Raw genomic sequence first — 57,671 nt, forward strand, 5'->3', positions numbered from 1 at the left:
GCAGTTCTATGTCTTTGCCAGATCTAGCCGTGAAACATCAACAATTGTTAGATTCTGCAGAAGAGTATAAAGCTAAAGATATTGAAAGAAGTATAGATTTGGTAGCACAATCTATTTCTATACTGGGTAAAAGAGGTAGAAAGAAAGAATTGGCAAGGTCACTTTCTAAACTTGGGGAAATTTATCAATTCCACAACCAATTGGATTTAGCAATTGATAATTATGAAGATGCCTTAGAGAATAATAAAACCATTGCTACTTCATTATTATTAGGTAGGGCATTCAATTTAACCGCTAGGTATGAGGAAAGTATAGACTTATTATATCCTTTATTAGAATTTAAATCTATGCCGCCAAGCCAAAGCGCTGTGCTGTTTGAGTTGTTGGGTGATGCCAAAAAGGGACTAGGTAAAACAAAAGAAGCTTTAGATTTTTATAATAGAGGTTTATTGATAGCTGATAAGAATCAAATTACATCAAAGATGATCGATTTGAATTCTAAGATAGCCGATACGTATTCTTTAGGTGATCAGAATATGGAGGCAGAAGCTTACTATGACAATTCTTTAGAGTTAGCAACGAAATCTGCACCCAAAAGGGCTTTGCAAGAGAAAGAAAAAGTAGCTGATTTTTACAACACAAAAAATAGGTTCAATGAAGAAATTAATTTGCGAAAAAGCAGTCTTCAAGAGCTTAAAAAGCTAAATTCCCCAAATGCTGGCGTAAAAAAATTAGAACTTGGAGACACAATAACATCACAGCGAATAAACTATAAAATTGCAAATGCATATATCTCTCAAGATAGGTATAACGAGGCTATACCATTTTTAGAAAAAAGTATTGTTGAAGCAGATTCAGATGATGATTTGGTAGTGCAAAAAGATGCAACCAGAAAATTGTCTGAGGTATATAAGGTTAAAGGCGATTTCACTAAGGCTTTAGATACCTACCAAACGTATGTAGCATTGGTAGATTCTTTATATGTTCGGAAAGAACAAGAGATTTCAAGGGCAAATCGTTTTAACAGGGAAATTTCAAATGCACAAAATAGGCTTACCGGTTTAGAACAAGAACGGGAACTATCTCAAAGTAAATATGATCTTGCATTAACAGAGCAAGAGTTGGTTAAGGAGAGTAACAAACGACAAGAGTTGGTTATTTATTCTTTAATATTTGGGCTTTTATTAACCTTATTGGCCGCTTTTTTCTTTTACCGTAGTAATCAACAACAAAAATTGGCAAACAATTTATTGGCCTTAAAATCGTTGAGATCGCAAATGAATCCGCATTTTATATTCAATGCGTTAAATTCTGTAAACAACTTTATTTCAAAAAGCGATGAACGTAGTGCTAATAGGTATCTAAGCGACTTTTCAAAATTAATGCGCTCAGTACTAGAAAATTCTGAGGAAGATTTTATTCCCTTAGAAAAAGAATTGCAGCAGTTAGAGCTTTATATAAAATTGGAACATTCTAGATTTGAAGATAAGTTCGATTACCAAATAAATATTGATAAGAATATACAGGTATCTAAGTTCCAAATTCCGCCTATGTTATTACAACCCTATATAGAAAATGCTATTTGGCACGGATTGCGATATAGGCAAGAAAAAGGCGAGTTACTGGTGACCATAAAAGAAAATAGTGGGGATTCTATAATTATATCTATTACGGATAATGGTATTGGTAGAAAAAAATCTGCAGAGATTAAAACCCAAAACCAACGGAAGCAAAAATCCAAAGGAATGGGAATCATTAAAAAACGTGTGGCTATCCTAAATGACATGTATACCGATAAGGTAGATATTAAAATTTCAGATTTACATTCAGATGGTACAGGAACTAAGGTTCTATTCATTTTAAAAAGAGAAAAATGAGCTTAAATGCAATTCTAGTAGAAGATGAGGCAAATAGTAGAGAGATATTAAGAAATTATATTGCTAAATATTGCCCAAGTGTAAACTTGTTAGGTGAGGCTTCATCAATTAAAGAAGCCCTAGTCTTAATTGAGGTTAACGACTTGGATCTTGTATTTTTAGATGTAGAGATGCCTTTTGGTAATGCTTTTGATTTATTGGATCAATTACCAGACAGAACTTTTGAAACCGTTTTTGTTACTGCTTATGATCATTATGCAAAAGATGCTTTAAACAATCATGCCGCATATTATTTGACAAAACCTATTAATATAGATGAGCTAGTAAATGCAGTGGAATATGTAGATGGTGTTCGTGAAAAAGAAGCTAGTTTAGAAGGAGAGGTTTTAAGCACAAAATCTAACGGAGTGGAGGGAAAGTTAACCTTGCCGCAGCAAGACGGATTTCAAGTATTGAATATTGCCGAAATATTATATTGTAAGGCAGATGATAATTACACGGAAATTTATCTTTTAAATAAGAAAATACTGGTAAGCAAAACTTTGAAGTATTTTGAAGATGCCTTAAACGATTACCCTTTTGCACGGGTACATAAATCTTTTTTGGTAAATGTAAACGAGGTGGTGAAGTATCGAAAAGGTAAAGGTGGTAGTGTGGTTATGTCCAACGGAAAAGAAGTAATGGTATCCGCTTCTAAAAAGAAAGATTTTCTATCTTATTTTAATTAAACGAATTACAATGATAAAAGCTGTTAGAGGTAAAGAACCTATTATATGTGAAGATTGTTTCATTGCTGAAAATGCTACTATAGTTGGTGAAGTAAGTATGGGAAAGCAATGTAGTGTTTGGTTCAATGCAGTATTACGTGGCGACGTACATTTTATTAAAATGGGCGACAAGGTAAACGTGCAAGATGGTGCAGTAATTCATTGCACTTATTTAAAGTCTCCTACTACCATAGGTAATAATGTTTCTATTGGGCATAATGCACTTGTACACGGGTGTACTATACATGATAATGTGTTAATTGGTATGGGTAGTATAATTATGGATGACTGTATTGTAGAAAGTAATAGTATTATAGCTGCCGGAGCTGTTCTTACAAAAGGTACACACGTACCATCTGGGAGTATTTTTGCAGGTATGCCAGCTAAGAAAATTAAAGATATTAGTCCTGAATTAAGTTCTGGTGAAATCAATAGAATTGCTGAAGCCTACACTATGTATTCCAGTTGGTTTAAAGAATAAAGGTTGACTCAAAAAACCAATTACTTGTTGCAGTCTATCTAAATTATGTACTTTTGAGCCACCAAAACTAAAAGTTATGAACGCGTATGTTTTTCCTGGGCAAGGTGCTCAATTTGTTGGAATGGGTTTAGATTTATATGAGAAATATCCTATTGCAAAAGAGTTGTTTTTAAAGGCAAATGAAATATTAGGCTTTGAAATTACCGAAGTAATGTTCAGAGGTACTGCCGAAGGATTAAAAGAAACTAAGGTAACCCAACCTGCTATATTTTTACACTCCGTTATTTTAAGTAAAGTAATGGGAGATGCATTTAAACCAGATATGGTTGCGGGTCATTCTTTAGGAGAATTCTCTGCCTTGGTGGCAAATAATACCCTAAGTTTTGAAGACGGATTAAAATTAGTTTCACAACGAGCTTTGGCAATGCAAAAGGCATGTGAACTTAAACCATCTACCATGGCTGCCGTTTTAGGTTTGGAAGATGCAGTTGTAGAAAAAGTATGTTCTGAAATTTCAGGAATTGTTGTTGCTGCAAATTATAATTGTCCGGGTCAATTGGTGATTTCCGGTGAAGTATCGGCAGTAGAAGAAGCTTGTGAAAAACTAAAAGAAGCAGGTGCTAGACGTGCTTTGATGCTTCCTGTTGGTGGGGCATTCCACTCACCATTAATGGAACCTGCTAGAGAAGAATTAGCTGCTGCAATAGCTAATACTACGTTCTCGACACCTAGCTGTCCAATATATCAAAATGTACCGACAACCGCGGTGAATAATGCTGAGGAGATCAAAAAGAATTTAATGCTGCAATTGACAGCTCCGGTAAAATGGACGCAGAGTGTTCAGCAAATGGTAAAAGATGGAGCTACGGTTTTTACGGAAATAGGTCCAGGTAAGGTGTTACAAGGCTTAGTAAGAAAAATTGAGCCAAGTGTTACCACACAAGCCCCAGAGCTGGCAGAGTAACCAATGTTTCTTTAATATTACCATTTAACCTATAAATCCTTTTTTCAACTGTTTCTGAGCAGTTTACCTTGATTTTTTTGTAATATTGGGACCCTCATTTTTGGTTGTGGATTTAGAACTTTCCCAATCACACTCTAGGGTATGATAAAGAATGCTATGAAAATAAGTATATATAAAAATTTTTTGACCCCTAATATTAACAGGAGTCTTAAGAAATTTCTGTTCGTTTTTGGATTCCTTTTTTTTGGTGCTTTTTCGCACAGTATTTATGCGCAGGTTGTTTCTGTTGAAAACCTTAGAGATGCGGCAGAAGGAAATATTGTTACGGGTAGATTCAGTGTTCAAGTTGCAGCTATAGCTGGAGCTGGGACGATTGATGTAAAGTACGATGTATTAGCAAGTAGCACAGCTACTCCGGGTGCTGATTATGTTGCATTAACCGGGACGGTAGAAGTTGATTATACTTTCTTCTCGGGAGGGTCTGCTATAATAGATGTTATAGCCTCTGCACAAGATCTTCTGGTAGAAGGTGAAGAAATAGTAAATATTGAATTAGTTGCAGATCCTAGTTATAACTTAAGTGCGGGTAATACTACTGCAACTGTATTGATAGCTGACGATGATTTTGCAACCTTAAGTATTAGTGATGCTATTAACGATGAAGGTGAGGGCTTAGTTTTTACCATTACTTCAGATGAGCCCGTGCAGTATGACTATGAAGTAGAAGTTGAATTTTCTGGAGGAGATGCAACAGGTGGGGGTCCAGGTATAAATCATCCACAAGATTATAATAGTACCCCCCAACCGGTAACGATTACAGCAGGTTCTACTTCGCAAACTTTTTTAGTACCAACAGGTAATGATAATGTTATAGAAGATGATGAGACATTTGGAGCTGAAATAACAGGTGTTAATAATGAGAATGTTATTGTGGGAGCAGCGTCAAAGGGTACTATTGTCAATGATGATATTCCAGGTGTAAACGTGAGCGCAATTAGTGGTGATACAGGAGAAGATGGTACTGAAGCAACTTTTAGTATTACATTGCAAACTGAACCTACAGATGATGTAGAAATAGATTTGTCAAGTGATAATACGGATGAAGGTACAGTACCTTCATCGGTTATAATACCTTCTGAGGATTGGAATACGGGTGTTGTGGTTACTGTTACAGGTGTTGATGATGCTGTGGTTGATGGTGATGTTACTTATACAATTATTACAGGAAGCATAAGTTCTGATGATGATAATTATGATGATATAGATGACGACGACGTGGATGATGTTACTGTGGTTAATGTCGATAATGATATTATTTTTGAAGTTTCTGTTGTTTCAACTACTGCTACAGCTAATGAAAATCCGGTTTCTAATGGTGTTTTTACAATAAGTTTAGATGAAAATAATACAACTGGCGCACCGGTAGTCGTAAATTATAACATAGCTGGTACTGCAACATCAGGTTCAGATTTTACAACATTAAGTGGTTCTGTTACAATACCGAACAATGCAAGTTCAGGGGTTGTTAACGTAGTTCCAATAAATGATAATGCTATTGAAGATAATGAAAGCGTAATCTTAACTGTTGCGGCAGGTACTGGCTATACTATTGGTTCTCCAAATAATGCAACAGTTTTTATTGTAAGTGATGATACTAACGTTGCACAAATTACTGCATCAGATGGTACTGCCGCTGAAAGTAACGGGGCTGTCTCTCCAGGTGAATTCACTGTTAGTTTAAGTGCTCCTAATAATACTGGAAGTCCAATTATAGTGAATTATGCTATTAGTGGAGGGGCTGTTAATGGTACAGACTATACCGCTATAAGTACCAATGCTGTAAGTATTCCGAGTGGACAACAAGGTGCCGAAATTGATATTCTACCGATTAATGATGCCATTCAAGAGGGGACAGAAAATGTGATAATAACTTTAGCAACAGGTACGGGTTATGTGTTGGGTGCTGCATCTACCACAACAGCTACAGTCGAAATCAATGATAATGATCAGGCAACATTGGCAATTTCAGACGTATCATTAAATGAAGATGATGCTGATGGTGAAATGATTTTTGATGTGGAATTGGATTTGGAAGTTGTAGGTGGTACAACCGTAACTTATTCCTTTACAGATGATACGGCTACAGAAGGTGAAGATTATACTGGAACCAATGGTTCTTTAACTTTTGATGGTGATGCGGGTGAGATTCAACAAATTATCGTGCCTATCACTAATGACGCTATTTTAGAGAATACTGAAACCTTCACTGCTCAAATAGGTTTGCCTACCAACAATGTGCAACGCGCAAATAGTGGTACTGCTACGGGAACAATTCAAGATGATGATAATTGTGTGGCTGCACCGTTACTAGACAATTCGGTGTCTTCCATATACTGTGTAGAAACCGCAGGAGATGAAATTTCAGCTAATTTATTTGATTTCACGAACAGTACTGCTCCTAGTGGTACGGTTTTGACCTGGAGTACGGTTCAAGATCCTTTAAATACAGGTTCTCATTTAACACCGGCAGAGGCTCAAGACATTGATTCGGCTCAATCTTACTACGGTTTTTTCTATGATGCAGGTAATAGTTGTGCCAGTGGTACCATAGAAGTTCAGATCGTTCGTAATGTATTGCCCCAATTAATTGAAGTAAACGATAACGAACGTTGTGGTCCTGGAACCTTATTGTTAAGTGTTGAGCCTAGTGAAGATGCTTCTGTAAATTGGTATGATTCTTTAGATGCTGTTACTCCAATTGCGATGGGCGAAACATTTACAACTCCATCTTTGAACGCTACCGCTACCTATTATGTGGAAGCGACCGAAAATGAATGTACAACAGAAAGACAACCTGTTATTGCAAGAATAGGTGTTCAGGCAACTACCGGAACGGCAACAAACGGTTCTATTTGTAATGTAGCTGCGAACGGACTAACAACGATAGATTTGGATACGAGACTTTCTGGTGCAGATCCCGGAGTTTGGATTTTTGTTTCAGGTCCTGAAACCAGTGTTGATATTAGTTCTACCAACGTTGTGGAATTTGAAGGGACTACTTCTGGTGCTTATATATTTAGATATACAACAACAAATTCTACGGCACCCTGTGAGAACCCTTCGATAGAGGTCACTATAAATGTAAGTGATTGCGAAACCGATGATGATAATGACGGTCTTTTAGGAGGTCAAGAGGTGGCGTTGGGTACAGATTCTACAAACCCTGATACTGATGGTGATGGTATTGAAGATGGTGTTGAGGTCGGTGACGATATTGATAATCCTTTAGATGAAGATGGTGACGGAATTATAGATGCTTTAGATTCAAATACAGCAGATGCTGATAATGACGGAGTAAACGATCAACAGGATCCTGCAAATAACAATCCATGTATTCCTAACCGATTTAACGGTAGTTGTGATACGGATGGTGACGGTATATCAGATTTAGATGAGCAAATTAATGGTTCTGATCCAGACGATCCTTGTGATCCTGTGGCAACACCTAATTGCGATGACCCAATAGATTTAGAAGTGTTAAAATCTGTTGATAATATAGATGCTTTAATTGGTGATACCATTGTATTTAAAATTTTGGTTACTAACTTATCAGATAGAACAGCACGGGCTATCGTTGTTGGTGATCTTTTGGAATTAGGTTTTGATTTTGTTTCAGCAGATGCTCCTGAGACTACTGATTATGATGAGGTATCGGGTAATTGGACTATTTCGGAGCTTGCGGCAGGTATATCTTTTGAATTATCGATTACTGTAGTAGTTGCAGAGCAAGGACCATATACGAACACTGCTGTATTGTTAGAGTCTATTCCTTCGGATGATAATCCTGAGAATGATGAAGCAACCGTTGAATTAAGTACAGAAGCTCCAGAAGGCGTTGATCTGAAGATAGAAAAAGAAGCGCGTCCAGATACTGCATTGGTTGGGGATGAAGTAGAGTTTATTATCCGGGTAACGAATATTTCAGAATCTGATGTGGTTACTGATATTGTTGTCAATGATTTGATTTCATTAGAAAACGGATTTGAATTTGTTTCTGCTGAGTCTGATCTTAATGGAGCCTATGATGAGACATCCGGTAATTGGAATATTCCAACTTTGAATAGAGAAGAGACCGCTACATTGACCATTAGAGTAAGGGTTCCTGCAATTGGTACATTTACGAATACTGCTAATATTGTAAGGTCTACACCGAGAGATGGAAATACTGAAAATAACGAAGCTACGGTTGAGGTTGAGGTAATTGAGAAAAGTGCCGCCGATCCAGGGTTCCTTTTTAATCAATTCTCGCCTAACGGAAATAATCAGAATGAGGTTCTTCGTATTAATAGAACTATGACGGATCCGGATACTGGTGTACAGGTGGAAGTTAATTTGCAATACAAAATAAAAATTTACGATCGTTACGGAAACCTTGTTTTTGAGACGGAAAAAGTAAACGATGGCGATGTTTGGGATGGGACTTATGAAGGAAAAGAATCGCCAAAAGGGACTTATTTTTACATCATGAATTATAGTGTTAATAATCAGCCTGCCATCTTGGATAAGGGTTGGATACAGCTTATTAGATAAAATAAATTATGGATTATAACTTTTATAAATCGAGTTATACTATTGCTTTAGTACTATTTTCTCTGTTAAGCTTTAATGCATTTTCACAGAAAGAACCGCAGTACACGCAGTACATGTATAATATTGGTAGTTTTAACCCGGCTTATGTTGGTACGGTAGAGAACCCTGAGTTTTCTGGTTTATACAGAGCTCAGTGGATAGACATACCTGGTGCGCCTAGGACGTTTCGTTTTGGTGCCAATCTTCCTTTTCAGAATGAAAAAGTAGGTTTGGGTATTAATATTGTAAATGATGAACTAGGTCCTGCTACACAGACTTACGCAGATATTTCATATTCATACCAAATAATGGTTACTGATGAAACTAAATTATCGTTTGGTATTGATGCCGGTGGTTCTTTCTTAAATGTTGATTTTTCTAAAGGAACTTTTGAAAATCCAGGAGAAAATTTAAGTCAAGAAATGCTGACTAAATTTTATCCAACCGTAGGTGCAGGTGCGTTCTTATATTCAGAAGATTGGTATTTAGGTGCTTCAGTTCCTAATTTTTTGACGGAAGGTGTGTATAATGACGAGATAGCATCTGTAGTAGAGGATAAGATTCAGTTTAATTTTATAGGTGGTTATGTTTTTGAGCTTTCCGATAATTTAAAATTTAAACCGGCTTTTTTAGTGAATACTATTTCTGGTTCGCCGGTCAATGTAAACTTATCAAGTAATTTCTTGATTTCTGATGTGGTTACCGCAGGTATATCCTATCGTATAGATAATGCTTTTAGTGGTTTGGTAGGTTTTCAAATATCTAATTCCTTGTTTGCAGGGTATTCATATGATTACAACACAAACTTACTTGGAGAATTCAATAATGGGTCTCATGAGATCATACTTAAATTTTATTTAGGTAGAAAAGGTCCTTCGAAATCAAAAGGTAGTAGTGATAAGAATGCAAAAGGTAAACCTAAACAAGTAGATTCGCCTAGATTCTTTTAAAGTGAACAAAAATGAAATTTAAATTAATCATAGTATTATTAGTTTTTGTACCATTTCTAGGTTTGGCTCAAAACAAGAAGTCTAAAGCCGATAACCTTTTTTATGGCTATCAATATGAAAAAGCCATAGAAGCTTATAAAAGTGAAATGCAAAAAGATTCTTTGACCAATCATCAGTTGCTGAACCTTGCAGATTCTTATTTTAGTACGGGCAGTTATGATAGTGCTTCTAAGCTTTATTTAGAGGTAAATAAGAACGATACGATTATGTCTGTTAACAGGTTTAATAAAATGTTGCAGAGCCTTTCTAAAAACTCTGAAAGAGATAGGGTGAAAATGTTCTTGAAGTCAAAAGCTGATAAATTATCTCCTGAACTTTTAGAAAATGCGGAGTTTAATTATAGTTTATTGGAAATTCCTGCAAATACAGATAACAGTGTAATACGTGATTTAGGGGTAAACAGTGCTCAAGGAGATTTTTCGCCGGCATTTTATAAGAACGGAATATTGTTTAGTAGTAGTAGAGGACGAAATAGTAAAAATATATATGAGCCTACGGGAGAATCTTATTTAGATATCTATTTTGTAAGATTAAGTTCTAGCAATACTTTAGTAGATGTTGAAACTTTTAAGGAGATACCAGCGACAGATTTTCATAAATCAACACCATATTATTCAGGAAAATTGGAAACGTTTTTCTATATTTTATCCAATGAAGAAGATGGTGAGCTTAGGTATAATGAAAATGGTAAAAATGCTTTGGCAATTGGTACGCTTACAAAAAATAACAGATTTAGATTTATACTAAAAGATCTAAGTACTTCCTTTTACTATCCTTTCTTTGATGATGCTACTGAGCGTTTGTACTTTGCTGCAAACTTTGATGATAGCTATGGTGGTACAGATTTGTATTATGTGTATACCAATAATGGTCAGATAATGTCTGCGCCTATTAATTTAGGTCCTAGAATAAACTCTCCTGGTAACGAGATTGCTCCATATGTATTTGATGGTAGTTTGTACTTTTCTTCGGATATTTTTTATGGTCTTGGAGGAATGGACATTTACAAGTCTAACATGTTACCAAATGATGAGTACACCATACCTGTAAATCTTGGAGAGGGAATTAATTCAAAAGCAGATGATTTTGGATTCATTATGCAAAATGTTGAAAATACTGGATTGTCTGGATTTTTTGCATCAAATAGAGCAGGAGGAAAAGGTGGGGATGATCTTTACGGTTTTCAACTTAAAAACGCACCAGGTTTAAAAACATTTGCTCTAGGAGGTAAAGTTGTTAATCTTAGAAATAAAGTAGGTTTAAAAGGGGCTCAAGTGAGATTATTGAACCAGCAAGGTGATGTTTTAAAAGAAGTTATTGCAGGTGATGATGGTAGTTTTAGAGTAGAAGTTCCGTGGATGTCTCAAGTAACGATACAGGCAACGAGCGACGGTTATTCCATTTTCTCAACTACATATTCTGAAGAAGGAATGGAAGAGATTCAAAACACGTCTTATAACATGGGGCTTGCAAGAATGGAAGACTTGGTAACACAAAGAGAAGATAAAACGGTAATTAAGCTTAATAAGTTCTATTTTGATAAAGGTAAATCTGGAATAAACTCTCAAGTAGAGAATGAGCTAAAGAAAGTTGTAGATGCTGTAGTGCGTTTTCCTCAGATGAGATTAAGAATACAATCGTATACAGATACTAGAGGAAGCTCTTCGTATAACAAAAGATTGTCACAAGCAAGAGCTGATGTGATTAAAAACTATCTTTTGAGTAATGGGTTGAATTCAAATAATATTATTGAGGCAACAGGTTACGGTGAAGAAAATATTGTAAACAATTGTGTTAATGGTGCCTACTGTTTAGATTTTCTTCATAAGCAGAATGAACGTACATTGTTCGTTGTAGAATAGTAAGTACTTATTTCTATACTATTTGGTAATTATGATATAGAAATAATACAGTGCAAAACAAGATAAGAATAGAATACCTGCGTAGGTAAGGAATTTTAATTTCTTGCCTGGTTGAAATTTAGGGTCTATGTCCTTGCTGGTTACATTCTTTAAATTCATATAACCAATAACCGGTGCAACAACGAAAGATACAAATGTTGCCAATGCTACCAAATTACCCATATTGGCACTAAACGCTGCTATAACTACAAAATTAATTAAGGTTAGAACCAATACTCCTAAAGCAAATGCCGCTTTGGTAGAAAACCAATTACTTTTTGGTTTTAACAAAGAAATAATGTCGAGGCTTACTCTGGTCAAAGCATCATGTGCTGTCATACAAGTACTGAACATAGTGGCAAATGCGGAAATAGCAATAAATAGATATGCCCATGATCCTATGTGTTGAGTAAACAGGCGGACTACCTGATCTGCAAAACTTACGGCATTGTTGCTAAGTTGAATGTTTGTTCCGTATAGGGTGAACCAGCCTATGATCATGAAGAATATGGCTAGTACGGCTGTAATGGTATATCCGATATTGAATTCTTGTAGTGATTCTTTTAAGCTGGGTTTATTTTGAGTTTTCCATTTTTCTATACTCCATAAACTGATCCAGCTAGAGGCTTCTACGCTAGTAGGCATCCATCCTATTAATCCTATTAAAAATAATATTCCTATTTCGTTAAAAACGGGCTGGGGTTTGAAATCCGGTACATGTGTAACAGGTCCTTTAACTAAAACTAGAATGGTAGTCACTAATAAAGCAATAAACAGTATGCTAACCACAAATTTTAAACTGATTTCCAAAAACCTATACTTACCAAAAATGAGTAGGGCGCTTATAGTTAAAAATAGAATTAATGCCACCATGGCTATAGAACTGTGACCAATACCAAATAGGTTGATAAACAACCCTGCGGTAACTGTATATAGAGCGGCTAAGATAGTGAATGTAGTTACCAGGGTAATTAGGGCATAAAACCATAAATAGCCTTTACCACGGTTTAAATAGCCTTCTATTAGGGTTTTATTAGTGACGTTGGTATAGCGAACACCAAATTCAAAGAAAGGGTATTTTAAAACATTAGCCAAAATGATAGGAATAACCATTAGCCAACCATATTGAGCCCCTGCTTTGGTAGATAAAACAAGATGAGAAGTACCTATGGCCATACTGGCGAATAGAAGTCCTGGTCCTAAATTTTTTAGAATTGTTTTAAAATTGAGCATTGTAATCGGTTTGGTTGGTGCTCCTAAATGTAGTGTATTTAATGCTACTTATTTTATCTCAATTGTACTGCCGTAAAATTTAGGCTGTGTATTAAGTATCATATCTATAAATACTTTTACACGGGCAAGGTATTCTCTTATTTGAACTTTTAATCCTTGGCTGGTTGAAACATCCTTCGCATTAAATCCAATAGCATTTAACCCTTTTTGTTTTGCAATATAAATAGCTCTTTCATTGTGGAACTTTTGGGAGATAACGGTAACGTCGTCCAAGCCGAAAACAAACTTTGCCCTAAACATGGAGTCTAAGGTGCGAAATCCTGCATAGTCCAAGAAAATATTTTTTTCAGGTATACCTGCTTTTACCAAGTCTTTTTTAAAGGTATCCGGTTCATTGTAATAAATACTACCATTATCTCCACTGACCAATATAAATTTAATTTTACCGGCATTGTAAAGTGCCTTGGTCGCATTTATACGGTATGTGTAGTATGGATTTGGAGAACCATCTGTTAATCTATTAGAAGTGCCTAGAACAAGACCAACACGATTACTGGGAACTAAAGATATGTCAGAATAAGTTTTTTCTTCTGCAGTGCTAGATATGATGCTATTGCAGGTAAATATCATCAGTATTAATGCTATGAATAATAATCCTGATATTTTTAAAATTTTTTTTAGCATGCATCTGTAATGAAAACTAAAGTTAATGAATAACTGTAGATTTCGATTTGAAATAGATATAAAATAAAAAAACCCCTGAAATCAGATGATTTCAGGGGTTTGTGGTACTCGAGGCGGGACTTGAACCCGCACGCCCCAAAGAGCACAGGATTTTAAGTCCGGCGTGTCTACCAATTCCACCACTCGAGCATACTTAGCATTGAAAAAAATGTTGACCGGCAACATTTTCTGAGCGAAAAACGGGATTCGAACCCGCGACCTCCACCTTGGCAAGGTGATGCTCTACCCCTGAGCTACTTTCGCAAATTTTAAAGAACGTGCATCTCTTTCAAGATGCGGGTGCAAATTTAATACAATTCTGTAAAAACCAAAGTAAAAATGTGCAAAAGAATTAAAAAATTTACGAAGTAGCTTTTTTGTCCTTGGTTAACAGTCTTTTAATCTCATTTAATTTCATCAAAGCTTCTACCGGAGTTAGCGTATCTATGTCTAAATGTGTGATTTCTTCCTTAATTTCTTCCAATAAGGGGTCGTCTAAGTTAAAAAAGCTGAGTTGCATTTCATCAGAATCATCTTTGAGTTTGTCTCCAACATCTTCACTAACGTGTTTGTTTTCTAACTTTTTCAAAATTTTATTCGCCTTTTGAATTACTTGTTGGGGCATACCTGCCATTTTAGCCACATGTATACCAAAACTATGTTCGCTACCACCTGGAACTAATTTTCGTAAAAATAGCACGGTATCTTTCAGTTCTTTAATAGCTACATTATAATTTTTAATGCGATTAAAGGTATTGGTCATTTCATTGAGCTCATGATAATGTGTAGCAAACATAGTTTTTGCCCTTGCAGGATGTTCATGTAGGTATTCTGAAATTGCCCACGCTATAGAAATACCGTCATAGGTGCTTGTACCTCTACCTATTTCATCTAAAAGTACAAGGCTTCGTTCAGATAGGTTGTTTAGAATAGATGCTGTTTCGTTCATTTCTACCATAAAGGTAGATTCTCCCATTGATATATTGTCACTGGCCCCTACACGTGTAAATATTTTATCTACAACACCAATTTTAGCTATTTCAGCGGGCACAAAGCTACCCATTTGCGCTAGTAAAACTATCAGCGCGGTTTGTCTAAGTAATGCAGATTTACCACTCATATTAGGACCGGTAATCATTATAAATTGTTGATTTGAGCGATCTAATTGTAGGTCGTTTGAAATATACTGCTCACCTAATGGCAGTTGTTTTTCTATTACAGGGTGTCTTCCATCTATTATTTCTAAATCGGTGGAATCGTTTAAGGACGGACAATTGTATGCGTTTTCTTTTGCAAGTTGCGCAAAACCGCAAAGGCAATCTAATTGGGCAATAAGGTGTGCATTGTTTTGTACTGGGGCAATATATTCTTGCATCCATACAACCAATTGTGAGAACAATTGTTGTTCTAAGGTTGATATACGATCTTCTGCACCAAGAATTTTTGCTTCATATTCTTTTAGTTCGTCTGTAATATAACGCTCGGCATTGACCAAGGTTTGTTTACGTGTCCAGGTTTCTGGAACTTTATCTTTATGGGTGTTTCTAACTTCTATATAATATCCAAAAACATTGTTAGAGGCTATTTTTAGGGAAGTGATACCTGTTGCGGCAGTTTCCCTTTCTAACATGTTGTTAAGGTAATTTTTACCCGATGTTGCCAGCCCTCTTAATTCATCTAGTTCTTCTGAGAAACCTTCTGCAATTGTACTGCCTTTTAAAATATTTACAGGCGCTTCTTCACTTAACATTTCTTTAATCTTTGCTCTCAATAAATCGCAAGATTGAATTTGGTCACCTGTCAAGGCCAGTGATTCGTTTTTAGAAGAGGTTGCCAGTTGCTTTATGGGTATTAAAGCTTCTAAAGAATTCTTTAATTGAACAACTTCTTTAGGGTTGACCTTGCCTGTAGCTACCTTAGAAATTAATCGTTCTAAATCGCCCATTTGTTTAATATGGTGCTGAAACTTTTCTAAAATAACTTCTTCCTCATATAGAAAAGAAACAATCTGCTGTCTCCTTTTAATTTTTTCTAAATTTTTAAGAGGTAAAGCAAGCCATCTCTTTATCATACGCCCACCCATTGGTGAAATCGTTTTGTCAATGACATCTAAAAGTGTTACAGCATTGACATTTGTAGAATGGTAAAGTTCAAGATTTTTTATGGTGAACCTATCCATCCATATATAATCGTCTTCGGCAATTCGTTGCAGTTTTGATATATGTTGTAACTGGCGGTGTTGTGTCTCTCCTAAATAATGTAAAACCACACCAGATGCTATAATACCACAGGTTAAATGGTCAACACCAAAACCTTTAAGCGTATTGGTATTAAAGTGTGAGGTAAGGTTCTCTAGTGCATAGTCTTGTTGAAAAACCCAATCTTCTAAATAGAATAGGTGGTGATTTTTGCCAAATACATCTAAAAACTCTTTTTTATGTGCTTTAGAAATTAATACTTCGTTGGGAGAGAAATTCTGTAATAATTTATCGATTTGCTCTTCACTACCTTCTGAAGTTAAAAACTCACCGGTAGAAATATCTACAAACGATATACCAATCTTCTTTCTTCCAAAATGAACGGCGCAAAGAAAGTTATTGGTTTTAGAATTTAAGATATCGTCGTTCATTGCTACCCCAGGGGTAACCAATTCAGTAACGCCTCGTTTAACAATAGTTTTGGTCTGCTTAGGGTCTTCTAGTTGATCACAGATAGCAACGCGTTGACCAGCTTTTACCAGCTTAGGTAAATAGGTGTTTAATGAGTGATGCGGAAAACCAGCTAACTCCGTTCTTTCGCCACCATTATTTCTATTGGTCAGTATAATTCCTAAAATACGTGAAGCCTTTACGGCATCTTCACCAAAAGTTTCATAAAAATCTCCTACACGAAACAGCAATAATGCATCAGGATACTTGGTCTTGATGGTGTTATATTGCTTCATTAAAGGGGTTACCTTTTTTGTCTTGCTTTTATCCGCCACTTTATCTTTATCTCATTAATTTTGCTCCTTCACGAAAGTATGGTTTAATCTCTGGAAATTTAATTATTGTTGATATTTCAGGATAAGTTTATAGCTATACCAATTAATGAAATTGAATTTTACAGTATGAGAAAATTAAGAAATGAGGAGTTAGATAGAATTGATGTTGAAGGGTATAAACTTGCCATTAAATCTCCTATAATTATTGTTCTTGATAATATAAGAAGTTTAAACAATATAGGTTCTGTCTTTAGAACTGCCGATGCTTTTCTAGTCGAAAAAATATATCTGTGCGGTATTACGGCTAAACCGCCTCATAAAGATATTCATAAAACTGCACTAGGTGCTACGGATAGTGTAGATTGGGAGCATGTTGAAGATACGTTGGAACTTGTTGAAAGATTAAAGAAAGAGGGTTGCCATGTAATAGCGGTAGAGCAAGCAGAAGATGCTACTCAATTAAATGAATACGCTCCTGAAAAAGATAAAAAACAGGTGCTCATTTTTGGGAATGAAGTTAAGGGTGTTGTTCAGAACGTGGTTTCTGCAAGTGATGAAGTATTGGAAATTCCGCAATTTGGCACTAAACATTCATTGAATATTTCAGTTAGTGTAGGTGTGGTGGTGTGGGATTGCTGGAGTAAATTAAACGCATAAAAAAACCTGATCGTAGATCAGGTTTTTTAGTATAGTCTGAGTTAGTTAGTTGCACGAATGCCCACACAATAAAAGATTTTCTTTTCATTTACGCAAGAAATTGCTCAATTTATATTAGTTATAAGTTGGCTAGCGCAAAGTCTTCAATCTTGGTCAAAACCACTTCGTAGTCGCTTTTATGGCTTACAAAATCAAGATCGCTGACATCTATAATTAGTTGATTTTCTTTAGGGTATGTCTTTAGGAAGTCGAAATACCCACGGTTAATTTTCTCTAGGTATGTGAGCTCTATATTCTGTTCGTAATCTCTTCCTCGTTTTTTAATTTGTTGTAATAGCCTTTCTGTTGTTTGGTACAGATAAACGTAAACTTTAGGCTTTTTAACCTCTTTGTACATAAAGTTAAATACCTTTCTATATAGGTCAAACTCGTTCTGTTGTAGCGTGACCTTGGCAAATATTAGCGATTTATAAATATCATAATCACTGACCATAAAGCTTTTAAATAGATCAAGTTGATTGGTGTCTTCTGTAAATTGTTGATATCTATCGGCTAAAAAAGACATTTCTAAAGGGAAAGCATACCTGGCTTGGTCTTCATAAAAACTTGGTAAAAACGGATTTTCGGCAAATCGTTCCAATATTAATTTAGCATTAAAATCTTCTGAAATTTTTGTGGCTAATGTGGTTTTACCTGCGCCAATATTACCTTCTATGGCAATGTATTGCAGACTGGCAAAAAATGTATGACGATTTTTGAACAATCTTGTAATTTGTTTGGTAATGGTGCTTTTATCTTTACACTCTTGTAGTAAATTTCTGGTGTCCTTATTGAAAATGGGGTGATAAAATTGCGGCGTAATATCGGCAAGAGGTTTTAGAATAAACTTTCTTTCTTGCATTTTGGGGTGCGGAACCGTTAAATTTTCAGTGTTGATGATATCTCTTTCATAATAGATGATGTCAATATCCAAAGTTCTGCTTTGGTAACTGTCGCTTTCATTCCGTTCTCTACCAAAATCAGTTTCAATGGCTAATAATTTAGCTAGCAAATCTTCAGGTGATAGTAAAGTCTGTAATTCTAAACAGGCATTTAAGAAATCTTCCCCTTCAAAACCCCAAGACGGAGTTTCGTAAATGGCAGATACCTGCCTAATTTCACCGGCTATTTTACCGATTTCAAAAATGGCTTTTTGTAATAGCAATTTACGGTTGCCTAAATTACTGCCAATAGATAAGAATGCTGTTTTGTATACTCCCATAATATTAGGGCAAAATAACTAAAACATATTCACATTAGTTATCTTTGTTCACTATTAAAATAAAGATTTAAATGAATTTTTTAAGAAATTTTCTTGCTTCCATTTTAGGTTCCTTATTTGCATTTGGGATCATGTTTGTTATGTTTTTAATTTTTGTAAGCTTGGTCAGTAGTGGTGAAGAGACCGTTGCTGTTAAAGACAACTCTATTTTAGAATTGCAATTACAAAGGCAAATTTCAGATTACACAGGTAGTAATGAATTAGATCCTTTTGCAGGTATTTTTGAAGAGTCGCAGGGCTTGGATGAAATTATACAGGCTATTGAAGTAGCTAAAAATGATGATCGTATTAAGGGTATAAGTATTAATAATAACTTTATTATCGCCGGTTTGGCACAAACTCAGGCTATTAGAAGGTCATTAGAAGATTTTAAAACCGAAGGTAAATTCATTTATGCCTATGCTGATTTTTTTATGCAGCGTGATTATTATTTAGCAAGTGTTGCCGATTCTATTTTTATAAATCCGGTAGGGGTTTTGGATTTTAAAGGTTTGTCCACAGAAGTACTCTATTATAAAGAGCTTCAAGAAAAATCTGGAATTAAGATGGAGGTTATTCGTCATGGTAAGTATAAAAGTGCCGTTGAGCCATATTTAGAAGATAACATGAGTGATGCCAATAGAAGCCAATTGACTTCATTGCTTCAATCACTTTGGAATTCTATGATTGTAGATATTTCAAAAACACGTTCTATTTCTGAATCTGATTTAAACATGATTGCGGATACCTTAGGTGGTAGAACTCCTAAATACGCTAAGCAATCTGGTTTAATAGATGATGTAGTTTTTTATGATGAGTACGAGGGTAAATTGGCAAACGCACTTAGTCTTAAGGCAGATGAGGATATCAATTACAGTAAATTAGATGACTATGTAAAATATTCAAATAAAAAGAAGCTTAAATCGGGTGACGATAAAATTGCAATCGTGTTCGCGCAAGGTGAAATATTATATGGAGAAGGTGGTCCTAATATCATAGGTCAGGGAATTATTAATGAAGCGTTAATTAAAGCTCGTGAAGATGAAGATGTAAAGGCAATTGTGTTGCGTGTAAATTCGCCAGGTGGTAGTGCTTTAACTTCAGATATTATTTGGAGAGAGGTGGCACTGGCAAGAGAAGTGAAACCGGTAGTAGTTTCTATGGGTAACGTTGCGGCGTCTGGTGGTTACTATATTGCAGCTGGTGCAGATAAGATATTTGCAGAACCAACTACGATAACGGGTTCTATTGGTGTATTTGGTACAGTGCCTAATATGACCGAGTTGGCAGATAATGTTGGTATTAATGCCGAACAGGTGGGTACTAATAAAAATGCTGTAGAGTATTCGCTTTTTGAGCCTATGCAAGAAAGCTTTAAAAATCAAATTCAAGAAAGTATAGAAGAAACCTACCAAACATTTTTACAAAGAGTATCAGAAGGTAGAAATTTGAGTATGGCGCAAGTAGATAGCGTGGCTCAAGGCAGGGTTTGGAGCGGTACTGAAGCTTTAGAAGTTGGTCTGGTAGATGAACTTGGTAATTTAGACGATGCTATTACTGCTGCTGCAGAGATGGCTGAATTGGGGTCTTACGGAATTAAGAAATTCCCGAAATACAAAAGCGGATTTGAACGTTTTATGGAAGATTTAGAAGGGGCAAGTCTACAACTCAAAGAGAATATCTTGAAAGATGAAATAGGAGATGAAGCTTACAAAGTTTTAAAAGAATTACAGTCTTTTAAAGAGCAACAAGGTATACAGGCTAGAATGCCATTTGCATTAGATATTAAATAATATATGACCTTAAAAGATAGAAAATTAGCACAACGTATTTATCTGTATTTAGGGGCTTTGTTCATCACTTCTCTAGTGGTTTCAAACCTTATATTTCAAAAGTTTTTTTATTGGAATCCCTTCGGGGATTTCACTGTTTATGGGGTGTCTCTTTTTGAAGTATCCGTAGGTATTTTACCTTACCCTATAACCTTCCTTATTACTGATTTAATATCGGAGATTTACGGTAGAAAAATGGCGAACCAGATTGTTACCGCCGGTATATTTGCTTCTTTCTTTTCTATGGGTATTATTTTGTTGGCAGAGGTGGCGCCTGCAATTCCTTCTTCACCTATAAATGATGAAACTTTTACACAAGTATTTGCTTTGTCACCAATTGCAGTTTTGGCTTCAATGATAGCTTATTTGTTGGCTCAATATGTTGATGTAGCCATTTATCATTTTTGGAAAAAATTGACTAAAGGAAAATATTTATGGATTCGTAACAATTTTTCAACATTCCTATCACAATTTCTTGATACGTTTACCGTTGTGGGGTTGTTATGTGTCTTTAAAGTATTGCCGTGGAATCTTTTTTTCGGTCTTGTAGTAAGCGGATTTATTTTTAAGATTTTTATAGCATTTCTAGACACCCCTTTTCTCTATTTCTTCGTATATATAATGAGAAAACGTTTTAATCTAAAGCCAAATGAAGAATTGGATTTAGATGTTTTAGAATAAGAGCGTTAAACAAAAACAGATTAAAAGTATACTATGGGTAAGAAAATATTAAAAATTGTCGGCATATTATTAGTCTTGATCATTGTGGTTTTAATTGCAGCTCCTTTCTTTTTAGAAGCTAAAATTGGTGAGATTATTAAAAGTAATGTCAACCAAAATGTAAACGCCACATTAGATTTTTCTGAGGCTAATTTAAGTTTGGTCAGTAGTTTTCCTAATGCAGAAGTAGATTTTAAAGATGTTGTTCTTTTGAATAAAGCTCCTTTTGAGGGAGATACCTTGTTTAAGGCTGAAAATTTAGACTTAACCATGGGTATCATGCAATTGTTTAAAAACGAGGGGGATGCAATAGCCATTAATAATATCAATTTAGATGGTGCATTTATTAATGTAGTGGTTGATGAAGAAGAGAACGCTAACTATGATATAGCCTTGGCGTCTGATCCCGCTAGCACAGTAGAAGAGGAAGCCGGTGCTACAGATGGTTTTAACCTGGATTTGCAGTCGTACGAAATTACAAATACAAGAATCTACTATACGGACAATTCAACAGGTATTGCTTTTAAGTTAGACGATTTTCAACATACGGGTACTGGTGATTTGTCTTTGGCTACTTCTGAGTTAGATACACATACCGATGCTTTTATTTCATTGGAAATGGATAGTGTTAATTACTTAAGCAAGAATAAAATTAAGTTAGATGCTCTTATAGGTATCGATTTAAATGAAAATAAATACTCTTTTTTAAAGAACGAGGCATTGCTAAATCAGTTGCCTCTAGTGTTTGATGGTTTTATTAAATTGAATGAAACCAATCAAGAGGTAGATTTAACCTTTAAAACTCCTTCGTCAGATTTTAAAAACTTCTTGGGGGTTATTCCTGAGGTGTATTCTAAGAATATTGAAGATGTTACTACTACAGGTAATTTTGCCGTTAATGGTAATTTCAAAGGTGTAGTGGATGAAACTCATATCCCAACTTTTCATATAGCGTTGAAATCTGATAATGCTTCATTTAAGTATCCAGATTTGCCAAAAGCAGTAAGCAATGTCTTTTTTGATATTCAACTGGATAATAAAACTGGTATAGTAGAAGATACATATGTAAACATTAATAAGGCTTCTTTTAAAATAGATGAAGATAAGTTTAATCTTACTTCTAATATTACGGAGTTAATGGGTAATACCAAAGTTAAAGCGCATATGGATGGTGATATGAATTTGGCAAATATCTCTAAAGCTTATCCTGTGCCTGAAGAATACAATTTAAAGGGAATGTTGAAAGCTGATATTACTACAGCTTTTGATATGCAATCTGTAGAGAAAGAACAATATGAAAAAACAAGTACTGCAGGGAATCTAAGTTTAACTGATTTTGAGTATAATTCAGAAGAACTTGCTAATCCTGTAAAGTTTAAAGCGGCGGCTTTAACTTTTAACCCTAAAACGGTTACATTAAATAATCTGAACGGAACTACTGGTACTACAGATTTTGATGCAACAGGTACTATCAACAACCTTTTGGGCTTTATGTTCAACGATGAAAAAGTAGAGGGTAACTTTAATTTAAAGTCTAACTCTTTTGCTTTGAACGATTTTATGGTTGCAGAAACCGAGACCGCCTCAACTACGAACGAAGAAGTTGCAACCGGTGAAGGAACCGTACAGGAAGAAAAAATTAAAATTCCATCTTTTTTAGATGCGACGATTAATGCAGATGCTAAAAAGGTATTGTATGATGATATTGTGTTGAGTGACGTAAAAGGAGTTTTGAAGATAAAAGACGAAACTGCTACGCTTAGTAATATGACTGCCGGTATGTTCGGTGGTAAAATTGCATTTAACGGTGATGTGTCTACTAAAAATGAAACGCCTACTTTTAATATGAAGTTAGATTTAAATCAGTTAGGTATTCAAGAAACATTCGCTTCGGTCGATCTGTTTAAAGCCATTGCTCCAATTGCTAAAATGTTGAATGGAAAATTAACGTCAGATATTTCTTTATCTGGTAATTTAACCGATGATTTAATGCCAAATCTACTATCATTGACAGGTGAAATGTTTGCTGACTTGATGACGGATGAAGTGAATACCGAAGATGCACCTGTGTTGAATTCTTTAGTTTCAAATTTGAATTTTATCGATTTAAAACAATTGAATTTAAAAGATTTGAAAACATCATTAAGTTTTAATGATGGTATAGTGGATGTGAAACCGTTTACCTTGAATTATAAGGATATCGCCATTAATGTTGATGGTAGCCACTCATTTGATCAAAAACTGGACTATAAGGCAACGTTGCAAGTGCCAGCGAAGTATTTAGGTTCTGATATCACCAATTTAATAGCGAAAATCGATGATTCTTCTTTATCTGATTTAACCATACCTGTAGTTGCCAATATTGGCGGACTCTATAGCAGTCCTCAAGTGAGCACTGATATGACCACGGGGGTAAAAGAATTGACCAATAAGTTAATTGAAGTTGAAAAGCAAAAACTAATTACTAAGGGAACGGATAAAGCGAAAGACCTAATTGGTGGTTTAATTAGTGGTAATAAAACTAGTGAAGATACAACTGGTTCATCTGATACTTCCACTACAACAAGTGCTAAAGATATTCTAGGAGGCATTTTATCTACTAAGAAAGATACTGCTACTACAACGTCTACCAAAAGTGATTCTGTGCCCGTGCAAACTGAAAAAGATGCAGTAAAAGAAAAGGCAAAGGATATCTTAGGAGGTCTATTTGGTAAGAAAAATGATAGTACTAAGTAATAGTGAGACCAACGTAGTATCCCTCGCTACCTCTTACATTGAAAACAGTGTTATCTTCAAATATGAGATATTGACCTTTTATGCCTTTTAGTTTACCTTCAAAAGTTGGTGTTTTGGTTAGGTTAAGGCTTTTTACTTTGGTTGGGTATTGTAATACGGGAAACTGCATTTCTGTTTCTGAACTAGAATCTAAGAAATAGGGTAGAGCCTCTTCAGGTATATACTGTTTAAGTTTATCTCGCCATTCTTGTAGATTTTCGTCTACTACTGTATTGGTAAGCATAGTACGCCAATTTGTTTTATCGCCAACATGATCTTTTAGGGCAACTTCAGTAATTCCTGCTAAATATCTATTTGGTACTTCTACAATTTCTATGGCTTCATGTGCTCCTTGGTCAATCCAACGAGTCGGTACTTGTCCTTTTCTAGTAACACCTACTTTTACATTGCTAGAATTGGCTAGATAAACTATATGTGGCTGTAGTTGCACCTTTTTCTCGTAGACCAAATCTCTGTCTTCTTGGTCTAAATGTGCCTTGCTTAGCTCGGGTCTCATAATCCAATCTCCCGCAGATGGTATCTCAAAAAAACATGATTTACAAAATCCTTGCCTGTAAATAGGACGGTCATTACCGCAATTGAGACATTGATGTTTAATGAATTCTATTTTCAATGTTTTGTCCAAAACTTGATTTACATTCAAAAAGTCTGATTCAAATAACATATAATATTGAATAGGACTTCCCATTTCTGTCTGCATTTTTCTAAGTACTCCCTCGTATTGCATGTAAATTTGGCTTATTGAATTATCGATTTGAAAATGATAGTGAGATACGCTATTTTTAACAATACAAAGATACCTATAAATGCCAATTACCCTATTTAATTCAATCGCCTCTTGGTTGCTAAAGAAACGATATCATCAGATAGAACTTTTTTTAAAATATCCTGATGAGGTTCAAGAAGAGGTTTTATTGCAGTTGCTTGAATTTGCAGAAGACACAGAGGTGGGTAGAACCTATGATTTTGAGTCTATTGAGTCATACAAAGTTTTTAAGGAGCGATTGCCGATAGTATCTTATGAAGAGGTTCAGCCAATTATTGAGCGTACTAGAAGAGGTGAGCAAAATCTGTTTTGGCCTACCAAAGTAAAATTGTTTGCCAAAAGTAGCGGTACAACAGATGCTAAAAGTAAGTTTATACCGGTTAGTGCAGAGGCATTAGAAGATTGCCACTATAAATCAAGTAAAGATTTGTTATGTCTTTATCTGAACAATAATGAAAACTCTCAATTATTTACTGGTAAAAGTTTGCGTTTGGGCGGTAGTAAAGAACTCTATGAAGACAATGGTTCTTTATTTGGTGATTTATCTGCTATTTTAATTGATAATATGCCTTTGTGGGCAGAATATAGTAGCACGCCTAGTAATAAGGTGTCTTTGATGAGTGAATGGGAGAGTAAGCTTATGGCAATCATTCATGAAAGTGTTCAAGAGAATGTGACTAGTTTGGCTGGTGTGCCTTCTTGGATGCTGGTTTTAATGAATAAGGTGCTTGAAGAGACCGGTAAAGAAAATCTATTTCAGGTTTGGGAAAACTTAGAGGTATACTTTCACGGCGGGGTAAATTTTAATCCTTATAAAGAACAGTATAAAAAAATATTGCCCAAGAGTGATTTTAGGTATTATGAAATTTATAATGCCTCTGAAGGCTTTTTTGCTATTCAAGATCGAAATGGCGCCGATGATTTATTATTGATGTTAGATTATGGGATTTTCTATGAATTTATTCCTATGGATGTCTATGGTTCTTTTGAGGAAGAGGCTATACCTTTGTGGGAAATTGAAATAGGTAAGAATTATGCTATAATAATTACTACTAACTCTGGTTTGTGGCGTTATAAAATTGGAGATACAATACGTTTTACTTCTAAAAGTCCTTATAGAATTAAAGTTACGGGCCGTACTAAACATCATATTAATGTGTTTGGTGAAGAGTTAATTATTGAGAATGCCGAAGAGGCGCTGAAAATAGCTTGCGCAAAAACAGAGGCTGAAATAATAGATTATACTGCCGGACCAGTTTTTATGATTGGAAAGGAAAAGGGAGCTCATGAGTGGATTATGGAATTTAGAACTTTACCAAAAGATTTTGATGCTTTTGTAGAGATATTTGACAATGCTTTAAAATCTCTAAATTCTGATTATGAGGCAAAGAGGCTTAATAATATCACCTTGAATATGCCAAGAGTGCATAAAGCACGTAAAAACCTGTTTTATGATTGGTTAAAGAAAAATGATAAACTTGGTGGTCAACATAAGATTCCAAGACTTTCTAATAAGAGGGATTATCTAGAGGAACTTTTATTAATGAATATGTAATTTGATCCATTTACACTAGATTCTAACCTAATCACAACAAAACTTTATATTTTTTTAATGCTTAGCATACATTTGTCTTCATGAATGTAGCTTTTGTATTACGTATTTTCTGTAGTCGATTTACATTAAAGTAATGTCTGATAAAATGGACTACATCGATAATTTTAAACGCGTAAACAATTAAATGGGTGTAACTGGAGTTATTTTTCCATCTTGCTAGAGTAAAACTTAACCAATACTATAAATACTATTATTATGGCAGAGAAATTAGTAATTGTTTCCGATATGTGGGGGGCTAAGAAAGGACTTTGGATTACTTCATACTTAGGATATCTTCAACAATATTTTGATATTACTTTTTATGATAGTCAGCAACTTGCCAATTTAGATATTCTAGTACAAACTGAAGAGAATGTGCATAATGCATTTTTAAAAGGAGGTATAGATACTGCGGCATCTCATTTACTTAAAAAAGAAACGGAACCTTGTTATTATCTAGCTTTTAGTACCGGTGCTACTATAGTTTGGGAAGCTGCAAAAAAAGGTTTGCCGGTTAAGTCGTTATATGGCGTTTCTCCTACGAGAATCCGTAAAAAGAACGATAGACCTAACGTGCCATTTCAATTGGTATATGGAGCTAACGATGAATTTAGACCAAGTGAAGAATGGGCAGATAGTTTAGGTGTAGAAATGGAAATTTTACCTAATTATGGTCATACATTATATACTGATGAGAAAATGATTAAAAAAGTATGTATGGACTTATTACAAGAAGTAACACAAATTACACCACAAGTAAAAAAAGTGGTTTGAAAATAATATAATAGTAAAGCATAAAAAAAGCGAAGATTTTAATCTTCGCTTTTTTTATATTTTTTAATTAGATGTGAGTTTATGAAACTGCCTTCAGCTTTTTAATGGTATCGTGAGATAGCATTTCTTCTGCGTAAGGTTTTGTAACTTTAAAATCGGTGTCACCTGAACTAGGCATTTCAAACATGGCATCTGTGAAGATGGCTTCACAAAGAGATCTTAAGCCCCTTGCACCAAGTTTATATTCAATTGCCTTTTCTACAATGTAATCTAAAGCTTGGTCTGTAATGCTGAATTTAATATCATCCATTGCAAACAGCTTTTCATATTGTTTGATAATTGCATTTTTTGGTTCCGTCAAGATCGCTCTTAAAGTCTTCTTGTCTAACGGGTTCATGTGCGTTAATACAGGAAGTCTACCTATAATTTCAGGTATAAGCCCAAAATCTTTTAGGTCTTTTGGGATGATGTATTGTAACAAGTTACTGTCATCTAAGAAGCTATCAGATTTAGATGCGCTATAGCCTACCGCTTGCATATTTAAACGCTTTGTTATTGCACGTTCAATACCGTCAAAAGCGCCACCAGCAATAAATAAGATGTTCTCTGTATTTACTTCAATGAATTTTTGATCAGGGTGCTTTCTTCCTCCTTTAGGCGGAACGTTTACAGAAGTACCTTCTAGTAATTTTAGAAGTCCTTGTTGAACTCCTTCTCCAGATACATCTCTTGTAATAGAAGGGTTGTCGCTCTTGCGAGCAATTTTATCGATTTCATCAATAAAAACGATACCTCTTTCCGCTTTTTCAAGATTGTAATCTGCCGCTTGTAATAGACGGGTCAAAATACTTTCTACATCTTCACCTACATAACCAGCTTCGGTCAATACGGTTGCATCAACAATAGCCAATGGTACATTAAGTAATTTGGCAATGGTCTTGGCCATTAAGGTTTTTCCTGTACCGGTTTGCCCAACCATTATAATATTACTTTTCTGGATCTCTATATCATCTTCTTGCGAAGATGGTTGTAATAATCTTTTGTAGTGATTGTAAACCGCAACGGACATAACCTTTTTGGTACGCTCTTGCCCTATGATGAAAGTGTCTAGAAATTCCTTGATTTCTTGAGGTTTTTTTAGGACAAGTTCAGAAGAAAGATCATTGGTCTTTGTCTGTTTTGACTCTTCGGCAACAATGCCATGAGCTTGTTCAATACAACGGTCGCATATGTGTGCGTCAAGACCCGCAATCAACAAATTAGTTTCAGGCTTTTTTCTACCGCAAAATGAACATTCTAAATTTTCCTTTGCCATTATCTATCTTCTATATTCTATTCCTTAACGATCAAAAATCGTTTTTGGTTTAAAAATCATTAATTTATTTGAACCAATCAGTCGGAATTATTTCTTCTCCCTTACCAAAATTTCATCAATCATACCGTATTTAAGTGCTTCGTCAGCTTTCATCCAGTAGTCACGGTCACTATCATCACGTACTTTATCAATATCTGTACCTGAGTGTTCAGCAATGATTTGGTAAAGTTCGTCTTTCAGTTTTAATATCTCTCTAGCTGTAATTTCAATATCACTAGCTTGACCTTGTGCACCACCAAGTGGTTGGTGAATCATAACACGAGAATGTTGTAAACCACTACGTTTGCCTTTTTCGCCTGCGCATAAAAGAACAGCACCCATAGAAGCGGCCATACCTGTACAGATAGTAGCTACATCAGGAGTGATAAATTGCATGGTGTCATAAATACCTAAACCTGCATATACACTACCACCTGGTGAGTTAATGTAAATTTGAATATCTTTTTTAGCATCAACACTTGCTAAAAACAATAATTGTGCTTGTATAATGTTGGCTACTTGGTCATTGATGCCAGTACCCATAAAAATGATGCGGTCCATCATTAAACGAGAATAAACGTCCATTGCAACGATGTTCATAGAGCGCTCTTCAATAATGTTTGGCGTCATGTTCGTTGGGTACATGCTGCTCATTATGGAATCATAATATGTGCTGCTAATGCCTTGGTCGTTTATAGCGAAATTCTTGAATTCTTTTCCGTAATCCATAAATTGTATGTCTATATTTTAGAGTAAAAAAAGGTGCCGAAAATTTCATTTCCGGCACCGTAAAGATACTTAATTTATTGTTTGGAATTTATCCGTAAACTTCTTTCACGAAATTTTCATAGGTAACTTCCTTTGTCTTAAGATTCGCTTTTTCTTTGTAAAGATTCAATAACTTCTGACTCATCAATTGTTCTGATAGTCTTTTTACTTCATCTTGGTTACCAAGAACTCTAGCGGCAATAGAATCTAATTCTTCTTCTTTAGGGTCTAATTGACCAAATTGTGCCATTTGTGTACGAATAAATCCTTTAGAGAATTCCTTCAATTCATCAAATTGAACTTGTAGGTCATTATCACGAATTATTTTACCCTCAATAAGTTGGTAGCGTAATCCTTTTTCAGATTTAGCATATTCTTCAACAGCTTGCTCTTCAGATAATGGTTCTTCACCGGTCATTTGAATCCACTTTGTCAAGAAACCGGTAGGTAATTCAAATTTTGTATTCTCTATGAAGTATTCAGTAACGTCGTTTAATAATTTTTGATCGGACTGTTGTTCAAATTGCTTTTCAGAATCTTCTTTGATACGTTCTTCTAATTCCTTTTCAGATTTTACGCTGTCAGGGCCAAAAAGTTTGTCAAATAATTCTTGATTTAATTCAGCAGCTTCTCTTTCGTTAATTTCAGAAATAGTGAAAGTGACCTCAGTATCTAATGCTTCGGCTTTTTGCTTGTCAACGCCTAAAGCGCTAGATAGCATATGATCTTCATTGAAAAGACCTTTTGTTTTCAATGTAACAACATCACCAACTTTTTTGCCTTTTAAAGCATCTAAAGCTTTTTTGCTTTTCAACTTGTCGGTCTCAAGCATTGTTTTGTTGTCTATTTCTTCAGCTTCATTAGTGAATGTGCCGCTTACTTCATCGTTCTTGCTAACTACATCCTTGCTTACAAGTTTACCGTATTGCTTTTGAATACGTTCAACTTGTTCGTCAATCATTTTCTTGTCTGCAACAATTTTGTATTGAGTAATTGCTTTTTTAGTTTTTAAAGAAACTTCAAAATCAGGAGCTAAACCTAATTCAAACTCAAAAGCCAATTCATCTTGATCCCAATCAAAATTGTCTTGTTGTTTTGGTAATGGGTTACCTAAAACGTCCAACTTTTCTTCAGTTAGGTATTTGTTAAGGTTGTCTTGCAACAATTTGTTTACTTCATCAACCAAAACGGCTTTACCATACTGCTTTTTAATAAGACCCATTGGAACTTGGCCTTTTCTAAAACCAGGAATATTAGCTTGCTTCTTATAATCCTTTAAAATGGTGTCTACCTTATCTTGGTAATCTTCTTTTGTGATAGCAACTTTAACTACTGCATTTAAATCGTCTATCTGCTCTTTCGTAATATTCATTCCTTAATATCTATTTGCATGTGTAAAATGGGATGCAAAAATACTACATTTTGCAAAGTCAACCAATTTTTTAAAGTATTGAATTTCAAATCACAAGCAACTATGACTTGTCATCTTTTAACAGTGTAAAAAAGATTGATTGCAAAAATGATAGCAACAAGCTAAAAATCAAAGCCCACCAAATGTTTCCAACGGCAAATCCATCAATAAGTTTGTCTGCCAATAATATGATGATAGCATTAATGATTAGTAGAAATAGACCGAAGGTAATTACAGTAACCGGTAGGGTTAAAATTACCAAAATTGGTTTTACCAATAAGTTCAGGATACTTAAAACAACTGCTACGATTACTGCGGTTATGAAGCTGTCTACGGATACATTTGGTAGAACGTTGGCTAAAATGACAACGGCTACTGCGCTTAATAGAATTCTTAAAATTAGTTTCATGGGTTATGGTTTTAAATTATAAATACGATTAATCTTTATTTAAAAAACGAAGTGATTTTTCAAAGAATTGAGTAGGGTTTTCGGCATGTAGCCAATGACCGGCATTGTCAATAGTTTCTACTGTAGCTTTAGGAAAATGAAGGTGTATAACTTCAAGGTCATTGTTGGTTACATATTCAGATTTGTCGCCTTTAAGAAATAGGGTGTAGCCATCAAAACTATCTGTGTTATTGATGTTGTCGCCAATTTCTTCCATTTTATTGCTCAGTACTTCTAAATTAAATTTAAAGCATAACTTTTTGTCTTCATTTCTATGAAGGTTTTTTAATAGAAATTGCCGAATGCCCGGATTAGAAAGATGTTTTTTTAATTGTTCATCAGCATCTTTTCTGGATTTTAAATTCGTGGTATCTACAGCGTTTAACCCATTAATGATCTCTTGATGATGTGGTGGATAGTATTTTGGGGCTATGTCTGCTACAATTAATCTATTAACTCGTTCAGGGTAGGTGCATGCAAATTGCATGGCGGTTTTACCACCCATTGAATGACCAATTAAAGCGGTATCTTCTATGTCATGAGCGTCTAGATAATTTAGAAAATCATCGGCAAGTATATCATAATTGAAATCTGGCGAATGAAAACTTTTGCCATGATTTCTTTGGTCAATTAAGTGAACGCGGAATCCGTTTTCAGCATATAATGTGCCTAACGTTTTCCAATTATCCAGCATCCCTAAAAATCCGTGTAAAATACACAATGGTTTACCTTCTCCTAAAATTACAGAATGTAATATTTGTTTCATTTTAATCTATGTAAATACATGTTTACTACATTATCAAAGCCTAAGTATAATGCTTCACTTATAAGCGCATGGCCAATAGATACTTCTAGTAAGTTAGGAATATTTTTAGCGAAATATTCAATGTTATCTAAACTAAGGTCATGACCGGCATTGATACCTATGCCTAATTCGTTTGCACGTTTTGCGGTCTCAATGAATGGTTTTATAGCTTCTTCTTTATTTTTCTCGTAGTCGGTAGCGTAACTTTCTGTGTATAATTCTATCCTATCAGTACCTATAGCTTTTGCGCCGTCTATCATTTTTGGGTCTGGGTCGACAAAGATTGAAGTACGAATACCGGCAGCTTTAAAGGTTTTAATGACATCGGTTAAAAAATCTTTATTTGTAATCGTATCCCAACCGGCGTTAGAGGTAATGGCATCTACAGAGTCTGGTACAAGTGTTACTTGTTCTGGTTTCACTTCTAGAACCAATTCAATGAATTTTGGAACCGGATTGCCTTCAATATTAAATTCTGTGGTGACCGTATTTTTTAAATCTCTGGCGTCTTGGTATCTAATATGACGTTCGTCTGGTCTAGGATGAATTGTGATTCCTTGTGCCCCAAAAGCTTCTAAGTCTTTAGAAACCTTAAGTAAATCTGGAACATTGCCACCACGGGCATTTCTAAGAGTTGCAATTTTGTTTACGTTAACGCTAAGTTTTGTCATTATGTCTTATTTACCTTTTAAGAGCATCAAAAATACAAATAAGGCACGCCTTTTGATATTATTAATTGTTATTTTGCGTTATATAAAGGTCTATGAATATTCAAGAACATATCATTACAAACTTACCAGTATTCGATATCAAGGATACTGCTGAAAAAGTCTTAGAGTTTTTTCATGACACTACGTACTCCCATGTTGCTATTTTGGAAGAAGGTAAGTTTCTTGGACTTTTCTCTGAGATAGATGCAGATGTGTTGCTTCCGGATTCTAAAATTGAGGAGTTTAGATATGAACTACAAAGTTTTTTTGCTCGTAGAGATACCAATTGGCTAGATGTTTTAGAGGTTTTTGCTAGGAATGAAGCTAATCTTATTCCGGTTCTTGATGAAAAGGAAGAAGTAAATGGTTACTATTGTTTAACAGATGTTGTTGCTGAATTTATTGATACGCCGTTTTTTACCGATCCAGGTAGTATTTTAGTGGTCGCGAAAGGCGTGAAAGATTATTCTTTTAGTGAAATCGCACAGATAGTTGAAAGTAACAATGCAAAACTTTTTGGTGGTTTTATAACCGATACCCAGAATGATGTTATTCAGGTGACTTTAAAAATTACCGCCAATAACTACAATAAGGTGGTACAAACTTTTAGACGTTACAATTACCATATTATATTTGGTAATAGTGATGATGAATTCTTAGAAGACTTAAAGAACAGATCAGATTACTTAGATAAATATCTTAATGTATAATATGAAAGTAGCTGTTTACGGTCAAACTTATCAAGATAATGCTATTGAATACCTCATTGAACTGTTAGATGAGTTGCAGACTGTTTCTGCAGAAGTTCATATTGAAAAAGATTTTTACGAATTATACCGAGCCAAAGGCAATAATCACACCTTTCCAATTTTTACTATAGAAGAAGGTTTGAATGCCTCTTTTGATATGTTCGTTAGTTTTGGTGGTGATGGTACTATTTTGCGAGCAACAACTTTTGTGAAAGATTTAGGTATTCCAATAGTAGGCGTTAATACAGGTAGGTTAGGTTTTCTTTCTACCTTTAAGAAAGAAGATGTTAGAAAAGTGGTTCAAGAATTTAAGCAAGGTGCATATACTGTTGTAGAGCGTAGTTTGGTGCAATTGAATACAAAAGAATTAGATGTAGAATTTGGAGACTTGAATTTTGCATTGAATGAAATTACCGTAAGTAGAAAAGATACTACTTCTATGATTACGGTAGAGACATATTTAAATGATGAGTATTTGACTTCTTATTGGGCAGACGGATTAATTATTTCTACCCCAACAGGTTCTACCGGATACTCCTTAAGTTGTGGAGGTCCTGTAATTGTGCCTACCGCTAAATCTTTGGTGTTGACCCCAATTGCTCCTCATAACTTAAATGCAAGACCTTTGGTAATTTCAGATGATACCATAATTAGATTAAAGGTGTCAGGCAGAGAAGATAACCATTTGGTTTCTTTAGATTCTAGAATAGCATCATTGGAAAACGGTCAGGAGATTGCTATTAGTAAAGCGCCATTTACTGTTAAAATGATAGAATACACTTCAGAAAGTTTTTTAAAGACCTTAAGAAATAAGCTTCTTTGGGGCGAGGATAGGCGAAATTGAGCCAACTTTTGAACAATAATTGTCCTTAATCGCTGTTTATCTTTTGAGAACATAAAAATTATTGCATTCTCTGTTTTGAATATTATATCTGCAATAATTGTAAAATCTATTTTATGCGTTACATAACGTTATTAGTATTGCTTTTTTCATTGTTAGGTTTGCAGGCGCAGACTTATGAGGTGGGTATTTTTGCTGGTGGTGCCAATACAATTAGCGATGTTGGTAGAACGGATTATCTTTTGCCTTCTAATATTGCTTTTGGCGGACTGTTCAAATGGAATATAAGTAAAAGATATGCATGGCGTGGTAGTTTAACTTATGGCAAATTCACTGCAGACGATAGTAAGTCTAGTTCTACGGCTAGACAGCAAAGAGGTTATGTAGTGGATAATTCAATTTTAGAAGGCTCCGTGGGCTTAGAATTTAACTTCGTAGAATATAATTTACACAAACTTGGTCCGGCATTTACACCCTATTTATATACAGGTCTTACCTATTTTAGGTATGATTATCAGTATTTTAATGGAGGTATTTTACAAGATATTAATCAAAAAGAAGGAAGTTTTGCGGTGCCAATGACTGTTGGTTTTAAGTATCGTATCAATCAGTTTCTTATTTTTGGAGGCGAAATAGGTGCTCGGTATACTTTTACAGATAACTTAGATGGTAGTAACCCTGAAGGTTCTAACTTTGAAGAATTCCAATTCGGTAATATTTTTAGCGATGACTGGTATGTATTTTCCGGTCTAACTTTAACTTATACTTTTGGAAGAAAGCCTTGTATGGATTGTTTTGAGTAATTTTTAAGATGAGTGATATAAACGATATTGATAAACTGAATGTTCCAAAGCACCTTGCTATTATTATGGATGGTAATGGTAGATGGGCAAAGGAACGCGGTAAACTAAGAGTTTTTGGTCACGAACACGGTGTAAAAACTGTTAGAATTGTTGTTGAGCAATGTGTTCAATTAAAAGTTGAATACCTAACATTATATACGTTTTCTACAGAAAATTGGAATAGACCTAAGATAGAAGTGCAGACACTTATGCGCTTATTAGTGTCTTCTTTAAAGAAAGAACTTAAAACTTTTAACAAAAATAATGTACGTTTAAATACCATAGGTAATATAGATGCATTGCCTTCAAAAGCTTACAAAGAGCTAGTTGAAGTTATGGATCAAACAAAGCAAAACACAGGCATGACGTTAACTTTAGCTTTGAGCTATGGTGCTCGTGAAGAGCTGCAATCTATGGTAAAACAGATAAGTACCAAAGTTAAAAATAATATAATTTCAATTGAAAACATTGACCAAGAAATTATAAATAGCCATCTTTACACGCATGATTTGCCAGATGTAGACTTATTGATTCGTACTAGTGGAGAACATCGTATCAGTAATTTTTTATTATGGCAAATAGCATACGCAGAGTTATATTTTATTGATGTATATTGGCCTGATTTTAGAGAGCATCATTTAGTTGAGGCCATAAAAAACTACCAGAACAGAGAACGAAGATTTGGAAAAACAAGCGAACAACTCACTTAAAGATATGACCAGGTTCATATCATTGAACCACTTTTTAACTACCTTTTTATTTTTAATCACCTTTATTGCCGCCGCACAGGATGCTTCCTATGAGGATGGTAAAAGCTATATTTTAGGAGGTTTAGATGTTACGGGACTGCAAAGTTATAATGAGCAAACTGTAAAAACTTATACTGGTTTAAGAGTAGGTCAACCTATTACTTTACCTGGAGAGCAAATAAGTGAAGTCATTAAAAAATTATGGGGTCTAGAACTTTTTAGTAAAATAGATATCTTTATTACTAATATAGAGGAGAACACCGTTTTTTTAGAATTGAACATTATTGAACGACCAACATTGACCAATGTTAAGTTTTATGGTGTTAAAAAAGGTAAAATTGAAAGCCTTATCAAGGATACTGACCTTAAAAAAGGAAAGAAGATTACTGAGAGTCTAATTTCCAATTCTAAAAACTACATTACTAATAAATACAAAAAGCAAGGTTATTTAAATGCCGAGGTCAATATAGCTACTTCCAAGGATACTACAGATAACAACACGCAGTATATGGTAGTGAACGTTAAAAAGGGTGATAAAGTAAAAATACGTGATATCATCTTTGAAGGTAATGAGCAATTAGCTGACAAGAAACTACGTAAAGCTTTAAAAAATACTAAGAAGAAAAAGTTTGGTCGTTTCTGGAAAAAATCGAAATATATTCAAGAAGATTATGAAGAAGATCTTGGTCTTTTGGTAGATAAATTTGCGGAAAATGGATACCGTGATGCACGCGTATTGTCAAATTCTATTATAAAGGTCGATGAGAATAATATTGATTTAAAGATAAAAGTAGAAGAAGGAGATAAGTACTATTTTGGTGATATAGACTTCGTAGGTAATACGGTGTATACAGACCGACAATTAAATCGTGTTTTAGGTATTCAAAAAGGCGACACTTATAATGGTGTTTTGTTGCGTGAAAGAATTGCCGATAACTCTAAACCAGACCCAAGTGATGTAACAAGTTTGTATCAAAACAACGGGTACTTGTTTTCTACTATTAATCCGGTAGAAATGTCTGCTGCTAATGACACTATTGATTTTGAAATTAGAATTATAGAAGGTAAAGAGACTTTCTTAGATCACGTTACTGTTTCGGGTAATGATAAAACAAATGATCATGTAATCTATCGTGAACTACGAACAAGACCTGGTCAGAAATACAACAAGGCAGATATCATTAGAACTATTCGTGAATTAGGTCAACTTGGCTTTTTTGATGCGGAACAAATTACACCAGATGTATTGAACGCTAACCCTAATGAGGGTACGGTGGATTTAGCTTGGAACTTGGTTGAGTCTGGTTCTAGCCAAATAGAACTGCAAGGTGGTTATGGTGGCGGTGGCTTCATAGGTACTTTAGGGCTATCGTTTAGTAACTTCTCTATTAAGAATTTATTTAATGGTGAAAAGTACAAGCCTGTACCAATGGGTGACGGTCAAACTTTTGCATTACGTTTACAGGCAAGTCAAACTTACAGGGTTTATAGCTTAAACTTTGCAGAGCCATGGTTAGGTGGTAAAAAACCGGTACGTTTTAATTTAAGTATGTCTAGAACGCAGCAGTTTGCAGCTTCTTATGATAGTAGTGGTGATATCGATATTGATAAAGATCAACAATTCTCTATAACAGGAATAACCGCTGGTTTGGCAAAACGTGTACAATGGCCAGATGATTTCTTTACAATATCTCACTCACTTAGTTACCAATTATATGACTTTAGAAACTATAATATTGGTCTATTTAATTTTGGTGACGGTAAAGCGAATTCATTAGCTTACACTTTTGGTATCTCTAGAAGTTCACAGGGGCCAAGTAGAATATTCCCTATGTCAGGGTCAACATTTGAAATGTCTGCAAAATTTACTCCTCCTTGGTCTTTGTTTAGTAATAAGGATTATAGAGCTTTGCAAGACCGTTCTGACGAAATTGAAGAAATTGCCTCTGTAAACAGAACAGCATTAGAACAGGCTGAGCTTGAAGAAATCGATCAAGAGCGCTTTAGATGGTTAGAGTATTATAAAGTGAAATTTAAAGGTGATTGGTATACTACTTTGGTCGATAAATTAGTACTTCGCAGTAATGCTGAATTTGGCTTTTTAGGAAACTATAATAGTGCGGTTGGTGATGTGCCTTTTGAAAGGTTCTATGTAGGTGGTGATGGTTTAGGTAACTTTACCCTAGATGGTAGAGATGTAGTTCAGCTTAGAGGTTATGATGAACAAGCGATTACTCCTTATTCTGACGATGGGTCCGTAGACGGTGCATTAATTTATAATAAATTCTCATTAGAGTTAAGATATCCATTAACATTGAAGCCTTCTGCGTCTATTTATGGACTTGCATTTTTAGAGGGTGGTAATTCCTTCAACAATTTTCAGAACTTTAATCCGTTTGAATTAAAACGATCGGCCGGTGTGGGGCTGCGTATCTTTATGCCAGCATTTGGTTTGTTGGGTATTGATTTTGGTTATGGGTTCGATGAAGATCTAAATCCAGCGTCTGCAGGTCAAGGGCCAAGCGGATGGCAAACTCACTTCATTATTGGTCAACAGTTTTAATTTTCATTGAATTATAATATTCGTGCTACTAGCTAATCCTTTAATTTTAAAAGATTTAGTAATTTTGGCACGATATTTTCTATAGGATTAAAGGACATTAACAATGAGTACAAAAACAAGAGTTCTATTAGTAGTTTCGGTCATCTTTATGACTATTCAGGGTTTTGCCCAAAGGGGGGTGAGAATGGCATATGTGGATATGGAGTACATATTACAGAATGTTGATGAGTATAGGGAAGCGACAGAGCAGTTAGAAACTAAGGTACAGCGTTGGAAAATTGAAGTTGAGCAAAAGCAAAGTGTCGTAGAGCAGATGAAGAAAGATTTAATGGCGGAGAAAGTGTTGTTAACTCCAGAGCTTATTGCAGAAAGAGAGGAAGAAATTCAAATTTTGGAACGTGAGATGATCGAATATCAACAAGATCGTTTTGGGCCACAAGGAGATTTAGTATTACAAAAAAGAAGGTTAATACAGCCTATACAAGATCAAGTGTTCAATGAGGTTCAGAAAATTGGCACGAATAAAAAGTATGATTTTATTTTTGATAAATCTGCGGATGTTGTAATGTTGTATTCAGAAAAAAGACACGATATCAGTGATTTGGTCTTGAGAGGTATTGCTAGAACAAGAAAAATTAGCAAACCAAAGAAAAAATCAGATGATCTTAGTAGATTAGATAATTTTGAAGGTGAAGAGGAGGAAGTAGTAAGTGAGGCATTACAGGAACGATTGGATAAAGCAGCGCAGGCAGCCGAAACTAGAGAGAAAAGTGCAGCCGATGCAAAGGCTGAACAATTAAAGTTGCGAGAAGAAAGAAAGAAAGCGTACGAAGAAAGAAGAAAGAAGTTGTTAGAGGAACGCGAGGCCAAAAGGCAAGAGAAGTTGAAAGAAAGAAGTGATAACAAAGAAGAAGAAGAAAATAGCGATACCGAAAAAGATGATAACGGTACTATTTAAATAGGTTTAACAACCGCACATTAACACTCAAAATTGAATTAAAATTACACTCATGAAACAAGTAAAACAAATTGTGGTAGCCTTATTGTTGTTCGTAGCAACGACAAGTTTTGTAAATGCCCAAAGTAAAGTAGCTCATATAGATGTTACTCAATTATTATCTGCAATGCCAGAAATGAAAGCTGCAGAAGCAGAACTTAAGAAATTACAAGAAACTTACAATGCGGATATTGAAGGTTCAATGACAGAATTGCGTAACAAGTACACGCAATACCAAAATGAAGCTGCTGCAAAGTCTAAAGAGGAGAACGAAAAAAGAGCAGTAGAATTACAAGGTTACGAGAAGAATATTGGTGAGGCTCAACAAAGAGCTCAACAAGAATTCCAAAAGAAACAAGCTGAGTTATTCGCTCCTATATCTGAAAAAGCTAAAGCTGCCATAGAACAAGTTGCAGCTGCTCAAGGTTTTGATTATGTAATCGATGCTCAAGCAGGTGGTGGTTTAATCGTTGCTAAAGGTAAAGACCTTTTAGCTGATGTTAAAAAACAATTAGGTTTCTAATAAGAGACTGATAGTATAAAAGAAAAGCCATCTGTTAAGATGGCTTTTTTTATGCCTTAATTTTTCTTTTAATGTTTGTCCAGCGAAGGTTTCTTATAAATTTTCCTTCTTCTTCTGTTACCAAATACGCCGTATCATTTTGTATTGCTTGTGTGTAGCCAAGAATATTGTTCCAAAAAGACCTGATAGATTTGTTTTTCATCGCCATTTTCAAGGAAGCAATGCAGGTAATTATGAATCCATAACGCATAGTATACATTGCTTTCCCTTGTAATCTTTTAGCTTTGGCGTTATATGCTTTTCCGGTAGGTCTTAAGTGCTTAACGTGCAACTTAGCATCGGTATGTATAGAAAAGCCATAAAACCTCGCTAAGAGCTCATCTACGGTATCCCATCCCATTGCGTTCTTCAATTCACCTATCGCTTTAAAACAAGCTTTAGAATAAGCTTTAATTGCTCCTCTAACATGGTCTTTGTCCATTGGGTGATTTAAAACCCATTCACCTGTGTTGTTTTGTTCATAAATAAATCCGCCTGCAATTCCCAAATTTTTATTTGTTTTAAAATAAGTGCTTATCACTTCAAAGTAATTAGGAGGTAAAATTACATCGGCATCAAGTTTTACGATAAAGTCAAAGTTGTCATCTAATAGTTCAAGCCCCTTGTTGAAGGCATTTATAACTTTGCTGCCTGGCATGTGTTGTGTAGAAGAAGTGGAATTTAACTTTTTAAACATAGTACTCTTAGAACAGTATTGATCTATTATAGATTCTGTGTTGTCTGTAGAGTTGTCGTTAACAAGAATAACATGCTTTGGGAGCAGTGTTTGTTGTATGATAGACTCTAGAGTGCTTTTTAAAAAAGCCTCTTCATTATGTATAGGAATAACTATGTAGTAACCCATTTTAGATGCGTTCCCTTATTTTCTTGTGGCGTAAACAATATAATACCTTGGTGTAAATAACCTAAGAAGTGGTCTAAAGCCTATTTTCTTTACGGGATTGGTCCATTTCATTGAATCTTGTATCTCCCAACCAGCTTTTTCTAACAACCAATTAAACTGCCAATCTTCAAATTCATGATAATGTCTATCCCATTTATCGGTTTTACTTCTGTACGCAGGCGAAAACCAAAGCTTCAATGGAATACTTGCTACAAGTTTTTTAGATTTTGAATTTGTTAAAAGAGGTAGCGGTGATAATAAATGCTCAAATATTTCAAATGCAGTCATTACCTCGGTATCGGTATTCGTTATGGCGCTAAAATCAATATCTAAATCTTCTCCGCTAGTGTTGGTTACTTGGTAACCATCTTGTTGCATTATTTTGGTAAACGGATTCTCTACCCCTAAATCTAGTATAGACTCATTGGTGTTTATATGTTTACGTAAAAATTGTAATGTATGCTTGTAGCGTTTGTTCGGAAAAGTGTTCTCGTACATGTTTAGATTCTGTATACCATTGCATTGACGTTCATTCCGGCGCCAACACTAGCAAAGATAACAACATCTCCCTTTTTAATTTCCTGATTTTCTAATTTACCTTCTTTTACAAGGTCAAATAAAGTAGGTATGGTAGCAACTGAGCTGTTGCCTAGCTTTGATATGCTCATTGGCATGATGCCTTCTGGCATTTCTTTACCATATATTTTATAGAAGCGTTTTACTATGGCTTCATCCATTTTTTCGTTTGCTTGGTGAATAAATATCTTTTTCACCTCGTCAATTTTAATACCGCTATTATCTAGGCATGATGCCATGGCAGAGGGTACATTGGTAACGGCAAATTCATAAATTTTTCTTCCAAGCATTTTTATATAGTAAGCCTTTTTTTCGTCCTCTTTGTTATATGTTTCTCCAAAGAAAAGAAAGTTGGCTTCGCCATTGGCGAAGGTTGCCGACTCGTGTGCTATAATTTCACCGCCATCATTCGATCTCTCAACAATAGTAGCGCCTGCACCATCTGAATAGATCATGGAATCACGATCATAATCATCTACAATTCTGGATAATGTCTCTGCACCTATTACTAAACATTTATTGGCAATACCACTTTTTATAAATGCGTTGGCTTGAATCATACCTTCTAGCCAACCTGGGCAACCAAAGATTAAATCGTAAGCAACACATTTAGGGTTTTTAATCTGTAATTGATGTTTTACCCTAGTAGCTAAACTTGGTAAAGTGTCTCCTTGTATATAGCCGTCTTTTAGGTCTCCAAAGTTATGGGCAACGATAATATAGTCTAGTGTTTCTTTGTCTAAATTGGCATTTTCAATAGCCTTTTCCGCTGCGAAAAAAGCTAGGTTAGAAGTAGTGTATTCTTTAGGGGCATATCGCCTTTCTTTAATACCTGTAATAGCTTTGAACTTTTCTATAATAACTTCGTTGTTATGTTTGAAGGAGGTGCCGTCTAAATTTAAAAAATTATGGTTATTAAAATCTGTGTTAGAAATTTTTAAATCAGGAATATAACTTCCTGTTCCCGTAATTGAAATGCTCATTTTTAAATTTTGAATTGTAACCGAAAGTTAATCAAATTGTAAAAATATTATATGCATGCATAGTAAATTTTACGATGGTCAAGCCATTTTGTTTTAAACCTTGAGTATAAAAAAAGCCTTTTCATAATGATGAAAAGGCTTTGTAGTATGGGTTTGTAGCTGTTATTCAGTTTCCATATACGCTTCAATAGGTGCGCACGTACAAATTAAATTACGGTCTCCATATGCATCATCAACTCTACGTACAGATGGCCAAAATTTATTTTCAGCTATGTATGGTAATGGAAAAGTCGCTTTTTGTCTTGAGTATGGAAATTCCCAATCATCTGTCGTAGCCATTTCTAAAGTGTGTGGCGCATTTTTTAGCACGTTATTTGGCTCATCAATATTTGATTCGTCAATTTCTGCACGAATAGATGACATGGCATCACAGAACCTATCTAATTCTGCTAAATTCTCACTTTCGGTAGGCTCTATCATAACGGTTCCTGCTACAGGAAAAGATACAGTAGGTGCGTGAAAGCCATAATCCATAAGTCGTTTTGCAATATCTGTAACCTCAATACCATTTTTCTTGAAAGGTCTGCAGTCCAAAATCATTTCATGAGCCGCTCTTCCTTTTTCTCCTGTATAAAGAACATCGAACTTACCTTCAAGTTTATGCTTTATATAATTGGCATTAAGAATTGCAATTTTTGTAGATTGGGTCAAGCCTTGCTCTCCCAGCATTTTAATATATCCGTAAGAAATAAGGCAAACCAAAGAGCTTCCCCAAGGTGCGGCAGAAATAGCCGTAATAGCTTCTTCGCCACCAGTTGTTATTACCGGGTTACTAGGTAAAAACGGTACTAATTGTGGAGCTACACATATTGGGCCAACACCAGGACCGCCACCACCATGAGGTATGGCAAAAGTTTTGTGAAGGTTCAAGTGACAGACATCTGCGCCAATAGTTGCAGGGTTTGTTAAGCCAACTTGAGCATTCATGTTGGCGCCATCCATATAAACTTGTCCGCCGTGATCGTGAATTAATTTTGTAATCTGTTTAATGGAAGACTCAAATACACCATGTGTAGATGGGTATGTTACCATGAGTGCAGCTAAGTTATCTGAATGTAGTTTTGCTTTTTCTTCAAGGTCTGCAACATCAATATTTCCTTTTTCATCGGTTTTGGTAACCACAACTTTCATACCTGCCATTACTGCAGATGCGGGATTGGTACCGTGCGCAGATGAAGGAATCAAGCATATATTTCTATGAGATTCCCCTCTAGATTCATGATATGCTCTAATAACCATCAATCCGGCATACTCACCTTGCGCACCAGAATTTGGTTGTAATGAAGTGTCCGCAAAGCCTGTAATAACAGAAAGGTCTTTTGCAAGCTCTCTTAATATTGTTTGGTATCCTTCCGCTTGATCTACCGGTACAAATGGGTGAATATTACCCCAGTTAGATGAGCTTAAAGGCAGCATTTCACTAGCTGCATTTAATTTCATGGTACAACTGCCTAAAGAAATCATACTATGGTTTAAAGCAAGATCTTTGCGTTCCAACTTTTTTATGTAGCGCATTAACTCAGTCTCTGAATGATATGAATTAAAGACTTTGTTCTCCATAAAAGCACTTGTACGTTGTACGTTGCTAGGTATAGAAGTAGTATTTAATAAACTTGTGGTTTCTGAAGCTGTTTTGCCAAGTGCCTCGGCAAATATGGATATAATCTGGTTTAAATCCTTTAAAGAAGTAGCTTCATTAACCGCAATAGAAATGGTATCATTGTCTATATAGTAGAAGTTTACTTCATTTGCTTCAGCTACTGTGCGTATTTTTTTAGCATCTGCCTTTACCGTTATCGTATCAAAATAAGCAGAGTTGATTTGATAAATGCCTAAATTCTCAAGAGCATCAACCAAAGTAACTGCAGTGGCATTAATTTTTGATGCGATGTATTTTAATCCTTTCGGTCCATGATATACGCCGTACATACCTGCCATTACAGCAAGTAATACCTGTGCGGTACAAATGTTAGATGTTGCTTTATCTCTCTTTATATGCTGCTCTCTGGTCTGTAATGCCATTCTTAAAGCAGGCTTACCGTCAGTATCTTTTGTTACACCGATTATTCTACCGGGAATATTTCTTTTAAATTCTTCTTTAGTAGCAAAGAACGCAGCGTGAGGTCCACCATAACCTAACGGAATACCAAAACGTTGAGTGGTACCAACAACTACATCTACACCAAAATCTCCTGGTGGTGTTAATAATACCAGGCTCATAATATCGGCAGCTACTGCCACCTTAATGTCATTATCTTTTGCTTTAGCTACAAAGCCGGCATAATCATATACCTGGCCGTATTTTCCAGGATACTGTAATAAAGCGCCATAAAAATCTGAACTGAAGTCGAATTCTTCATGGTTGCCTATAACCAATTCAATTCCTAAAGGGATAGAACGTGTTTTTAATAGCGATAATGTTTGTGGTAATATCTCTTCTGAAACAAAGAATTTTACAATAGCACTCTTTTTCTGTGCACGACTTCTAACATCAAAAAGCATGGTCATAGCTTCTGCAGCTGCCGTACTTTCGTCAAGTAAAGAAGCATTTGCCAATTTCATACCTGTGAGGTCTGAAACAATGGTTTGGAAGTTTAAAAGTGCCTCTAATCTACCTTGTGCTATTTCAGCCTGGTACGGTGTATAAGCAGTGTACCAGCCCGGGTTCTCAAGAATGTTTCTTTTTATAACTGACGGAATCAAACTTTCATGATACCCTAAGCCAATATACGTTCTAAAAACTTTATTTTTTTTGGATAAAGCCTCTGTGTGCGCAAGAAACTTGTGCTCACTCATTGGAGGGTCTAGTTGTAAGGGCTCTTGTAGTCGAATATGTTCTGGTATGGTCTCATAAATAAGCTGTTCCAGATTTTCAACACCTACCGTGTTGAACATGGTATTAAAATCTTCTTCCCTAATGCCGATATGGCGCAAAGCAAACACGTCAGTCTTCATAGATACTATTGTTATATAAGGTGTAAAATTACCACTTTTATGTGTTTAAATTAGTGCTGTATGATACTCATATCTTGAAAGTTTTTAACCAAAACAAAAGGTTATAAACACTTTAACTACTTTTGTTTAATGACCTTGATCAAAAAGATTTTTGATTTTTACCTAGATGCTAGTATTCATGTGGCTTTGGCTATATTTAGTTTGGTTCATGTTACGGCACTTACATTAAACATAAACGTGCCTGTAGAACTCTATTTTTTTATTTTTTTTGGCTCTATTAGTTGCTATAATTTCGTAAAATTTGGAGTAGAGGCAGAGAAATATATTCTTGTAGCCAATACCTATCATAAAAACATTCAATTTTTTAGTTTTGGATGTCTCTTAGTTGCTGGCTATCAATTATTTTTTCTGTCGGAAAGGGTTTTTGTTGGTCTGCTTGTCTTAGCGGGAATTACCGGACTTTATGCTTTACCTGTACTGCCAAAGCACAAAAATTTTAGAAGTTTCAGCGGATTGAAAATTTTAATTGTAGCTGCAGTTTGGGCAGGTACTACTGTGGTGCTGCCAGCTATTTCTGTTTTAGATGAAATCTCTTGGAATGTAAAAATCGAAGCGGTACAGCGATTTCTATTTGTTCTGATACTATTAGCACCCTTTGAAATCAGGGATTTGAAATACGACAGTAGCGCACTTAAAACGTTACCTCAAAGAATAGGGGTGAAAGGAACAAAAATGATAGGCTATAGTTGGTCAATTCTTTTTTATGCAGCGACATTTTTAAAAACAGATTTGGATGTCACCCATCTAGTGGTTAAAACAATTTTGTTTTCACTATTAATTTTAATGCTATATAAAACGGAATTAAGTCAAAAGAAATATTTTTCTTCTTTTTGGGTGGAGGCAATACCGTTATTTTGGTGGTTGCTTTTTGTAATCAGTACGAGGTATACTATTTCGCTTTAGAAAAATTTTCTTTCATCTTCTTCTTTTCTTCATCACTTAAAACAGCTAACCTTGCTTGGTTGCAAAGAGAAGTTAACTTAGTGTTGTCTTTACTGTGCTTTGCACAGGTTTTACACATAAGTAAGTGAAATTTTAATTTTATTTTATCCCAACGAGAAGCTTCTTCGTATTGAGCCTTATTGCAAATATTTGCTGCCTTTTCACATGAAATCATCATAACTAAAACCAATTTTGATTTAAACAACCCATTAAGCCAGTTCTGGCTCTATGTATCATTACCCAAAGGTTAGACGCATTAATACCTAAAGCATTACAAATATCTTCAGTTTCCATTCCTTCAATAGTTTTCATGGTGAATACTTGAGCTTGTTTTTTTGGTAATTTTGAGATGCAGTTTTGAATAGCTAGACCTAATTCTTCATTTTCTAATGTATCGTTTTCAAAATTACTGTTAGGGTCTGCTATACGCTCTTCTATCCAATCTCCTTCTGTATCGGTCTGTGAGCTATAACTCATGCGAACCTCTGCTTTTCCTTTTTTAGAATTTATTTTACGATAGTGGTCAATGACCTTTCGTTTTAAAATAGCAATTAACCATGTGCGTTCTGCGGCATCACCTTTAAAGTTTTTAGCAGATTTTAGTCCTGCAATAAAGGTGTCTTGCACAAGATCTTTTGCAATTTCTGCATCACTTACCCTTGTAACGGCATAATTGAATAGGTAATCTGCGTAAAGATCAACCCATTTGTCTGGATTAAGATTGTTTGTTTCCATTTTTTATTCTGCGTTTCAAAAGTAATTGAATTTTATCTATTATGTCTATTTTTGATTATAAACACTAAGCTATGAAGATTTTGTTAATTTTTATGTTGTTATCTACTCAATTTGTAATAGGACAAATAGAGTCAAAACATATTTCAGAGTTTACCGGCTTTAATGGAGCTGTAGAATTATTGATTGATGTTAGGACACCAGCAGAGTTTGATGCAGGTTATATAGATGGAGCAGTAAACATAGACTGGCTTTCAGAACAATTCAACCAAAAGATGGTGCATATTGATAGAAATAAAAAAATCTATGTGTACTGTAAAAAAGGAGGTAGAAGTTTAAAATCTCAAGAAAGGTTAGCTGAACTCGGTTTTAAAAATGTGGTTAACTTAGAAGGTGGTTATGATGCTTTTTCTAAAGAATAAAAAATAGCGAATAAATTAACTGATAATCAAGTCTTTAAGTTTCAGCCAGAATTTTGGTCAATTGATTATCTCTTATTGGTTTAACAATATAATCAGATACTTCTTTTATCATTTTCGTTTTTTCAAAATCTACTAAGTCTACAGAAGACGACAATATGTAAATTGTAATTTTTTTAGATATTTTAGGTATAATTTTTATGTATTCATCCATAAATCTATATCCGTCCATAACCGGCATATTTACATCTAGAAAAACAATGTCGGGTAATTCAATATGATCATCTATGTTTTCGTTAAAGAAACTCATTGCTTCTGCGCCATCCGTAAATGGAATAATTTTAGCTACAGATGTATGTGCCTCCAAAGTGTGGAATATGGTGTATTGAAAAACTTCGTCATCGTCAATTACACAAACTTTAATGTTATTGTCCATCTTAGTTAGTTTAAAGTGATATAAAATGTTGTTCCATTGTTAACTTCACTATCTACAGAGATGGAACCGCCCATAGATAATATTTGTGCCTTTGTTAAAAATAATCCGAGGCCTCTTGCTTCTGGATGTTTATGGAAAACTTTGTTAAGACCAAATATTTTTTGTCCGTACATTTTCATATCTATTCCTAATCCATTATCCTTGAACTCTAAAAGTACTCTGCCATTTACCATTTCTGAAGATATAAAAATTTCAGGTATTTTATCGGGTGACCTATACTTTATGGAATTACTAACTAAATTAAGAAAAATACTCTCTAAATAAACAGGATTATATTTTACATTTTTTGCTTTTGTAAAATCACAAGTGATACGTCCTCCTGTTTCTATTAATTCAGCAGCTAAAATTTGCTTTGTTTTATGAAGTGTTTGTTCAAAAGAAAGTTCTTCTTTAATAATAGTAGCACTATGCTTAATAGTTATGGTCTCGATTAAGGCATTAAGTGTGTCTGATAAATGTTCTACAACAATTTCAAATTTTTGAAAAATTTCTAACTTCCTATTGTTATCATCCGTTTTGTTATAAAGATTTAAAAGAGCGTTTAAATTGCTGACCGGAGAGCGTAAATTATGAGAAGTAATATGATTAAATTCAGCTAGTTGCTTGTTTTTCGAGGTTAAGGTAACCGTTGATTTTTCTAAACTTCTATTGGTGTCCAATATTTTTTGTTGGGCTTCTATCTGTTCTGTAATATCTTGGCTTGATCCTATTAGTTCAATAACGTTACCTTCAATATCTAAAATAACCTCGCCAATGATTTTAATTGTTCTTAAAGACTTATCATTCTTTATGATTCTATGATGAAATGTGTCAAATTTTTTTGTGTCAATAATTTTCTGACTTATATCAATTACTTTTTTACGATCTGCAGGGTGCACTCTTTCTAGGTAGGTGTTAAAGTCTGGTTTTGTTCCTTGTTCAAAATCTAGAATTTTCATCAAGTTTTCAGATTTATCCATCACATCTTGTATAATGTCCCATTTCCAATAACCTATACTTGATAATTGCTCAGCAAAATTCAATAGCTGGTTTTTTTCTAGTAGGTCTTTTTCTATTTTTAAACGCTCAGTGATATTTTGGGCCGTACCGGCAACTTCTACTACTTCTCCAGCGTAGTTTTTTGTAGCTTCAGCTATTGACTCTATGGAAAGAATAGTGCCGTCTTTTAAAATTATCCGAAAAAATATGGACTTAATACTATCATCTCCTTCTACACATTTTTTAACCTGATCTTTTACATGTTCTAAATCCTCTGGGTGTATTTTAGAGTAAAAGATTTTCATACTCATAGGGGCGTTGACTTTTAATCCATAAATTTTATAAAGATTATCTGACCATTTTAATGTATTGGAAAGTATATCATAGTGCCATGAACCCATCATGGCAATTTCTTCTGCATAAGACAATAATTGGTTTTTTTCTTTTATTTTTTCTTGCGTTTGTATTTTTGCCGTAACGTCTTGTGTTGTGCCAATTAATTCAATAATATTTCCATTTTTATCTTCAATAATTTCGCAGACCAATTCTAAAGAGCGTATATCCCCTTTATCTTTTATGATACGAAATGATAAGATTTTGCCTCTTGTGTGGGTTTCAAGAATATTTTTAATATGTTGACTTACCCTATCAGCATCATCTGGGTGTACTTTAGATAAGAACAGTTCAACATTTATTTGGGTATTTAAGTCAATGCCAAAAATTTTATAAAGATTATCTGACCATGTTGAAACTTCTGTATTAGGGTTCCATTTCCAAGATCCCATTATTGCCATTTCTTCAGATACCGATAGTAAATGGTTTTTTTCTTGTATTAATTGTTTGGCTTTGATTGAATTGGTGATGTCTTGTGTAGAGCCTATAATTTCAATATTACCATCTTTATCTTTGGTGATTTCTCGCCTAACTTCTAGGGTTTTAATTTCTCCATTACTTGATATTATTCGGTAGGTACTACGTTTATGTTCTATACCTTCAAATATTTCTTTAATCACTGTTTGTATTCTATTGAGGTCAGGTTCATAAACACTTGCAAGTGCTCTATCTATAGTTATTTCCGATCCTATTTCATAACCATAGATTCTGTACAAATTGTCTGACCATTTACAAACATTTTTTTTAGGCTTCCATTCCCAAGAACCTAACATGGCCATTTGCTCTGCTATGTTCAGTTGTTTGTTTTTTTGAAGAAGCGCTAATTCTTTGATTTTTTCTTCCGTGATATCTTGGCAAACACCGGTCATTTCTAAAACTTCACCTTGGCTATTACGTATAATTTTGCCCAAAGATTTAATTGTTTTGATTGTTCCGTTTTTTAACTGAATTCTATAGGTAGATTCTGGAAAATCGCCATCTCGCATTGCGCTTTTTAGTGAGTTAACTATGCGCTCACGGTCTTCTTCGTGAATATAATTGATATAAGTTTCAAAGGTTATAGGAGCACCTTTTTTATGACCGTAAATAGAGTGTAAGTTATCTGACCAAACAACTTCATTTGTTGACGTGTTCCATTGCCAATAACCGATCATTGCCATTGTTTCGGCAACATTTAAGCGGTAATTTTTTTCAGATAGCTCTAAGTCTTTGGTGTGACTTTCTGTGATATCTAGGCACACACCTAATAATTCTTGCAAACCGTCTGTTTTGTTTACCGTAACCTTGCCGATAATTTGAATTACTCTTATCTCATTATATTTAAGAACAATTCTAGCAGTGAAATCGTAAAATTTATTGTCTTTTATAGACAGAGCTACTCTTTCATTTACAAAGCATTTGTCGTCAGGGTGTATTTTATCAAAAAAAGTTTCAAAAGTTAACTTGTCTATTTTAGGTTGTTCAAAGATATTGAACAAGTTGTCTGACCATGAAACATTATTAATACTTGGTTTATACCTCCAATAACCCATGGTGGTAAGATGTTCGGTGAAATTTAGTAGTTCGTCTTTTTCGTTTAATTCTTGGGCTATATTTAATGTACTTGTAATGTCGCGAGCAGTACCAATAAACTCAGGTTGGTTATTAGCTTTGTTAGAAACAATATCTGCAACAATTTCTAAAGTTCTAATACTACCGTCATTAATTATGATCCGGTGAGTAAAGGTGTGTTTTAACCCAGTATCTTGTACCAATTGCATAGAATTATCTACAATATGTTTGTCTTCGGGGTGTATGCGGGTATACAATACCTCAAAATTCATGGGAATGTTCTTGTCGAAATCCATAATCTCATATAGATTTTCTGACCACTTAAACATACCGGTATCAGGATTCCATGACCATGTGCCTGCCTTTGTAGTTTTCTCTGTTAAGCTTAATTGTTGGTTGGTTTGTGTTAGCTCAAGTTCTCTACTTATTTTATTGGATATATCTTGTGTAGTGCCTATAAGTAATGCAACATTGCCCTTAGTATCTGTAACAGCATCCGATATTATTTTTAAAGTTTTAATTTTGCCGTTCTCTAGTTGTATTCTATGTATGAATGAATGAGATTGTTTATTAATTAAAAGTTCATTGAATTTATCTTTTAGATAATCTAAGTCATCTGGGTGTACATAGTTTTGTAATGCTTCAAAACTCATTTTTGTACCAAGCTCTATTTCAAATATTCTATAGAGATTGTCTGTCCATCTAAATTCATTTTTGCATAAATCTAACTGCCAAGACCCTACTTCAATTATTTTTTCAGTTAATTTTATTTGTTGGTTAGCCTGTGAAAGTCTCTGTTTTGTGGCAATATTTTCCGTAATATCTTGACAGGTTCCCAACATGGTCACTACCTCACCTTTTTCGTTTGATATTACTTTGCCCGCTGAACAAAGTGTTTTAATGGTCCCGTCTTTTAATTGTATTTTGTAATTAGATTCTGGAAAACTTTTGGTCTTTAGTGCTAAATCAAATTTAGCGGTTATAACATCTTTATCATCTTGGTGAACATAACTTAGATATATTTCTTTTGATATTGGGCAATTTTTATCGTGATTGAAAATTGAGTAAAAATTATCAGACCATTTTAATTCCCCTGTGACCACATTCCAATTCCAGGAGCCGGATTTCGCTGTTTTTTCGGCATAATTTAATTGATGTTCTAGTTGAAGTACTTCTAGGTTTGTAGTACCTTGATTAAGGTCTTTAACTACTCCGTATATGCTGGTGCATTGCCCTTTAGCTATAATGGGCTGGGCTGTGACTTGTAAATGTCGAGAATTGCCCTTTGCCGTTAAAACTTCATAATGCATTTCAAATGGAATGCCATTCACTATAGCCTCTCTATGTGCTTTAAAAATTTGGTTTTTTAAAGCATCATCCTTGCAGTTTCCATAACAATTTTTATCATTGGGAGTGAAACTTAACGGTACCTCATGAATCTCTTTTAAGACAGTGTTCCACTCAAATAAGTTTGATTTTATATCGAACTGAAACATGCCCAATTTTGGCTCTTTATTAATAGTTCCTAAAGGTTGGTTTGTATGCGAAAGAGTGTTCTCGTTACTCATTCTTTAAAGGTGTTTTAAATGGATATTTTTGTAGCTATACAGCTACAAGGTAATTATTAAATATTTGATATATAGTATGTTTTTAGAATTTGTAATGCTTTAGGTGCGGGAATGTAAAATTAGCTTTATGGAAAGGAAGTTTTGTGATTTTGATATAACAAATTTTACTCTAAAGCGTTTTTTGTATTCAAATACAAACCGCTAATTTAGATGGCTTGAATTTATATAAATAATCTGTTAAACATTTCTATGTCCAAATTTAAAAACAACCTTAAGATCGGCACTATTTTAAAGCTTCGTATTTCTCTGTTTGTATGTATTTGCTTTTTCTTGAATGTACAAACGATTTTTTCTCAAAACGATACTATTTTTTATGATGCCAAATGGAAGGTTGTTTCTAAGGAAGAGGCTTCATTTTTTAGACCTAAAGTTGAAAAAATAGGGAACTTGTATAAAGTTGAAGATTATTATATAAATGGTAATATTCAGATGAGGGGTACGTCGTCTAGTAATCAAAAAGATGTATGGGAGGGTGTTGTTAGTTGGTATGATGAGAATGGAAAAATATACCAGCAAGGCACATATGCTAATAACAGATTAAATGGTGAATACATTTCTTATGAAGGCGATAAAAGGATTGTGGGTCAATATAAGGATGGAAGCTTTATTTCTGGAGCTATGGTTTCTAATTATGGAGAAGGTCATTTTTATCAAGAGAAAAAAGGTGATTCTTTGCTACAAGTCTATTTTGCCGTTGACATTAATGGTATACGCTATGAAAATTATAGTACGGCAAAAAAAGGGAATTACCTTTCTAAATATTATGATGATAAGGGTGATTTGATAGGGGAGCGTAAGTTGCTTTCTAGTGGTTATATTAAAGGGTTAGAGGTTTATTACTATTATGATCCAATGCGAATTCAAAAAGTCAACTATATGCCATACGGTCATGTACTTACTAATGCGTGGTATTATGCTAATGGACAAATTCGTGAAAAGGTTAAAAGTGATGAGAAATGGTCAAAAGAATATTACGATAAAAGAGGTAAACTTCTAGGGGAAATTGAATTCCAGTTAAACGGAGAGTATTTAAATCCGGTAGATGGCGATTTAATTAGTTTTCATCAAAGTAACGTTAATGATTTAAGTGAGGCAATAAGATCGGTCAGCACCTATTCTGACGGAAAAATTATTGAAGAGCAAATGTTCAGTACCAATGGTAAGGAGACAGGAATTGCTAAATACGAAAATGGCTTTAAAGTGCTACAAGTTAATTATGATGGTAACGGCAAAGAAGTGCATAGGATGGAGTTTAAAAACAGCCTTCCGTTTAATGGTGCCGAAACCACACCTTATCATACTATTGTATATAAAGATGGCGAGTTGGTAGAAGAAATCGTTTTTTATAGAGATACTCAGAAACCCTTAAAGAGAATTACGAAGACAAAAGAGGTGTATTATGATATTGAAGGCAATGTATTGGGAGAGCTTCAAGTAAATTTTAAAAACGGATATGGCACCCCTTGGCAAGGTAAGCGTTTTACTTTAGGTGCAGAGAGTGGAGAAGTATTGGGTATGAATGAGTTCAAAGAAGGTGTTTTAGTAAGGCGAACAGACTTTCGAAAACGTTTGGTAGGTAAGGAGACCTATGAAACTTTTAAAAAAATTGAAGAGTATGGTAAAAGTGGTTACGATAAAATAAGAGAAATTCACTTTTATAGTAATGGTCAATTACAGAGTGATATTACCTATGAAAATTATAAAGAAGTAAAGGGTGTTTTTTATGCTGAGAATGGTAAAGAACTGGGTGTTTATGATTATTCAAATAAGGATGGTAAACATTATGAATTTTTTCGGGATACGAATGAAATTCGTTTGTTTGAGAATTATGTAGATGGTGTGCTTATAACATCCAAAAGATTTGAAATGCAAACAAATGTAGATTATTATGAAAAAATGCCAATTTTAATTCATGAATTTGATATCAATTGTTGTGAGTCTTTTTATAGTGATAAAACGGGTGAACTTTTAGGTAGTGTTGAATATGTCAATCAAAAACCTTGGAAAGGTATAGCGTACGACGGTGTTGATAAAGCTAAATATACTATAGACAAAGGAGAGCGAAATGGGGACTATGTAAAGTATGATTATAGTGGTAAAATAGCTGAAGAGGGTCAATATGTTAATGATAAGAAAGAAGGTGTATTCAATTACTACAATTATTACGGTGCGTTAAAAAAGACCGAAAATTATAACGAGGGAGCTTTGCATGGTGATGTAATCTTTTATGATGAGGAAGGTAAATTAATGTCTAAGGTTGAGTATAAGGGTGGTAAACCGTATAACGGTACGGTATTATTAAATATGTATTCGAAGGGTAAAATAAATGAAGAGACCTATGTGGACGGAGTGTTAACCAAGCGAATTTCTTATGGGGAAAATGGTAAGAACGTGAGTACTTATATTAATGGAGAGGAAAATGAAACTATAGCCTATTATGAAGATTCTGCTTTAATGCGTCTAAAATATCAAACGAAAAGTTCTTATTTAGATGGAGAGATTATTCGTTATGATATGGAAGGAAAAGAGCAGTATAAAGCTGTTTTGAAAAGAGGTAAATTAATTTCGGGTACTATTTTACTAACCACTAATGATTACAATAATAAAGTTAGTCACATTAAGGTAACAAAAAGTGAAGATTTATTGAGCGTTGAGGTAATAGACCTAGACGGGATCATAATATTTGAAGGTAAAGAGAAGCTAATAATGGGGTCTGTTCCAGAATATGTAAAGCGTTTAAATATAGTATCTAATTATATAGATGCTTATCATTTGTACTAAATTGATATTAGGTGTTTTACCACAGCTATTATTAGGTTTAAATACGTAGTATTTTAAATAAAGAAGGGAGTTGGTCTACATCAACTCCCTTCTTTTGTTCTTTAGCCGTTTGGCTTAAAAATTATGATTGTAATAATCCAGCTCGCTCCAATAATGCTTCAACCTTTGGTTCTGCGCCTCTAAATCTTTTGTAAAGTGTCATTGGATTTTCTGTGCCACCTTGTGACAATACATTGTCCTTGAATTTAGTTGCTACTTCTTTGTTGAAAATACCTTCTTCTTTGAAGTAGGAAAAGGCATCTGCATCTAGCACTTCTGCCCATTTGTAGCTGTAGTAACCAGAAGAGTATCCTCCTTGAAATATATGGGAAAATGCAGTGCTCATACAAGTTTCTGGAGTTGCTGGGTAAAGACTAGTATCTTTAAATGCTTCGTCTTCGTGTGCTTTTACACTGGTAATGCCAGTTGGGTCAACACCGTGCCAAGACATATCCAATAATCCAAAACTTAACTGTCGTAAGGTTTGCATACCTTCTTGAAAGGTTGCTGATTCCTTTATTTTTTCAACCAGTTCCATAGGTATGGTTTCCCCGGTTTCGTAATGCTTTGCGAACAGTTCTAATGCTTCTTTTTCGTAACACCAGTTTTCTAAAACCTGACTAGGTAATTCTACAAAATCCCAAAAAACAGATGTCCCAGAAAGGCTAGGGTAGGTGGTATTTGCCAGCATACCATGTAAACCATGACCAAATTCATGGAATAAAGTTGTTACTTCATTAAAAGTTAATAATGAAGGTTTGCTTTTTGTTGATGGTGTAAAGTTGCAAACGTTTGATATGTGCGGACGTACATTTTCGCCATTACGTTTCCATTGGCTTTTAAAGGAAGTCATCCATGCGCCACCTCTTTTTCCTGATCTAGGGTGAAAATCTGCATAGAACAATGAGATAAAGTTTTTATCGGCATCGTACACTTTATATGTCTTAACCTCGTCATGATATTTTTCAATGTCATGAATTTCTTCAAACTGTAAATCGAATAAGTTTTCAGCTACTTTAAAAACACCGTTTATTACATTTTCAAGTTTAAAATAAGGCTTCAACTTTTCATCATCTAAGTTGAATAATTCTTGTTTTAATTTCTCAGAGTAATAGCTGCTGTCCCATTTCTCTAAGCGGTCAATGTTGTCAAGTTTTTTTGCAAAATCTTCTAATTGCTTAAACTCACGTTCTGCAGCTGGCTTTGCTTTTTCTAAAAGTTCATTTAAGAAAGAATGCACTTTTTCAGGAGTTTCTGCCATACGCTCTTCCAATACAAAATCGGCATGCGTTTTATAGCCTAATAGGTTGGCTCTTTCAAAACGTAATTTGGCTATTTCCAAAACGTTTTCTTGGTTGTCCAATTCGTCATTATGAAAAGCCTTACTACCAAACGCTAATGAAAGCTCTTTACGTAATGCACGGTTTTTAGCGTATTTCATGAAGGGGATATAGCTAGGGTAATCCAAAGTAATCATCCAGCCATCTTCCTTGCCTTTGGAGATTGCCAACTGTGCAGCAGCTTCTTTTTCGCCTTCTGGCAATCCGCCTACATCTGCTTCATCCGTAAGGTGCAATTGGTATTTATTGGTTTCGGCAAGTACATTCTCGCCAAAAGTCAATTTTAACTTAGCAAGTTTGGCATCTATCTCACGTAAACGAGTTTTTTTATCTTCAGATAAATTAGCCCCGTTTCTACTAAAACTCTTGTATTTCTTATCCAAAAGAGTGCTTTGCTCAACAGTAAGGTTCAAACCATCCTTTTGGTCATAAACTGCTTTTACTCTCTTGAACAAATCTTCATTTAAAGTAATGTCATTTCCAAATTCAGATAATAGCGGAGAAATTTCTTGTGCAATTTTCTGAATCTCTTCATTGGTTTCAGCTGAGTTTAAATTGAAAAACACACTAGAGATTCGGTCTAATTGCTGACCTGAGAATTCTAAGGCTTCTATCGTGTTTTCAAAAGTAGGTGCTTCCGTATTATGAGTAATAGCGTCTATTTCTGCTCGTGCATCTTCTATAGATTGTAAAAATGCAGGCTTAAAATGCTCATTTTTAATTTGGGAAAAAGGAGCGGTATCGAATGGGGATAATAATGGATTCATATTTCTAGTATTGAGAAATTAGATTTGAGTATTGAGATTTCTTGAAGATGACTATTTACCGTTTACAGCCTTTGCGCCATCTATTACTTTTTGCTTTAAACCTTCTTTGTATAAAATCATCTTGTCTAAAACACATTTGTCTGAACTGCCAATAATCTGTGCGGCAAGTATTCCTGCATTTTTTGCGCCGTTAAGGGCAACGGTTGCAACCGGTACGCCACCTGGCATTTGAAGAATAGAAAGAACAGAATCCCATCCATC

The 57,671-nt window shown here is 34.7% G+C and carries 44 protein-coding genes and 2 tRNA genes (1 of these 46 running past the window's edge); 23 read left to right on the plus strand and 23 right to left on the minus strand.

The window, feature by feature from the left end; all coding sequences use genetic code 11:
- The 7 genes from ABJI11_RS16945 to ABJI11_RS16975 all read left to right on the plus strand — a co-directional run.
- Positions 1 to 1,877, plus strand: a 1,877-nt coding sequence (locus ABJI11_RS16945; RefSeq protein WP_348354901.1) for a histidine kinase, incomplete at its 5' end; no start/stop codon positions are given.
- Entirely contained in the window at positions 1,874 to 2,605 is a 732-nt protein-coding gene (locus ABJI11_RS16950; RefSeq protein ID WP_348354904.1) for a LytTR family DNA-binding domain-containing protein, read from the plus strand. The genes ABJI11_RS16945 and ABJI11_RS16950, both read left to right, overlap by 4 nt.
- Positions 2,606 to 2,615: 10 nt before the next feature.
- Positions 2,616 to 3,125 carry a gamma carbonic anhydrase family protein gene (locus ABJI11_RS16955; RefSeq protein WP_348354907.1) on the plus strand — a complete coding sequence of 170 codons (510 nt, stop codon included), beginning with the start codon at positions 2,616 to 2,618 and terminating at the stop codon, positions 3,123 to 3,125.
- A gap of 76 nt (positions 3,126 to 3,201) precedes the next feature.
- A complete protein-coding gene (gene fabD / locus ABJI11_RS16960; RefSeq protein WP_348354910.1) occupies positions 3,202 to 4,089 on the plus strand; it encodes an ACP S-malonyltransferase in 888 nt (295 codons plus the stop codon).
- 156 nt (positions 4,090 to 4,245) lie between these two features.
- Positions 4,246 to 8,679: a Calx-beta domain-containing protein gene (locus ABJI11_RS16965; RefSeq protein ID WP_348354913.1), complete on the plus strand. Its 4,434-nt coding sequence runs from the start codon at positions 4,246 to 4,248 to the stop codon at positions 8,677 to 8,679.
- 8 nt (positions 8,680 to 8,687) lie between these two features.
- Positions 8,688 to 9,668 carry a type IX secretion system membrane protein PorP/SprF gene (locus ABJI11_RS16970; protein ID WP_348354916.1) on the plus strand — a complete coding sequence of 327 codons (981 nt, stop codon included), beginning with the start codon at positions 8,688 to 8,690 and terminating at the stop codon, positions 9,666 to 9,668.
- An 11-nt stretch (positions 9,669 to 9,679) separates the two neighbouring features.
- On the plus strand, positions 9,680 to 11,590 hold the full coding sequence (locus ABJI11_RS16975) for an OmpA family protein (protein ID WP_348354919.1): 1,911 nt from the start codon (positions 9,680 to 9,682) through the stop codon (positions 11,588 to 11,590).
- A gap of 18 nt (positions 11,591 to 11,608) precedes the next feature.
- Here ABJI11_RS16975 and ABJI11_RS16980 read toward each other — a convergent pair whose 3' ends face one another.
- From ABJI11_RS16980 to mutS, 5 genes are all read right to left on the minus strand, one after another.
- Complete coding sequence (locus tag ABJI11_RS16980; RefSeq protein WP_348354922.1) at positions 11,609 to 12,862, minus strand: divalent metal cation transporter; 1,254 nt, start codon at positions 12,860 to 12,862, stop codon at positions 11,609 to 11,611.
- A gap of 48 nt (positions 12,863 to 12,910) precedes the next feature.
- Positions 12,911 to 13,546 carry an ElyC/SanA/YdcF family protein gene (locus tag ABJI11_RS16985; RefSeq protein ID WP_348354925.1) on the minus strand — a complete coding sequence of 212 codons (636 nt, stop codon included), beginning with the start codon at positions 13,544 to 13,546 and terminating at the stop codon, positions 12,911 to 12,913.
- Positions 13,547 to 13,648: 102 nt separating this feature from the next.
- A tRNA-Leu gene (locus ABJI11_RS16990) sits at positions 13,649 to 13,735 on the minus strand.
- Positions 13,736 to 13,777: 42 nt separating this feature from the next.
- Positions 13,778 to 13,849, minus strand: a tRNA-Gly gene (locus ABJI11_RS16995).
- A 97-nt stretch (positions 13,850 to 13,946) separates the two neighbouring features.
- The gene (gene mutS / locus ABJI11_RS17000) at positions 13,947 to 16,529 is read right to left on the minus strand and encodes a DNA mismatch repair protein MutS (RefSeq protein ID WP_348354928.1); all 2,583 of its coding nucleotides are present in this window, start codon (positions 16,527 to 16,529) and stop codon (positions 13,947 to 13,949) included.
- Positions 16,530 to 16,694: 165 nt separating this feature from the next.
- Here mutS and ABJI11_RS17005 point away from each other — a divergent pair, with 165 nt between their 5' ends.
- The gene (locus tag ABJI11_RS17005) at positions 16,695 to 17,225 is read left to right on the plus strand and encodes an RNA methyltransferase (protein WP_348354931.1); all 531 of its coding nucleotides are present in this window, start codon (positions 16,695 to 16,697) and stop codon (positions 17,223 to 17,225) included.
- A gap of 118 nt (positions 17,226 to 17,343) precedes the next feature.
- Here ABJI11_RS17005 and folK read toward each other — a convergent pair whose 3' ends face one another.
- Positions 17,344 to 18,486 carry a 2-amino-4-hydroxy-6-hydroxymethyldihydropteridine diphosphokinase gene (gene folK / locus ABJI11_RS17010; RefSeq protein ID WP_348354934.1) on the minus strand — a complete coding sequence of 381 codons (1,143 nt, stop codon included), beginning with the start codon at positions 18,484 to 18,486 and terminating at the stop codon, positions 17,344 to 17,346.
- Between the two features lie 71 nt (positions 18,487 to 18,557).
- On the opposite strand from folK, the gene sppA reads away from it, so the two are divergent.
- From sppA to ABJI11_RS17025, 3 genes are read left to right on the plus strand one after another with little or no spacing between them, the layout of a single operon-like run.
- On the plus strand, positions 18,558 to 20,318 hold the full coding sequence (gene sppA, locus ABJI11_RS17015) for a signal peptide peptidase SppA (RefSeq protein ID WP_348354937.1): 1,761 nt from the start codon (positions 18,558 to 18,560) through the stop codon (positions 20,316 to 20,318).
- Positions 20,319 to 20,321: 3 nt separating this feature from the next.
- The gene (locus ABJI11_RS17020; RefSeq protein WP_348354940.1) at positions 20,322 to 21,038 is read left to right on the plus strand and encodes a queuosine precursor transporter; all 717 of its coding nucleotides are present in this window, start codon (positions 20,322 to 20,324) and stop codon (positions 21,036 to 21,038) included.
- 33 nt (positions 21,039 to 21,071) lie between these two features.
- The gene (locus tag ABJI11_RS17025) at positions 21,072 to 23,813 is read left to right on the plus strand and encodes an AsmA-like C-terminal region-containing protein (protein WP_348354943.1); all 2,742 of its coding nucleotides are present in this window, start codon (positions 21,072 to 21,074) and stop codon (positions 23,811 to 23,813) included.
- On the opposite strand, the gene ABJI11_RS17030 is transcribed toward ABJI11_RS17025, so the two are convergent.
- Entirely contained in the window at positions 23,806 to 24,600 is a 795-nt protein-coding gene (locus tag ABJI11_RS17030) for a DUF2797 domain-containing protein (RefSeq protein WP_348354946.1), read from the minus strand. The two genes, ABJI11_RS17025 and ABJI11_RS17030, sit on opposite strands and share 8 nt — an antisense overlap.
- A gap of 79 nt (positions 24,601 to 24,679) precedes the next feature.
- On the opposite strand from ABJI11_RS17030, the gene ABJI11_RS17035 reads away from it, so the two are divergent.
- Positions 24,680 to 26,194: a GH3 auxin-responsive promoter family protein gene (locus ABJI11_RS17035; protein WP_348354949.1), complete on the plus strand. Its 1,515-nt coding sequence runs from the start codon at positions 24,680 to 24,682 to the stop codon at positions 26,192 to 26,194.
- Between the two features lie 255 nt (positions 26,195 to 26,449).
- A complete protein-coding gene (locus ABJI11_RS17040; RefSeq protein ID WP_348354952.1) occupies positions 26,450 to 27,007 on the plus strand; it encodes a hypothetical protein in 558 nt (185 codons plus the stop codon).
- A gap of 79 nt (positions 27,008 to 27,086) precedes the next feature.
- Here the strand turns inward: ABJI11_RS17040 and clpX are convergent, their stop codons facing one another.
- From clpX to ABJI11_RS17070, 6 genes are all read right to left on the minus strand, one after another.
- A complete protein-coding gene (gene clpX, locus ABJI11_RS17045; protein ID WP_348354955.1) occupies positions 27,087 to 28,322 on the minus strand; it encodes an ATP-dependent Clp protease ATP-binding subunit ClpX in 1,236 nt (411 codons plus the stop codon).
- Between the two features lie 87 nt (positions 28,323 to 28,409).
- Positions 28,410 to 29,090, minus strand: coding sequence for an ATP-dependent Clp endopeptidase proteolytic subunit ClpP (gene clpP, locus ABJI11_RS17050; protein ID WP_276492013.1), 681 nt, complete (start codon positions 29,088 to 29,090; stop codon positions 28,410 to 28,412).
- 88 nt (positions 29,091 to 29,178) lie between these two features.
- Complete coding sequence (gene tig, locus ABJI11_RS17055; RefSeq protein WP_348354958.1) at positions 29,179 to 30,501, minus strand: trigger factor; 1,323 nt, start codon at positions 30,499 to 30,501, stop codon at positions 29,179 to 29,181.
- Positions 30,502 to 30,601: 100 nt separating this feature from the next.
- Positions 30,602 to 30,949: a phage holin family protein gene (locus ABJI11_RS17060; RefSeq protein WP_084684625.1), complete on the minus strand. Its 348-nt coding sequence runs from the start codon at positions 30,947 to 30,949 to the stop codon at positions 30,602 to 30,604.
- 28 nt (positions 30,950 to 30,977) lie between these two features.
- Positions 30,978 to 31,754 carry an alpha/beta fold hydrolase gene (locus ABJI11_RS17065; RefSeq protein ID WP_348354963.1) on the minus strand — a complete coding sequence of 259 codons (777 nt, stop codon included), beginning with the start codon at positions 31,752 to 31,754 and terminating at the stop codon, positions 30,978 to 30,980.
- Entirely contained in the window at positions 31,751 to 32,464 is a 714-nt protein-coding gene (locus ABJI11_RS17070; protein ID WP_348354966.1) for a pyridoxine 5'-phosphate synthase, read from the minus strand. The genes ABJI11_RS17065 and ABJI11_RS17070 overlap by 4 nt, the downstream gene beginning before the upstream one ends.
- Positions 32,465 to 32,556: 92 nt before the next feature.
- Between ABJI11_RS17070 and ABJI11_RS17075 the strand changes: the two genes are divergently transcribed.
- The 7 genes from ABJI11_RS17075 to ABJI11_RS17105 all read left to right on the plus strand — a co-directional run bounded on the left by ABJI11_RS17075 (position 32,557) and on the right by ABJI11_RS17105 (position 39,767).
- A complete protein-coding gene (locus ABJI11_RS17075; RefSeq protein WP_348354969.1) occupies positions 32,557 to 33,213 on the plus strand; it encodes a CBS domain-containing protein in 657 nt (218 codons plus the stop codon).
- A 1-nt stretch (position 33,214) separates the two neighbouring features.
- A complete protein-coding gene (locus ABJI11_RS17080; protein WP_348354972.1) occupies positions 33,215 to 34,096 on the plus strand; it encodes an NAD kinase in 882 nt (293 codons plus the stop codon).
- Between the two features lie 113 nt (positions 34,097 to 34,209).
- The gene (locus ABJI11_RS17085; RefSeq protein WP_348354974.1) at positions 34,210 to 34,896 is read left to right on the plus strand and encodes a DUF6089 family protein; all 687 of its coding nucleotides are present in this window, start codon (positions 34,210 to 34,212) and stop codon (positions 34,894 to 34,896) included.
- 8 nt (positions 34,897 to 34,904) lie between these two features.
- Positions 34,905 to 35,645: an isoprenyl transferase gene (locus ABJI11_RS17090; RefSeq protein WP_348354977.1), complete on the plus strand. Its 741-nt coding sequence runs from the start codon at positions 34,905 to 34,907 to the stop codon at positions 35,643 to 35,645.
- A 4-nt stretch (positions 35,646 to 35,649) separates the two neighbouring features.
- Positions 35,650 to 38,247: a POTRA domain-containing protein gene (locus tag ABJI11_RS17095; protein ID WP_348355045.1), complete on the plus strand. Its 2,598-nt coding sequence runs from the start codon at positions 35,650 to 35,652 to the stop codon at positions 38,245 to 38,247.
- 103 nt (positions 38,248 to 38,350) lie between these two features.
- Positions 38,351 to 39,205, plus strand: coding sequence for an OmpH family outer membrane protein (locus ABJI11_RS17100; RefSeq protein ID WP_348354980.1), 855 nt, complete (start codon positions 38,351 to 38,353; stop codon positions 39,203 to 39,205).
- Between the two features lie 52 nt (positions 39,206 to 39,257).
- Positions 39,258 to 39,767, plus strand: a complete 510-nt coding sequence (locus tag ABJI11_RS17105; protein WP_036152017.1) for an OmpH family outer membrane protein — start codon at positions 39,258 to 39,260, stop codon at positions 39,765 to 39,767.
- A gap of 49 nt (positions 39,768 to 39,816) precedes the next feature.
- Here the strand turns inward: ABJI11_RS17105 and ABJI11_RS17110 are convergent, their stop codons facing one another.
- The 4 genes from ABJI11_RS17110 to gcvP form a co-directional block, all read right to left on the minus strand.
- Positions 39,817 to 40,671, minus strand: coding sequence for a glycosyltransferase family 2 protein (locus tag ABJI11_RS17110; protein WP_348354983.1), 855 nt, complete (start codon positions 40,669 to 40,671; stop codon positions 39,817 to 39,819).
- 15 nt (positions 40,672 to 40,686) lie between these two features.
- Positions 40,687 to 41,208: a methyltransferase gene (locus ABJI11_RS17115; RefSeq protein ID WP_348354986.1), complete on the minus strand. Its 522-nt coding sequence runs from the start codon at positions 41,206 to 41,208 to the stop codon at positions 40,687 to 40,689.
- A gap of 2 nt (positions 41,209 to 41,210) precedes the next feature.
- Entirely contained in the window at positions 41,211 to 42,269 is a 1,059-nt protein-coding gene (locus ABJI11_RS17120; protein WP_348354989.1) for a ketoacyl-ACP synthase III, read from the minus strand.
- Between the two features lie 162 nt (positions 42,270 to 42,431).
- Positions 42,432 to 45,284 (minus strand): aminomethyl-transferring glycine dehydrogenase, encoded by a 2,853-nt coding sequence (gene gcvP / locus ABJI11_RS17125; RefSeq protein WP_348354992.1) that lies wholly within the window; start codon positions 45,282 to 45,284, stop codon positions 42,432 to 42,434.
- A gap of 129 nt (positions 45,285 to 45,413) precedes the next feature.
- Between gcvP and ABJI11_RS17130 the strand changes: the two genes are divergently transcribed.
- Positions 45,414 to 46,247: a hypothetical protein gene (locus tag ABJI11_RS17130; protein ID WP_348354995.1), complete on the plus strand. Its 834-nt coding sequence runs from the start codon at positions 45,414 to 45,416 to the stop codon at positions 46,245 to 46,247.
- On the opposite strand, the gene ABJI11_RS17135 is transcribed toward ABJI11_RS17130, so the two are convergent.
- Both ABJI11_RS17135 and ABJI11_RS17140 read right to left on the minus strand, forming a co-directional pair.
- Positions 46,234 to 46,464: a hypothetical protein gene (locus ABJI11_RS17135; RefSeq protein WP_348354998.1), complete on the minus strand. Its 231-nt coding sequence runs from the start codon at positions 46,462 to 46,464 to the stop codon at positions 46,234 to 46,236. The genes ABJI11_RS17130 and ABJI11_RS17135 overlap by 14 nt on opposite strands.
- Before the next feature lie 2 nt (positions 46,465 to 46,466).
- The gene (locus tag ABJI11_RS17140; protein ID WP_348355001.1) at positions 46,467 to 47,021 is read right to left on the minus strand and encodes a sigma-70 family RNA polymerase sigma factor; all 555 of its coding nucleotides are present in this window, start codon (positions 47,019 to 47,021) and stop codon (positions 46,467 to 46,469) included.
- 71 nt (positions 47,022 to 47,092) lie between these two features.
- Here ABJI11_RS17140 and ABJI11_RS17145 point away from each other — a divergent pair, with 71 nt between their 5' ends.
- Positions 47,093 to 47,440 carry a rhodanese-like domain-containing protein gene (locus ABJI11_RS17145; RefSeq protein WP_348355004.1) on the plus strand — a complete coding sequence of 116 codons (348 nt, stop codon included), beginning with the start codon at positions 47,093 to 47,095 and terminating at the stop codon, positions 47,438 to 47,440.
- Positions 47,441 to 47,474: 34 nt separating this feature from the next.
- Here the strand turns inward: ABJI11_RS17145 and ABJI11_RS17150 are convergent, their stop codons facing one another.
- Together ABJI11_RS17150 and ABJI11_RS17155 are read right to left on the minus strand one after the other, a co-directional pair.
- Complete coding sequence (locus ABJI11_RS17150; RefSeq protein ID WP_348355007.1) at positions 47,475 to 47,873, minus strand: response regulator; 399 nt, start codon at positions 47,871 to 47,873, stop codon at positions 47,475 to 47,477.
- A 5-nt stretch (positions 47,874 to 47,878) separates the two neighbouring features.
- Positions 47,879 to 52,423 (minus strand): PAS domain-containing protein, encoded by a 4,545-nt coding sequence (locus ABJI11_RS17155; protein WP_348355010.1) that lies wholly within the window; start codon positions 52,421 to 52,423, stop codon positions 47,879 to 47,881.
- Between the two features lie 249 nt (positions 52,424 to 52,672).
- Between ABJI11_RS17155 and ABJI11_RS17160 the strand changes: the two genes are divergently transcribed.
- Positions 52,673 to 55,264 (plus strand): hypothetical protein, encoded by a 2,592-nt coding sequence (locus ABJI11_RS17160; protein ID WP_348355013.1) that lies wholly within the window; start codon positions 52,673 to 52,675, stop codon positions 55,262 to 55,264.
- A gap of 121 nt (positions 55,265 to 55,385) precedes the next feature.
- Here the strand turns inward: ABJI11_RS17160 and ABJI11_RS17165 are convergent, their stop codons facing one another.
- Both ABJI11_RS17165 and purE read right to left on the minus strand, forming a co-directional pair.
- Complete coding sequence (locus ABJI11_RS17165) at positions 55,386 to 57,410, minus strand: M3 family metallopeptidase (protein ID WP_348355016.1); 2,025 nt, start codon at positions 57,408 to 57,410, stop codon at positions 55,386 to 55,388.
- A 51-nt stretch (positions 57,411 to 57,461) separates the two neighbouring features.
- Positions 57,462 to 57,671, minus strand: the final stretch of a protein-coding gene (gene purE, locus ABJI11_RS17170; RefSeq protein ID WP_348355019.1) for a 5-(carboxyamino)imidazole ribonucleotide mutase. Its footprint extends 279 nt past the window's final position; the window shows 210 of its 489 coding nt (coding positions 280–489); its start codon lies off the right edge, out of view; the stop codon is at positions 57,462 to 57,464.

The organism is Maribacter sp., assembly GCF_039968975.1.
Taxonomy (GTDB): Bacteria; Bacteroidota; Bacteroidia; order Flavobacteriales; family Flavobacteriaceae; genus Maribacter.

What these genes read in the sequence shown, in the direction of transcription:
- ABJI11_RS16950 (WP_348354904.1), top strand. Translation starts at nt 1,874, where the DNA reads ATGAGCTTAAATGCAATTCTAGTAGAAGATGAGGCAAATAGTAGAGAG.
- ABJI11_RS16955 (WP_348354907.1), top strand. Translation starts at nt 2,616, where the DNA reads ATGATAAAAGCTGTTAGAGGTAAAGAACCTATTATATGTGAAGATTGT.
- fabD (WP_348354910.1), top strand. Translation starts at nt 3,202, where the DNA reads ATGAACGCGTATGTTTTTCCTGGGCAAGGTGCTCAATTTGTTGGAATG.
- ABJI11_RS16965 (WP_348354913.1), top strand. Translation starts at nt 4,246, where the DNA reads ATGAAAATAAGTATATATAAAAATTTTTTGACCCCTAATATTAACAGG.
- ABJI11_RS16970 (WP_348354916.1), top strand. Translation starts at nt 8,688, where the DNA reads ATGGATTATAACTTTTATAAATCGAGTTATACTATTGCTTTAGTACTA.
- ABJI11_RS16975 (WP_348354919.1), top strand. Translation starts at nt 9,680, where the DNA reads ATGAAATTTAAATTAATCATAGTATTATTAGTTTTTGTACCATTTCTA.
- ABJI11_RS16980 (WP_348354922.1), bottom strand. Translation starts at nt 12,862, where the DNA reads ATGCTCAATTTTAAAACAATTCTAAAAAATTTAGGACCAGGACTTCTA.
- ABJI11_RS16985 (WP_348354925.1), bottom strand. Translation starts at nt 13,546, where the DNA reads ATGCTAAAAAAAATTTTAAAAATATCAGGATTATTATTCATAGCATTA.
- mutS (WP_348354928.1), bottom strand. Translation starts at nt 16,529, where the DNA reads ATGAAGCAATATAACACCATCAAGACCAAGTATCCTGATGCATTATTG.
- ABJI11_RS17005 (WP_348354931.1), top strand. Translation starts at nt 16,695, where the DNA reads ATGAGAAAATTAAGAAATGAGGAGTTAGATAGAATTGATGTTGAAGGG.
- folK (WP_348354934.1), bottom strand. Translation starts at nt 18,486, where the DNA reads ATGGGAGTATACAAAACAGCATTCTTATCTATTGGCAGTAATTTAGGC.
- sppA (WP_348354937.1), top strand. Translation starts at nt 18,558, where the DNA reads ATGAATTTTTTAAGAAATTTTCTTGCTTCCATTTTAGGTTCCTTATTT.
- ABJI11_RS17020 (WP_348354940.1), top strand. Translation starts at nt 20,322, where the DNA reads ATGACCTTAAAAGATAGAAAATTAGCACAACGTATTTATCTGTATTTA.
- ABJI11_RS17025 (WP_348354943.1), top strand. Translation starts at nt 21,072, where the DNA reads ATGGGTAAGAAAATATTAAAAATTGTCGGCATATTATTAGTCTTGATC.
- ABJI11_RS17030 (WP_348354946.1), bottom strand. Translation starts at nt 24,600, where the DNA reads ATGCAATACGAGGGAGTACTTAGAAAAATGCAGACAGAAATGGGAAGT.
- ABJI11_RS17035 (WP_348354949.1), top strand. Translation starts at nt 24,680, where the DNA reads ATGCCAATTACCCTATTTAATTCAATCGCCTCTTGGTTGCTAAAGAAA.
- ABJI11_RS17040 (WP_348354952.1), top strand. Translation starts at nt 26,450, where the DNA reads ATGGCAGAGAAATTAGTAATTGTTTCCGATATGTGGGGGGCTAAGAAA.
- clpX (WP_348354955.1), bottom strand. Translation starts at nt 28,322, where the DNA reads ATGGCAAAGGAAAATTTAGAATGTTCATTTTGCGGTAGAAAAAAGCCT.
- clpP (WP_276492013.1), bottom strand. Translation starts at nt 29,090, where the DNA reads ATGGATTACGGAAAAGAATTCAAGAATTTCGCTATAAACGACCAAGGC.
- tig (WP_348354958.1), bottom strand. Translation starts at nt 30,501, where the DNA reads ATGAATATTACGAAAGAGCAGATAGACGATTTAAATGCAGTAGTTAAA.
- ABJI11_RS17060 (WP_084684625.1), bottom strand. Translation starts at nt 30,949, where the DNA reads ATGAAACTAATTTTAAGAATTCTATTAAGCGCAGTAGCCGTTGTCATT.
- ABJI11_RS17065 (WP_348354963.1), bottom strand. Translation starts at nt 31,754, where the DNA reads ATGAAACAAATATTACATTCTGTAATTTTAGGAGAAGGTAAACCATTG.
- ABJI11_RS17070 (WP_348354966.1), bottom strand. Translation starts at nt 32,464, where the DNA reads ATGACAAAACTTAGCGTTAACGTAAACAAAATTGCAACTCTTAGAAAT.
- ABJI11_RS17075 (WP_348354969.1), top strand. Translation starts at nt 32,557, where the DNA reads ATGAATATTCAAGAACATATCATTACAAACTTACCAGTATTCGATATC.
- ABJI11_RS17080 (WP_348354972.1), top strand. Translation starts at nt 33,215, where the DNA reads ATGAAAGTAGCTGTTTACGGTCAAACTTATCAAGATAATGCTATTGAA.
- ABJI11_RS17085 (WP_348354974.1), top strand. Translation starts at nt 34,210, where the DNA reads ATGCGTTACATAACGTTATTAGTATTGCTTTTTTCATTGTTAGGTTTG.
- ABJI11_RS17090 (WP_348354977.1), top strand. Translation starts at nt 34,905, where the DNA reads ATGAGTGATATAAACGATATTGATAAACTGAATGTTCCAAAGCACCTT.
- ABJI11_RS17095 (WP_348355045.1), top strand. Translation starts at nt 35,650, where the DNA reads ATGACCAGGTTCATATCATTGAACCACTTTTTAACTACCTTTTTATTT.
- ABJI11_RS17100 (WP_348354980.1), top strand. Translation starts at nt 38,351, where the DNA reads ATGAGTACAAAAACAAGAGTTCTATTAGTAGTTTCGGTCATCTTTATG.
- ABJI11_RS17105 (WP_036152017.1), top strand. Translation starts at nt 39,258, where the DNA reads ATGAAACAAGTAAAACAAATTGTGGTAGCCTTATTGTTGTTCGTAGCA.
- ABJI11_RS17110 (WP_348354983.1), bottom strand. Translation starts at nt 40,671, where the DNA reads ATGGGTTACTACATAGTTATTCCTATACATAATGAAGAGGCTTTTTTA.
- ABJI11_RS17115 (WP_348354986.1), bottom strand. Translation starts at nt 41,208, where the DNA reads ATGTACGAGAACACTTTTCCGAACAAACGCTACAAGCATACATTACAA.
- ABJI11_RS17120 (WP_348354989.1), bottom strand. Translation starts at nt 42,269, where the DNA reads ATGAGCATTTCAATTACGGGAACAGGAAGTTATATTCCTGATTTAAAA.
- gcvP (WP_348354992.1), bottom strand. Translation starts at nt 45,284, where the DNA reads ATGAAGACTGACGTGTTTGCTTTGCGCCATATCGGCATTAGGGAAGAA.
- ABJI11_RS17130 (WP_348354995.1), top strand. Translation starts at nt 45,414, where the DNA reads ATGACCTTGATCAAAAAGATTTTTGATTTTTACCTAGATGCTAGTATT.
- ABJI11_RS17135 (WP_348354998.1), bottom strand. Translation starts at nt 46,464, where the DNA reads ATGATGATTTCATGTGAAAAGGCAGCAAATATTTGCAATAAGGCTCAA.
- ABJI11_RS17140 (WP_348355001.1), bottom strand. Translation starts at nt 47,021, where the DNA reads ATGGAAACAAACAATCTTAATCCAGACAAATGGGTTGATCTTTACGCA.
- ABJI11_RS17145 (WP_348355004.1), top strand. Translation starts at nt 47,093, where the DNA reads ATGAAGATTTTGTTAATTTTTATGTTGTTATCTACTCAATTTGTAATA.
- ABJI11_RS17150 (WP_348355007.1), bottom strand. Translation starts at nt 47,873, where the DNA reads ATGGACAATAACATTAAAGTTTGTGTAATTGACGATGACGAAGTTTTT.
- ABJI11_RS17155 (WP_348355010.1), bottom strand. Translation starts at nt 52,423, where the DNA reads ATGAGTAACGAGAACACTCTTTCGCATACAAACCAACCTTTAGGAACT.
- ABJI11_RS17160 (WP_348355013.1), top strand. Translation starts at nt 52,673, where the DNA reads ATGTCCAAATTTAAAAACAACCTTAAGATCGGCACTATTTTAAAGCTT.
- ABJI11_RS17165 (WP_348355016.1), bottom strand. Translation starts at nt 57,410, where the DNA reads ATGAATCCATTATTATCCCCATTCGATACCGCTCCTTTTTCCCAAATT.